The following is a 55,370-nucleotide window of genomic DNA, read 5'->3' on the forward strand; positions in this document are numbered from 1 at the left end:
GGCCGCGCGCACCGCCGCGCGCGACGTGCTCGACGCCGACCCGACCCTCGTCGCGCATCCGGCACTGCGCCTCGCCGTGCACGCGCGGCTCGACCCAGACGCGCGCGCCGCGCTCGTCACGGCGTAGGGGGACAGCCCTTCCCTCAGACCGACGCCGATGAGCAAGGCTCATAGGGTCGGCGGTTAGGCTGGGCGGCATGCCTCGCATCGCCGTCGTGCCCGGTTCGTTCGACCCTGTGACCCTGGGTCACCTCGACGTCATCCAGCGCGCCGCCCGGATCTTCGACGAGGTGCACGTCGTCGTCACCCACAACCCCGACAAGGCGGCCTTCCTGCCGGTCGTCGAGCGCGAGCAGCTCATCGAGCGGGCGATCGCCGAGGCCCGCATCGAGGGCGAGATCCGCATCGCCAACTGGTCGATGGGCCTGCTCGTCGACTACTGCCAGCAGGTGGGCGCCGAGGTGCTCGTGAAGGGCATCCGCTCGTCGACCGACCTCTCGTACGAGACGCCGATGTCGATCGTGAACCGCAACCTCGCGGGCGTCGAGACGATCTTCATGCTCCCGAACCCCGAGAACGCGCACGTCTCGTCGAGCCTCGTGCGGCAGGTGTCGGAGCTCGGCGGCGACATCAGCCCGTACGTGCCGCGGGCCGTCGCCACCTTCCTGCAGCAGCGATGACCGATCCCGGCCGCAGCGCGGACCACGACCCGGGCCAGGGCGACAGCCGCGGCCCCGACCTCGAGCTCCGCGCCGTGCGCGGCATGGGCGAGATCCGGCCGGGCAACGACCTGCCGGCGATCGTCGCCGACGCGCTCGCGCCGCTCGCGCCCCAGGACGGCGACATCGTCGTCGTCACGAGCAAGGTCGTCTCGAAGGCCGAGGGGCGCATCCGCCCGGCCGCCGAGCGCGAGCAGGCCATCACCGAGGAGTCGGTGCGCCTCGTCGCGTCGCGCGCGCACCCGGGCGGCATCACCCGCATCGTCGAGCACCGCACGGGCCTCGTGCTCGCGGCGGCGGGCGTCGACGCCTCGAACACCGACGACGGCACGATCCTGCTGCTGCCGGTCGACTCGGATGCGTCGGCGCGGGCGATCGCCGAGCGGCTGCGGTCGCGCTTCGGCGCGGCCATCGGCGTCGTCGTGAGCGACACGCTCGGGCGCGCCTGGCGCGTCGGGCAGACCGACGTCGCGATCGGCGCGGCCGGCGTGCGCGTGCTCGAGCCGGTCGGCACCGACGCCAACGGCCGGCCGCTGCTCGTCACCGCGCCCGCGATCGCCGACGAGATCGCCGGCGCCGCGGAGCTCGTCGCGGGCAAGGCCGACGGCGTGCCGGTGGTGCTCGTGCGCGGCCTCGGCCGGCACGTCACCGACCTCGACGAGCCCGGCGCGCGGCGCCTCGTGCGCCCGCCCGGCGACGACATGTTCCGCCTCGGCAGCGACGAGGCCTACCGGGCCGGCCGCGAGGCGGGCAGGATCGACGCACTGGCAGAGGCGGGGGCGCAGCATGCAGGCTGACGAGCAGGTCGAGGAGGCGGTGATCGAGCGCGCTCCCGGGCCGGCGTCCACGCCCGGTTCCCGCATCGAGGACGCCGTCGCATCCGTCATCTCGGGCAAGGCCGAGGAGATCCGCACCGTGCTCACGGTGCTGCTCGCCGAGGGCCACGTGCTGCTCGAGGATGTGCCGGGCGTCGGCAAGACGCAGCTCGCGCGCGCCTTCGCCGCGGCCGTCGGCGGCACGGTGCGGCGCATCCAGTGCACGCCCGACCTGCTGCCGAGCGACATCACGGGCATGTCGGTGCTCGACCAGGGCACGGGCGAGCTGCGGTTCCAGCCCGGCCCGGTCTTCGCGAACATCGTCATCGCCGACGAGATCAACCGCGCGAGCCCCAAGACGCAGGCGGCGCTGCTCGAGTGCATGGCCGAGGGGCAGGTGACGGTCGACGGCGTCACGCACCGGCTGCCGACGCCGTTCCTCGTCGTCGCGACGCAGAACCCGATCGACATGGAGGGCACGTACGCGCTGCCCGAGGCGCAGCGCGACCGCTTCATGGTGCGGCTCGAGGTGGGCTACCCCGACGAGGCCGCCGAGCTCGCGATGGTGCAGGCGCGCGAGACGGCGCAGCCGCTCGACGCCGTGCGGCCGGTGACGACGCTCGACGAGTTCCGCGCCGACATCGCCGCGGCGCACGCGGTGCGCGCGCACGAGCTCGTCGAGCGCTACGCCGTGCGGCTCGCCCGCGCCACGCGCGAGCACGCCGACGTGCGGCTGGGTGCGAGCCCGCGCGCCACGCTGCAGCTCGTGCGGGCGGCGAAGGCCCGCGCGCACCTGCTGGGCCGCGACTGGCTCTCGCCCGACGACGTGAAGGCGCTCGCCGCGCACGTGCTGCCGCACCACCTGGTGCTGCACGACCCGCACGCGCGGCACGAGGACGCGCGGGCGGTCGTCGCCCAGGCGCTCGCCGGCACGGTCGCGCCCGTCATGCGCTGATGGCCGAGCGCGCTGCCGCGAGGGACCGCACGCGGTCCAGGCCGACGGCGCGCGGCGTGGCGCTCACGCTCGTCGGGGCGGGCCTCGTGCTCGCCGCCTACTGGGAGCGGCAGGTCGTGCTGCTCGTGCCCGCCGCGCTGTGCCTCGCCGTCGTGCTGCTGGGCGCCTGGTGGTCGATCGGCGCGGTCGGCAGCCTGCGCCTCCTCGCGCCCGGCGTGCTGCCGGAGGGGCAGGATGCGGTGCTGCGCATCGCGGGCGACGTGCGGCACGCGGGCGCCGAGTGGGCGACGTGGGCGCCCGGCCCCGAGCGGTACCTGCACCTCGAGGGCGAGCTCGACGCGCAGGGGCGCGACGCGGTGCCGCTCGGCGCGCACCCGCGCGGCCGCTGGCGGCTCGCGCCGGTCGAGGTGAGCGCGCTCGACCCGTTCCGCGTCGTGCGCACGACGCGCACGATCGACCCGCGCGCGAGCCTCGTCGTGGGACCCGAGGTGCTCGAGGTGCCGTCGGCGTCGCTGCGCTCCAACCGCGAGCAGGGCCGCATCGCCCAGTCGCGCACCGCCGACGACGTGGACGCGATGGTGCGCCAGTGGCGGCCGGGCGACCCGCAGCGGCGGGTGCACTGGCGGCAGAGCGCGAAGCGCGGCGAGCTCATGGTGCGGCAGGAGGCGAATCCCGCGACCGACGACGACGTCGTCCTCGTCGACACCGCTGGCGCCGCGGGCCTCGGCCGCGACGCGGAGGACCGGCTCGCGCGCGCGGCGTGCTCGATCGCGCGGGCGCTCGCCGGCCGCGACCGGGTCGTGCAGGTGCGCGAGACGGGCGAGCCGAGCATCCTCGCGGCCGACTGGCGCGATCTGCAGTCGGCGCTCGCGGCCTTCGCGTCGCTGCGCGCGCGGGCGCCAGAGGCGCCGCCCGCCCGTGACGGCGCATCCGCCCACGTCGTCGCCCTCGAGGAGTCGGCGCCGGAGCAGTGGACGTTGACGCCGGGCTCGACCCTGTGGCTCGTGGCCGCGCGCGACGCGCCGCCGCGCCGCATCGCGCCCGGGTCGCGGGTGCGCAGCGTGCGCTGGATCGACCGTGTCGGCCCGGTGCGGGAGCTGCCGTGAGCACCGTCGCGCGCGAACGCCCCGCCGCCCGGCCCACCGGTGCGCCCGCGGGCGTCCCGCCCCGCGCCGAGCTGCCGGCCGAGCACGGCCGGCGACGGCTGCGCGCCGGGCCGGTCGAGACCGTCGCGCTCGCGGTGCTGCCCGTCGCGTGGCTGTGGTCGACGCAGGAGGTGCTGGGGCAGGACTGGCTGTGGCCCGTCGTCGGCGCCGTCGTCTCGATGGCGCTCGTCGCCGGGCTCGTGCGAGCCGTCTGGCCGGCCTTCGCGGGCACCGCCGCCGCGGCGCTCGTGGGCGCCGGCTGGGTGACCGCCGTCTCGGCGCCCGACGAGGCCCTGCTCGGCGTGATCCCGACGCCCGAGGCGCTGCGCGCGACGATGGCGGTGCTCGGCGAGGGGGTGCAGTCGATCGCGTGGGCGCTCTCGACGCCGATCGACGCCGAGGGCGCGGTGCTCGCGGCCGTGGTCGCAGCGGCCGTGGTGCTCACGGTCTTCGTCGACCTGCTCGGGCACGGGCTGCGCGCGCCGGCGATCGCCGTGCTCTGCTGCGCGGTGGCGCTCGTGCTGCCGATCGCGTTCCGCATCGACGTGCCCTGGTTCCACGCGCTCCCGGGCGTGGCGGCCGCGGCGCTCGCGCTCGCGGCGCCGACGATCGACGACCGGGTCGCGCTCGGCCGCGGATGGGTCGCTCCCGTCGCGCTCGTCGCGGTCGCGGCCGTGCTCGCGGCGGCCGTGCCGCTCGTGGCGCCGAGCCCGCGCGAGAGCACGCTCGACCTGCCGACGGTCGAGGACCTGCTGCGGCCGACGACGCCGGTGCTGCGCACCGACATCGAACTCGGCGACGAGCTGCGCAGGCCCGAGGCGCGGCCCGTCTTCACCTACTCGACGACCGACGGCGGCCCGATCGTGACGCGGCTCATGACGCTGCCGCTCGCCGGCCCCGACGGCTTCCTCGCGCTGCCGCCCGAGGCGGCGCAGCCGAGCCCGCTCGTCGAGGGCGCCGACCTCGGCCTCGCGATGCAGATGACGGTGCGGATGAGCGACGTGCGCGCCGAGGGGCTGCCGACGCCCGAGCGCGCCTCGGGCGTCGAGCCGCCGGAGGGCGCCCGCTGGGACGACGCGAACGACGCGCTGCGCATCGAGGGCTCGCTCGAGACCGCCGGCCTCGAGTACGTCGCCGCGGGCTCGCGCTCGACGCCGCTCGCCGAGCTGGCGGGGGCCGCCTCGACGGGCCACGACGAGCTGCTCGCGCTGCCCGACGCCGCCGCCGCGATCGGCCGGCAGGGCGCGGCGCTCGTGCAGCCCGGGATGACCGCCGCCGAGCGCGTGCGGGCCGTGCACGCCTTCATGACCGAGGGCGTCTGGGACTACTCCGAGCAGCTCGACCTGCCGGGCTTCGGCGGCGCGGGCGGCGACGGCTGGGCGGCGCTCGAGGGCTTCCTCGAGACGCGCAGCGGCTACTGCGTGCACTACGCGAGCGCCACGGCGGCGCTGCTGCGGGGCGCGGGCGTGCCGACCCGGGTCGTCGTCGGGTTCCTGCCCGGCAGCGAGATCAGCGGCGGCTTCGCCGTGTCGACGAACGACATGCACGCGTGGGCGGAGTCGTGGGTCGACGGGCACGGCTGGGTGCGCGTCGAGACGACGCCCGGCGCGGGCGCGGGCGACGCCTCGCCGAGCCCCGAGGACGACGAGCAGACGCAGGCGCCGACGCGCACCCCGGAGCCGACGCCGACCGACGCGGCGCCGACGAGCACGCCCACCCCCTCGGCGGCGCCGAGCCCGGGCGCGCCGGAGCCGGGCGCCTCGGATGCCCCCGGGGAGGGCGCCGGGCCTGGCGGCATCGACCCGGCGGTGCTGCGCGCCTGGCTGCTCGGCATCGGCGCGCTGCTGCTGCTCGCGCTGCCGTGGGCGGTGCGGCAGGCGCAGCGGGCCGTGCGGCTGCGACGCGGGGCTCCTGGCGCCTGGCAGGAGCTGCGGGCGGCGCTCGCGGATGCGGGCGTGCGGCTGCCGGCGTCGGCCACGCCGGGCGACGTGCAGGCGGCGATCGCGGCTCGTGTGCCGCCGGATGCGGCCGCCGCGGCCGATCGCGTGCGGCTCGCCGCGGAGCGCGCCGCGTTCGCGGGCGGCCCGCGCGAGCCGGGGGCGTGCGACGCGGATGTGCGGATCGCTGCGCGCGGGCTCGTCGCGTCGCTGCCGCCCTGGCGGAGAGCGCTGTCGACCGCGCTGCCGCCGAGCCTCGTGCGGGTCGTGCCGCCGCTCGACGTCGCCTGACCGTCCCGCGGGGCGGCCGCGTCCGTCCGCGGTCCGGGGCGGCGTCCGGGCCGACGTAGGCTGGGCGGCATGCAGCGCTGGTCGATCGTGATCCCCGTCAAGGGCTCGGTCGGCAAGTCGCGCCTCGACGCGGGCGACGCCCGCGCGGCGCTCGCGATCGCCTTCGCGCGCGACGCCATCGCCGCCGCGCGCGCCTGCGACGCCGTCGACCTCGTGGTCGTGGTCAGCTGCGACCCGCAGGTGACCGTCGGGCTCGATCGCATCCAGGTCGTCGACGACCCGTGCACGGGCCTGCACGCCGCGATCGCCGCTGGCCTCGCGACGCTCGACCCGGCCGCGCCTGCCGCGGTGCTGCTCGGCGACCTGCCCGCGCTCACTGCCGACGAGCTCGACGCCGCGCTCGCGCTCGCCGCGGGGGAGCACCGCTCGTTCGTGCCCGACGCGATCGCCACGGGCACCACGATGCTCGCGGCGACGCGGGCGGATGCGCTCCGGCCGCGCTTCGGGCCGGGCTCGGCCGAGCTGCACCGCGACGCGGGGCACGTCGAGCTGCCGGTCGCGCCGGGGTCGGGGCTGCGTCTCGACGTCGACGAGCTCGCCGACCTGCACGCGGCCATCGACGTCGGCGTCGGCGCGCACACGCGCGCGGTGCTGCAGCAGGCATCGCTCTCGGCGTAGCCGCGCCGCGCCGCCGCCTCGCCCGCTGGTCGAGCCGCGTGGCCGCCGGAGGCGGCTGCGCGAGTCGAGACCACCCTGCTGCTGGCGTGCGGCGTGGTCTCGACTCGGGCCGTGCCCTGCGGGCGCGGCCCGGCTCGACCAGCGAGGGGTTCAGCCGCCGCCCCGCCCCGCCCGCTGGTCGAGCCGCGCCGCCGCCGGAGGCGGCTGCGCGAGTCGAGACCACCCTGCTGCTGGCGTGCGCCGTGGTCTCGACTCGGGCCGTGCCTGCGGCGCGGCCCGGCTCGACCAGCAAGGGGTTCAGCCGCCGCCCCGCCCCGCCCCGCTGGTCGAGCCGCGCGGCCGCCGGAGGCGGCTGCGCGAGTCGAGACCACCCTGCCGCCGGCGTGCGCCGTGGTCTCGACTCGGGCCGTGCCTGCGGCGCGGCCCGGCTCGACCAGCGAGGGGTTCAGCGGCCGCCCCGCCCAGCCCGCTGGTCGAGCCGCGCGGCCGCCGGAGGCGGCTGCGCGAGTCGAGACCACACTGCTGCTGGCGTGCGCCGTGGTCTCGACTCGGGCCGTGCCCTGCGGGCGCGGCCCGGCTCGACCGGCGTGGGGGCGCACGCTGGCGTGCGCCGTGGTCTCGACTCGGGCCGTGCCTGCGGCGCGGCCCGGCTCGACCAGCGAAGGGGGCGCTCAGCCCGCGAGGCGCGCCGCGAGCGCGAGCGCGTCGGCCGCGACCTGCTGCGCGGGCGCGCCGGGGGTCAGCAGCAGCGGCCTCGCCTCGGCGACGATGCCGAGCTCCGCGAGCCGCGGGACGGCCGCCGCATCCTGCTCGGCCACGAGCCAGCCGTCGAGCAGCCCGTCATCGGACCGCGCCCCGTAGTGCGCGGCGACCGCCGCCGCATCCGTCTCGACGCCGATGGTCGCGAGGCACGCCGCCGCCATGCCGCGGAGCGCCTGCCCGCCGATGATGGGCGAGACGCCCACGACCGGCGCCCGCGCCGTCTCGATCGCGTCGCGCACGCCCGGGATGCCGACGATCGTGCCGATCGAGACGACCGGGTTCGACGGCGCGACGAGCAGCACGTCGGCCCCGGCGATCGCCGCCCGCGCGGCGTGCGAGATGCGCGACCGCTCGAGGCCGTGCTGCACGAAGCGACGCGCCGGCAGCTGCGCCCTCGTGCGCACCCACCACTCCTCGAAGTGCAGCACGCCCTCGTCGGTCACGACGTGCGTGGGCACCTCGTCGTTCGTGACCGGCAGCAGCGTCGCGCCGATCGGCCAGCGGGCCGCGAGCCGCGCGGTCGCCTCGGTGAGGTCGGCGCCGTCGCGCAGCAGCGCCGTGCGCGCGAGGTGGGTGCCGAGGTCGAGGTCGCCGAGCGTGAACCACGGCCAGCCCACCCCATAGGCGGCGAGCTCGCCGGCGACGCGCTCGCTCTCGCCCGCGCGGCCCCAGCCGCGCTCGGCATCGTTGACGCCCGCGAGCGCGTACAGGAGCGAGTCGAGGTCGGGGCAGACCTTCACGCCCGAGAGCCACATGTCGTCGCCGACGTTCGCGACGACCGTGATCTCGGCCGCATCGCCGTGCGCGGCGCGCGCGGCGTCGCGCAGCCCGAGCGCGAAGCGCGCCCCGCCGACGCCGCCGGCCAGCACCGTGATCCTCACGGCTCCATCCTGCGGTAGCGGATCGCCACCCCGCCAGGGGCGGCGTCGATCTCGGCCTCCACGCCGTAGACGGCACGGATGCGCTCGGGCGTCAGCACCGCATCCGGCACCCCCTCCGCCACCACCCGGCCGCGGTCGACGAGCACCACCCGGTCGGCGTGCGTCGCCGCGAGCGCGAGGTCGTGGACGGTCATCACGACCGGGCGGTCGGCGGCGAGCCGCCGCACGAGCTGCAGCAGCTCGAGCTGCCAGGCGACGTCGAGGTGGTTCGTCGGCTCGTCGAGCAGCAGCAGCCGCGGCTGCTGCGCGAGCGCGCGGGCCACGTGCACGCGCTGCAGCTCGCCGCCCGAGAGCTCGCCGAGCGGCCGGTCGGCGAGCCCGGCGGCGCCGGCGTCGGCGAGGGCCGCCTCGACGAGCCGCTCGTCGCCGAGCGAGAAGCCGAGCATGCGGTGATGCGGCGTGCGGCCGAGCCGCACCGCCTCGCGCGCCGTCAGCTGCGGCACCGCATCCGCCGTCTGCTCGACGAGCGCCACGCGGCGGGCGCGCTCGCGCGGCGGGAGCGCGCCGGGTCCTGCGAGCGCGGCGCCGTCGAGCAGCACGGCGCCCCCGCGCCGCGCACGCTCGGGGAGCACCCCCGCGATCGCGCGGAGCATCGTCGACTTGCCCGCCCCGTTCGGGCCGACGAGCGCGGTAATGGCGCCCGTCGGAGCGTGCCACGAGGCCGCGTCGACGAGCGCGCGGCCGCGCACGGCGACCGTCAGCCCGCGCACCGCGAGGCCCGTCGTCGCCCCCGTCGCGCCGCTCGCCGCCGCGGCGCTCACGTGCGCACCCGCCCGGTGAGCATGAGCGCGGCGAAGACGGGCGCGCCGAGCAGCGCCGTGACGATGCCCACCGGCAGCTCGCGCGGGTCGAACGCGGCGCGCGCGACGGTGTCGGCGACGAGCAGCACGATCGCGCCGGCGAGCCCCGACGCGGGCAGCAGCAGCGCGTGCGAGGCGCCCACGACGAGCCGCACCGCGTGCGGCACGACGAGCCCGACGAAGCCGATCGCGCCCGAGACCGACACGAGCACGCCGGTCACGAGCGCGCACGCGACGAGCAGCGCCCAGCGGGTGCGCCGCGCGTCGACGCCGAGCGCGCCCGCCGCGCTGTCGCCGAGCGCGAGCGCGTCGAGCAGCCGCCCGCTCACGAGCAGCGGCAGCGCGAGCGCCGCCCCCACGAGCGCGATCGCGGCGGTCTGCCACGTCGAGGCGGCGAGCGAGCCGAGCAGCCACGCGAGGATCTCGCGGAAGGCGTCGCCGTCGGCGCGCCAGAAGATCGCGAGGCTCACGAGGGCGCCGGCGGCGGATGCGACGACGACGCCCGCGAGCACGGTGCGGGTGGGCGTCGCCCCGCCCGCGGCCCCGGCGAGCCCGAGCGTCGCGAGCAGCGCGAGCAGCGCCCCGGCGAACGCCGCGACCGGCAGCACGGCCGCGAGCCCTGCGACGAGCACGAGCACGGCGCCGACCGAGGCTCCCGAGGAGACGCCCAGCAGGTAGGGGTCCGCGAGCGGGTTGCGCACGAGCGCCTGCATGACGGCGCCGACGATCGCGAGCCCGGCGCCGACGGCGCACGCGGCCACGATCCGGGGCAGGCGCAGGTCGACGACGATCGCGTCGCCGACCGCGTCGAGCGGGCTCGAGCCGATGCCGAGGCGCGCGCCCACCGCGGCGAGCGCGTCGGCCGGGGCGACGCCGGCGGCGCCGATCGACGCGGCACCGAGCGCGAGCGCGAGCAGCAGCGCGGCGAGCAGCGCCAGCGCCACGAGGCGCCGCCCGCGCCGCGGCGCGGTTCCGGCCGCCTGCCCGGCTACGGCCCGGCGCGGTGCCGTGCGGGTCATCCGAGCCCCATCTCCCGGGCCGCGTCGACCACCGCGTCGACCGCCGCGACGGAGCCGACGCCGGCCTCGGCCATCGGGAACGGCACGACGACGAAGTGCTCCTCGCGCACCGCCTCGAGCTGCGCCGTCGCCGGGTTGGCGCGCAGGCGCTCGACCTTCGACGCGGCCGTGTGCCACGCGGCGTCGACGAGCACGATGACGTCGGGGTCGCTCGCGGCGAGCGCCTCCCACGACATGGTCGTCCACGCCTCGTCGACGTCGGCGGCGACGTTCGTCAGGCCCGCCGACTCGAGCACGAGCTGCGGGGCGCCCGTGCCGCCGCCGACGTACGGGGCGTCCTCGCCGGAGGAGTACCAGAGCGCGCTCGCGCCGCCGTCGAGCGGCTCGATCGCCTCGAGCGCGGCGCGCTGCTCGGCCGCGAGCGCCTCGCCCGCCTCCGGCACGCCGAGCACCGCGCCCGCGTCGGCGAGCTCGCCGAGCAGCGCATCCCAGTCGAGCGGCGCGACGTCGACCGAGCGGCAGGCGGCGGGGGAGACCCACGTGGTCACGCCCAGCTCGGCGAGCGTGGCGCGGTCGCCGGCCGCCTCGGGGGCGAAGGCCGACTCCCAGCCCGCCACCACCGCATCCGGCTCGAGCGCGAGCAGCGCCTCGCGCGACGGCATCCCCTCGATCGTGGGGGCGTCGGCGCCCTCGAGCGGCCCGTCGAGGAACGCCGTCGACACGAGCGCGTCGCCGAGCCCGAGCGCGACGACGAGCTCGGCCGCCGTCGACTTGACCGCCACGATGCGCTCGGCCGGCTGCGCCATCGGCGCGACGGCGACGCCGCAGTCGTCGATCGTCGCGGCCGCGGCGGCGCTCGCGCTCCCGCTCGCGCTCGCCGACGGGGTCGCGGCCGGCTGCGCGGCGCAGCCCGCGAGCAGCGACAGCCCGACGAGGGCGGCGGCGGCGGAGGCGGCGCGGGCGGCCGTCGGGCGGCGCGTCGAGCGGCGGGGCAGAGCGGGCATCGGGTCTCCTGGGCATGCTGGCGCGAACGGTGTGCAGGGTCCGCGCGCGGAGATGATGCCCGGCGCAGCCTCGAGTGTACGCCCGGGATACGGTGGCGAGGCGGCCACGGCGGCCGGCGCACCGAGGAGGATCATGTCCGAGCACCAGCTCCACCCGGCCGACGGCGACCGCGCGCGCGAGCTCGACCGCCTCATCCTCCACTCCTGGTCGAAGCACGGCTCGACGAACCCCTTCACCGTCGCGCGCGGCGAGGGCGTGCGGCTCTGGGACCACGACGGGCGCGAGTACCTCGACTTCTCGAGCCAGCTCGTCAACACCAACATCGGCCACGCGCATCCGCGGGTCGTCGAGGCCATCCAGCGCCAGGCGGCCGAGCTCGCCACCGTCGCCCCCGCCACCACGAACCTGCGCCGCAGCGAGGCCGCCGAGCGCATCCTCTCGACGATCGATGGCCTCGCGGCGGTCTTCTTCACGAACGGCGGGGCGGATGCGGTCGAGAACGCCATCCGGATGGCGCGCGTGCACACCGGCCGCACGAAGGTGCTCTCGCACTACCGGTCGTACCACGGCAACACCGGCGCCGCGATCAACGCGACCGGCGACCACCGCCGCCTCGGCAACGAGTTCGCGCTCGGCCACGTGCACTGCTTCGGGCCGTTCCTCTACCGCTCGGAGTTCTGGGCGACGAGCGAGGAGCAGGAGGGCGAGCGGGCGCTGCAGCATGCGCGCCGCGTGATCGAGTCGGAGGGCCCGGAGACGTTCGCCGCCATCCTCGTCGAGCCCGTGCCCGGCACCGCCGGCATCCTCGTGCCGCCGCCCGGCTACCTGCAGGGGCTGCGCGAGCTCGCCGACCGCCACGGCATCGTGCTCATCCTCGACGAGGTGATGGCGGGCTTCGGCCGCACGGGGCACTGGTTCGCGCACCAGCACGACGGCGTGCGGCCCGACCTCGTCACCTTCGCGAAGGGCGTGAACTCGGGCTACGTGCCGGTCGGCGGCGTCATCATCGCCGAGCACATCCTCGGCACCTTCCGCGAGCGGCCCATCCCCGGCGGCCTCACCTACGCGGGCCACCCGCTCGCCGCCGCCTCGATCGTCGCCACCATCGACGCGATGACCGACGAGCGCATCGTCGAGCGCGCCGCCCACCTCGGCGCCGACATCCTCGGCCCGGGCCTGCGCGCGCTCGCCGAGCGGCACCCCATCATCGGCGAGGTGCGCGGCCGCGGCTGCTTCTGGGCGCTCGACCTCGTGGCCGACCGCGGCACGCGCGAGCCCGTCGACGCATCCGTCGTCGCGCGGCTGAAGGCCCTGCTGCTCGAGCGCGGCTACGTGCCGTTCACCGCCGACAACCGCATCCACGTGACGCCGCCGCTCGTGATGGGCGACGACGACGCGCGCGTGGGCCTCGCGATCCTCGACGAGGCGCTCGCGGCGCTCGGGTCGCCCTGACCCTCGTCCGTCGACCGGCTCCGTGCGCCGTCGACCGGATGGTCCGGTCGGGCGCGCACCTGGCCGGTCGACGCACGCGGCTCCGCAGCGAACGGCTGGCAGACTGGCCCGCATGAGCATCCACCTGCTGGGCGGCGGCTGGGCCGACGACGAGTCGCGCTGGACCGGCCGCTTCGTCGCCGAGGCCCGCGAACGCGCCGAGGGCGCCCCCGTCATCGTCTGCGTGCTGTGGGCGAAGACCGAGTCGGAGGGCGCCGGCTGGCACGACGACTACGTCGACGACCTGACGAAGCTCGGCGCCGGCGAGGTGCGCATCGTGCAGCTCAGCCCGGAGCGGCAGCTGCAGCCGACCGACCTCGGCAACGCGGAGGGCATCTTCGTCGGCGGCGGGCTCACGCCCGGCTACCACGCCGCGATCATGCCGGCGGCCGACACGATCCGCGGCCTCGTCGCATCCGGCGTGCCCTACGCGGGCTTCTCGGCCGGCGCGATGATCGCGGGCGACGTGGCGCTGCTCGGCGGCTGGCGCATCGGCGGCGTGCCGGTGTGCGCCGAGACGAGCGGCGAGGGCCTCGACGAGGTGACGCTCGACGCGGGCCTCGGCCTCGTCGACCTCGTCGTCGACGTGCACGCCGCGCAGTACGGAACGCTCTCGCGGGCCGTCGCGATCGTGCACGCGGGGCTCGCCGAGCGGGTGGTGGCGATCGACGAGAACACCTCGCTCATCGTCGGCTCCGGCGGGCTGCAGGTCGCGGGCGACGGCTCCGTCTGGACCGCCGACCGCGCCGGCGACACCGACCGGGTCGCCGTCGGCGTGCTGGCCGCATGACGCCGCGGCCGCTCGCCGAGCTCATCGACCCGGGGTGGGCGGATGCGCTCGCGGGCGTCGAGGAGGTCGTGCACGGCCTCGGCGACCGGCTGCGCGCGGAGGCCGCCGAGGGGCGGCCGTGGCTGCCCGCGGGCGACGCGGTGCTGCGCGCGTTCGCGCAGCCGATGGACGACGTGAAGGCGCTCATCGTCGGCCAGGACCCGTACCCGACGCCGGGGCACCCGATCGGGCTGTCGTTCGCGGTCGAGCGGCACGTGCGCCCGCTGCCGCGCTCGCTGCAGAACATCTACCGCGAGCTGCGCGACGACCTGGGCCACGAGCCGGCCGCCCACGGCGACCTGACCGCGTGGAGCGAGCAGGGCGTGCTGCTGCTGAACCGCGTGCTCACGGTCGGCGCGGGAGCGCCCGCCTCGCACCGCGGCTGGGGCTGGGAGCAGGTGACCGAGGCCGCGATCCGCGCGCTCGTCGCCCGTCGGCGCCCCGACGGCTCGCGTGCGCCGCTCGTCGCGATCCTGTGGGGTGCGCAGGCGCAGTCCCTCGCGCCGCTCCTCGACGACGTGCCGACGATCGCCTCCCCGCACCCGTCACCGCTGAGCGCGAGCCGCGGCTTCTTCGGCTCGCGGCCCTTCTCGCGCGCCGACGCCGCGCTCGCGGCGCAGGGAGCGGCGCCCGTCGACTGGCGCATCCCGGCCGAGGCCGAGGCGGCCGGCTGATGCTGCCCGAGGAGTACGAGCGCCGCCGCCGCCTGCCCCGCCACCTGCGCGACCCCGAGCACCGCGACCCCGACTTCGCCTTCCGCATCCGGCCCGCCGAGGCGGCCGACCTGCCCGCGATCCGCGACATCTACCGCCACTTCGTGCTCAACTCGACGGTCACCTTCGACGAGCGGCCGAAGACGCTCGGCCAGTGGCGGCGCACGCTGCGGGAGACGGGCGAGCTGCGGCTGCCGTTCCTCGTGGCCGAGAGCGCGACCGGCACGGTGCTCGGCTACGCGCTGACGCAGCCGTGGAAGCAGCGCAGCGCCTACCGCTACACGGTCGAGTCGTCGGTCTACCTCGCGCCGGCGGCCGCCGGCCGCGGCCTCGGCCGCGCCCTCATGGAGGCGCTCATCGAGGCGACCCGCGAGCGCGGCGTGCGCGAGATGATCGCGGTGATCGCCGATCAGGGGGCGGATGCGTCGATCGCGCTGCACGAGCGCCTCGGCTTCGAGGAGATCGGGCGGATGGGCCGGGTCGGCGTGAAGTTCGGGCGGGAGCTCGGGATCGTGCTGCTGCAGAAGTCGTTGCGCAAGCGGCGCTGAGGGTAGCCGCAGGGTTCCGTAACAGCGTTTGCGAATGCCGGCCGCGGCGGAGGATGCTGACGCTGAGCGGCGGTGCACCACCGCTGCAGGAAGGTCGTCGCCATGGCCGTCGCGCAGCATCGAGCCCCCACCGTCTTCGCCGTGCCGACCGGGTGGGCGGTCGCCGCCGCGCTCGGCGCGGGCGTGCTCATCGGAGTCCTGCTCGGGGTGCTGTTCTCGCCCGACGCGCAGGGCCTGCAGGTCGGCGTCACGTACGGCGCGATCCTCGGGCTGCCCGCGGCGGTCGCCGTCGTCTTCTCGCGCCGGTCGATGCAGCAGGGCACCCAGCTGTGGATGCTCGGCCTCGTCGCGGTGGCCTCGGTCGCGATCATGGCGGCGCTGCTGTTCGCGCTCTCGCAGCTCAGCCTCGCGATGGCGCCGGCAGGCCTCGTGCTCGGCGCCGCGACCGCGATCGTGGCGCTGCTGGTCGGGCTCTGGACGGCGCACCGGAGCGCGTAGGCAGGGCGGCGCGCGCGCTCGCGACATCGTCCGGCCGCGCCGCGCTCCGGGGCATGGCCGCGCCACAGCGGCCCGCGGGAGACTGAGCGCACCATGCACCGCACCCTCGTCTGGCTCGCCGCGCTCGTGCTGGCGCTGCCGCCGCTCGTCATCGCCGCGAGCTGGGCGGTGCTCGCGCCCGAGCTGCCGAGCCGCATCGCGACCCACTGGTCCGACGCGGGGGTCGCCGACGGCGTCTCGGAGACGACGCCGATGGGCATCGGGCTGCTCGCCGCGACCGGGGCGATGCTCGTCGCGGCGCTCGTGCTCGCGGCGCTGCGCATCGACGACGGCGCGCGCGCCGTGGTGCTGTCGATCATGGCCGGCGTCAGCGCCATGCTCGCGGCCGCCTGGGTGATCTCGGCGGTGACGACGATCGAGGCGGGCAGCGCCGAGCAGGCGGTGCTCGGGCCGTGGCTCGCGCTGCTCCTCGGCTCGGTGCTCCTGCTCGTGGTGCCGTGGCTCATCCACCCTCGCGGCGAGGTGCGGGTGCGCGACACCGATCCGCCGCTGCCGCTCGAGCCGACCGACGCCGAGGGCTGGAGCGCCGACGCGCAGTCGCCCGCATTCTTCCTGCTCGGCATCGCGCTGCTCCTCGGCGGCATCCTCGCGGCGCTGCTGCTCCCGCTCGGCGACGGGCCGGTGGCGCGGGTGCTGCTCGCGCTCGTGCTGCTGCTGGCGGCCGCCGTGGTGATCGGCATCGCCCGCATCCGCGTCGTCGTCGACGCGGACGGGCTGCGCGTGCGCAGCGCCCTGCTCGGCTTCCCGCTGCGGCGCATCCCGACCGCGCGCATCCGCGTCGCCGAGGCGAGGCTCGTCGAGCCGCTGCACTGGGGCGGATGGGGCTACCGGGGCCTGCCGGGGCACGTGGCGGTCGTGCTGCGGCGCGGCCCCGGCATCGTCGTCACCACGCGCGAGGGCGCGCGCTTCGCCGTCACCGTCGACGGAGCCCAGGCGGGCGCGGCGGTGCTGGCCGGCGTCGTCGCCCGGCACCGCGCGGGGGAGCGCGAGGCCGACGACGGGCCGTGGGCGCAGCCCGAGCCGTGAGCGTCGGCGCGCCGTGTCGGTGCGCGGTGCCACGATGGACGGCATGACGGAGTTCGAGGCCTGGCGGGCGTCGCGGGAGCAGGCAGACGTGAGCGCAGCGGCGGCGGCCGCGGCCGACGACGTGCGCGCGACGGTCACCGACCTGGGCCCCGGCTTCTGGATGGTGTCGGTCGCGGGCGCCACGCGCGGCTTCATCACGCAGATCGAGGTGAAGGGCGAGGTGCGCTTCGAGGCGCGCCTGCGCCACGTGAACCCCGGCCAGGGCACGCGCATCGGCGAGTACTGGGAGATCGAGAAGGCGGTGCTCGCGATCCTCGCCGAGCCGTCGCGGGTCGTCGGCCGCGACCCGTTCCGCGAGCTGACGAACTACGCGACCCGCGACGAGATGCGCGAGCGCACCGAGCGCAGGCGCCTGCAGCGGCGCGCGGGCCGGTACTTCGGGTGAGCGCGCTCCACGAGCTGGGCGCCCTCGACCTGTGGCGGCACCTGCACGCGCGCGACGTGAGCGCCGTCGAGGTCGCGCAGCACTTCCTCGAGCGCATCGAGCGCGTCGACGACGCGCACGCCTTCGTGCACGTCGACGCCGAGCTCGCGCTCGCCCGCGCCCGAGCCGTCGACGACGCAGACGACCGCACCGGGCTCATCCACGGCCTGCCCTTCGCCGACAAGGACCTCACGCAGCGCGCCGGGCAGCCGGCGACGTTCGCGAGCCGCTGGATGGCCGGCAACGTCGCCGACGCGACCGACCCGGTCGCGCAGGTGCTCGACGACGCGGGCGGCGTCACGCTCGGCCGCACCGCCGCGCCCGAGCTCGGCTTCGCCGGCTACACCCGCTCGGCGCTGCACGGTCCGACGACGCTGCCGGGCCACCCCGGGCTCCACGCCGGCGGCTCATCGGGCGGCGCCGCGGCGGCCGTCGCGCAGGGGCTGCTGCCGTTCGCGCCCGGCTCCGACGGCGGCGGCTCCATCCGCATCCCGGCCGCCACGTGCGGCCTCGTGGGGCTGAAGCCCACCCGCGGCCGCATCCCCGCGCAGGGCGGCGTCGGCACGATCGGCGGGCTCGTCACCGCCGGCGCGATCGCGCGCTCCGTCATCGACGTCGCGCTGCTGACCGACGCCCTCATCGGCCGCGTCAACGGCGTCGCGCCGCACGCGCTCACGCTCCGCTCGCCCGAGCGCGACGACGGCTCGCTGCTCGCCGCGGCGGTGCGCGGCGAGGGCCGCTACCGCATCGCGGTCATGACCGGCGGCACGCCCTGGGACGAGACCGACGACGTCCGCATCTCGCCCGAGGCCACGGCGGCCGTCGACGCGACCGTCGCGGCGCTGACCGCCTTCGGGCACGAGGTGGGCGAGGTGGCGCTGCCGGATGCGTCGGGGTACCCCGAGGCGTTCACGGCGCTCTGGCGAGGCGGTGCGGCGGCGGCGCCCATCGCGCGCGAGCGCCGGCACCTGCTCGAGCCGCTCGCGCGCTGGATCGTCGAGACGAGCGACGGCCTCACCGCCGGCGGGCTCGCGCGGGCCCAGCTGTGGGCGACCGCCTTCGAGCGGCGCGTGCTCGCGGCGTTCGCGCCGTGGGACGCCGTGCTCACGCCGGCGACGGCGCTCACGCCGCGCCCCCTCGACTGGTACCCGGAGGACGGCGAGGCCGACTTCCGGCACCAGGTGCTCCACACCCCGCACACGTCGTTCGTCAACGTGACGGGGCTGCCGGCGATCGCGCTGCCGGTGCACCGCACCACCGAGGGGCTGCCGATGGGCGTGCAGCTGATCGGCAGGCCGGGGGAGGAGGCGACGCTGCTCGCCATCGGCCGCCAGCTCGAGCGGCGCATCCCCTGGCCGCAGCGCGTCGTCGACGCGATGCGGCCCTAGGCCGGGGGCTCGCCCGGGCGGCCGCCGGCGCGCTCAGCTGCGCGCCCGCCGGGGCGTCGCGCGGGCTTCGGCAGGTAGCCGCCCTTCACGAGGTCCGCCTCGATCTCGAAGCGGTTGCGCAGCCCGTCCTGGCCGGCGGCGAGGTACATGGGGATGAACCACAGCCCGTAGCGCTCCCACTGGCGCCGGTGCACGTCCTCGTGCTCGAGGATCTCGGGCGAGAGGGCGCTGCGCGTGAGGAACGTCGCGCCGATGGTGGTGCCGCCTCGGCCGAAGGCCCACGTGGGCAGCCCCGAGATGACGGTCAGTTCGCCCACCTGCTGCTCCTCACCGCCGAGCAGCCGCCCCCAGAGGCGTGCCGCCCGCGTCGCGAAGCGGTGCCCGGCGCGCGCCACCGGCGGCGCCGTGAGCGCCCGGAGCGCGGGCCCCGAGGCCGAGCGGCCGAGGGCGCCGATCGCGGCCCCGACCGCGTGGAGCGGGCCCGGTCGCGAATCTGCCATGCGGCCGACGATAGCGCCCGGATACGCTGGGTGCATGCGCCAGGAGCCGTACGGCCACACCCCTGGGACGCCCCTCAGGATCGCGATCGTGTCGATGCACACGTCGCCCGCCGACCGCCCGGGCAAGGGCGACGCAGGCGGGCTGAACGTGCTCGTGCTCGAGAGCGCGATGGCGCTCGCCGGCCGCGGCAACCACGTCGACGTCTTCACCCGCTCGGTCGGCGCCCCGCACGCGCACTCGCTCGCGCCGGGCGTCACGCTCTACGCGCTCGAGACGGGCGGCGGCATCGTGCGCAAGCACGAGCTGCCCAACCTCGCCGACGCCTTCGGCGACCAGCTGCAGCGCGCGGCGCTCGCCGCGACCGACCCGTACGACGTGATCCACGCGCACTACTGGCTCTCCGGGCTCGCGGTGCTGCCCGTCTCGCTCTCGCTCGGCATCCCGATCGTGCAGACGTTCCACACGCTCGCCGAGGAGAAGAACCGCCGCCTCGCCGACGGCGACCGGCCCGAGCCCGAGCGCCGCCTCCTCACCGAGCGGTACCTCGCGAGCGAGGTCGACGCGATCGCGGCCGTCTCGCGCGCCGAGATCGACGTGCTGTGCGACGGCGTCGGCGCGCCGGCCGAGCGCGTCTGGCTCGTGCCGCCCGCGGTCGACACGACCGTCTTCCACCCCGCGCCCGTCTCCTCGCGCGAGGCGGTGCGCGCACGGCTCGGGGTGCGCGCCGACGACGGGCTCGTCGTGTGCGTCGGCCGCGTGCAGGCGGCGAAGGGCCAGGACCTCGCGGTGCGGATGCTGCCGCACCTGCCCGGCGCGGTGCTCGTGCTCGCGGGCGACGCGACGCCCGGCTCGGAGCGCTACCTCGAGTCGCTGCACGACCTCGCGCGCGAGCTCGGCGTCGCCTACCGCGTCCGTCACATCGGCAGCCTCGAGCGGCCGGCGCTCGCGCAGCTGCTCGACGCGGCCGACGTCGTCGTGGTGCCCAGCCGCACGGAGTCGTTCGGCCTGGTGCCGCTCGAGGCCGCCGCGAGCGGCACCCCGGTCGTCGCCGCGCGCGTGGGGGGCCTCATGGAGTCGGTCATCGACGGCGAGACGGGCGTGCTCGTCGACGGGCGCGACCCGGCAGAGTGGGCGGAGGCGGTGGGCGCGATCCTCGACGATGTCGACCTGCAGCTCGAGCTCGGCCTCGCCGGCCGCCGCGCCGCGAGCCGCCGCGACTGGCAGGACGTCGCGCACGAGCTCGAGGACGTCTACCGCGCGACCGCGGCGGCGCGGGCGCTGTAGCAGGTCGGCGCGCTGCAGCGCCGCCGTCCGGCGTCAGCTCCCCTCGAACGCGACGGGCGTCACCGTCAGGTACGACTCCGCGGCGCGCCGCGCATCGCCGGTCGCGGCGAGCCGCTGCGCGGCGGGCAGCAGCCCGGCCACCGCATCCGTCGTCGCCGGCTGTGCCGCCCGGGCGGCGGCGAGCGTCGCCTGCACCGCGAGCGGCGCCTGCGCCGCGACGCGCTCGGCGAGCGCGAGCGCGCGCTCGAGCTCGGTGCCGTGCGGCACGACCTCCTGCACGAGCCCGATCCGCAGCGCCTCGGCGGCGTCGAAGCGGTCGCCGGTGAGCATCCAGCGCATGGCGTCGCCCCAGCCGAGCCGCGGGAAGCGCACCGTCGCGCCGCCGAAGGGCATGATGCCTCGCGCCACCTCGAGCTGCGCGAAGACCGTCGAGTCGGCGGCCACCACCACGTCGCTCGCGAGCGCGAGCTCGATGCCGAGCGTGAAGCACGTGCCCTGCACCGCGAGCACGACGGGCTTCGACACCGGCCGCGTCTGCAGGCCCCACGGGTCGAGCCCGCCCTCGGGCACGAGCTCCGGCCTGCCCGTCGCGATCCGAGGCGCGATGTCGGCGAGGTCGAGGCCGGCGGTGAAGTGGTCGCCCGCGGCCGAGACGACGCCGACCCGCAGCGCCGGGTCGCGGTCGAGCTCGCCGTAGGCGAGCGCGAGCTCGTGCAGCATGCGCTGGTCGGCGGCGTTGCGCTTGCCGACCCGGTCGAGCCGGATGTGGAGGATGGGTCCGCGCCGCTCGAGGGCGACGCGCGGTGTCGTGTCGGTCACGCCGTCAACCTAGCCCGGGCAGGCGAGGAGGGGGCGGACGGTCGTCCGCCCCCTCCAAGGCCGTGCGCGCGAGCGCGCGATCAGCGGTCGACGACCTCCGCCTCGACGTGGTCGCCCGCGCCCTGCGAGCCGCCCTGCGAGCCGCCGAGGGCCGCGTTGGCGCCGGAGCCCAGCTGCCCCTGCGCGCCGCCCTGCTTGAGCGCGGCGAGGCGCGCCTCGATCTCGGTCTCGCGGCCGACGTCCTCGAGCGCCTCGAACTGCGCGTCGAGCGTCGAGGCGGCGAGCTCCTGCTGGCCCATGACCTTGGCCTCCTCGCGACGGATCTTCTCCTCGAAGCGGCCGATCTCGCTCGTGGGGTCGAGGATGTCGATCGACTTCACCGCGTCGTGCACCTGCGACTGCGCGTCGGCGACCTTCGCGCGCGCGATCAGCTCGGAGCGCTTCGACTTCAGCTGATCGAGCTTGCCCTTCATCGTCTCGAGGCCGGTCTTCAGCTTGTCGACGACCTCGTTCTGCGACTGGATCGACGGCTCGGCCGCGCGGGCCTCCGACTCCGACTGCATCTGCTTGCCGATGGCGACCTTGGCGAGGTTGTCGAACTTCGCGGCGTCTGCCGGGTGCTCGGCGCGCATCTCGTCGGCGCGCTGCGAGGCGGCGAGCGCCTTGCGGCCCCAGTCCTCGGCGGCGCGCACGTCCTCCTGGTAGTCCTGCTCCTGCAGGCGCAGGTTGCCGATGGTCTGGGCGATGGCGGCCTCGGCCTCGGCGATCGAGTTCGTGTAGTCGCGAACCATCTGGTCGAGCATCTTCTCGGGGTCCTCGGCCTGGTCGAGGAGCGCGTTGATGTTGGCCTTCGCGAGCTGCGCGATGCGGCCGAGGATGGACTGCTTGGACATGGTGTTCCTTCCTGCGGGTGCCGCCTGAGCGGCCGGTCGTCGTGTGTTGGACAGTGGTGTGGGATGCGCTGCGAGGCCCGGGCGGGCCGGCGTCAGTCGCCGAAGGAGCCGCCTCCGCCGCCGAAGCCGCCGCCTCCGCCGCCGAAGCCGCCCCCGAAGAAGCCGCCGCCTCCGCCGCCGAACGAGCCGCCGCCGCCGGAGAACAGGTCGCCGAGGCCGCCGCCCCCGCCGCCGGAGCCGCCCGCGAAGGGGTCGCTGTACTGGCCGGGCGCAGCGCCGCCGCCGTGGCCGCCGCCGGAGAGCATGTCGCCGAGGATGTAGCCGAGCAGGCCGCCCGTGAGCATGTCCTGGCCGCGCCCACCCTGGCGGTAGTAGGGGTTGCGGGGCTGGCCGCCCCAGCCGCCCACGTCGCCCGAGGCGTCCTGCATCGCCTGCTCGGCGTGCTCGGACGCCGCCTGCGCGTACTGCGCGGCCGTGTGCGGGTCGGCCTCGCGGAGCCGCAGTGCCTGCGCGAGCTCCTGCTGCGCGGTCGAGAGCAGCTGGCGGGCGTGCATGCCGACGCCGATGCGGCGGGTGTGGATGAAGTCCTCGGCGCGGTCGATGTTGGCGCGCGCCGACTCGATCCAGCGATCGAGGGTCATCTGCTGCCGCTGCACCTGCGCGCCGCCCTCGCGCAGCTGCCCGGCCGCCTCGTCGAGGCGCTGGTTCGCGCGCTGCAGGTTGCTGAGCACGGTGAGCGTGTCGGTGGGGCGCCGCTGGGCGATGGCCACCTGCTCCTCGACGTGCTGGATGAGCGGGGCCAGGTCGATCGTCGACGTGCTGCGGAGCGTCTTGGCCGCCGCGATGTCGCCGATGGAGTCCTGCACGAGCTCGCCGAGCTGCTGCCTCGAGTGCTCGAGGTCGCGCTCGGCGCGCTCGACCGCGGCGAGCAGCCCGGAGGCCTGCGCGAGCGCCGCCTCGGCGGCGTGCACGGCGAGCGCAGCGTTGGCGCCGTTGCCGGCCTGCACGGCGTCGCGGCCGGCCGCGAGCGACTGGTCGATGTTGGGCAGCTGCCGCTCGGCGCCGGCGATGTTCTCGCGCACCGGGTCGATCGAGGCTCCCGAGTGCAGGTCGTCGAGCCGCTCGAGGATCTGCCGCGCGCTCGCGATGCGGCCGTCGAGCGCCCGCCTCGACTGCGCGACCGTCTCGAGCACCTGGGGCGCGTTCTGCTCGAGGTTGCGCAGCTGCTCGAAGGAGGCGGCGTGGCTCGCGAGCTCGCGGCCCGCGCCCTCGGTGATCTGCAGGATGCGGCTCGACCAGTCGTGGCGCTCCTGGTCGCTGTCGGGGAACGCGTCGTCGAGCTGCTGCTGCAGCCCGAACGCCTCGGCGAGCCCGCCCTTCGCCTTCTCGAGCGCCTGCCGGTAGGGCGCGACGGCATCCTCGCCGAACTGCGCGTTCGCGAACGCGAGCTCCTGCTCGCTCTGCTGCACGGTGTCGTCGAGCTGCACGAGCGCGATGTCGGCGCGCTGCTTGAGCTCCTCGAGGCTCAGCTGCTGCTGCTGCACGGCGGCCTGCTCGCCCCGGCGCTTGCGGTTCGCGCGCACGCCGCGCGAGATCGCCCACGCGCCGCCGCCGACGACGGCCGCGCCGCCGACGAGCGCCACGACCGGCCAGACGGCCGAGCCGTCGACGTTGACGTCGGTGCCCCCGTCGCCGCCGCCCTCGTTCGCCGCGATCTGGTCGCTGAACTGCGTGATGCCGCCGGCGAAGTCGCCCGAGTTGAGGGCCGGCAGCAGCACGCCCTGCAGCGCGTCGTTCACCTGGGAGGTGTCGCGCGGGAAGCCGTTCGCGACCGAGTAGGCGTACTGGCCGTCGTCGACCGCGATCGCGAGCAGCATCGACGACTGGTCGAGCCCGCTCTGCTCGGCGCTCGTGTTGGCCCACTCGTCGCGCGCCATGCCGTCGAAGGAGTCGACGAAGACCGCGTACACGTCGGCGTCGCTCTCGGCGTTGTTGCGCTCGAGGTGCTCGGCGATCTCGGCGGCGTCGGCCGAGAGCTGCCCGGTCGTGTCGACGAAGACGTCGCCGCCCAGGTCGACGGGCGCCTCGGTGGCGAGCGAGCCGGCAGAGAGCCCCAGGAGCCCGGCGGCACCGAGTGCCACCACCGCGAACGGGCGGACGATCCGGACCTGCATCTGCGCTCCCTTCATCTGCGCTCCCTTGCGGCCGGCCTGTCGGGCTGCCGACTCGGCGCGAGTCTAGCCAGCGGATCTGGCCGCGAGCCTGGGAGATCGCGCCGACGGTGGCGCTCTCAGCGAACGTCCTCCCAGGGCTCGCCCACGACCGCGACCGGCGCCGACCCGTCGAGCGCGACGAGCGCGACGGGGGAGGGGCCGGATGGCGTCCCGGGCCCGCACGCGTCGGCCGCGAGCACGCCGGTGGTCACCCCGAGCACCCCCGAGGCGCCGCCCGCCAGGCGCGCGTCCTGCTCGGTGGTGCCGGCCGTCGCTCGCGCGACGCCGCCGTCGACGACGAGCGCGTCCACGTCGACGAACGTCGCGATGGCGGCCGTGAGCCCCGCGCCTCGCGCCTCGACCCGACCCGGGGGCACCACCGACGCATCCGCCGGGTCCTCGAGGAGCCGCAGCACCAGGCCGATGTCGCCGGCGCGCGTGAGGCCGCACAGCCCGATCGGCGTCGACTCCTCGGCGCCGGCACCGCCGTCGCCGCCCTCGACCGGCGCGCCCTCGGTCTCGGCGCTCGGCTGCGCCGCCTCGGGCGCCGCGCCGCCGTCGTCGCCCTCGCTGAGCACCGACGAGTCGCTCGAGGGCGACAGGGGCTTGAGCCCGGGCGCCACGAACGGCGCGACGATCAGCACGCCCGCGCCGGTCGCAGCGGCCGTGAGCGCCGCGACCTTCGGGCGGCGCCGCCGCTTCGCGCCGTCGATCGCGGCGGCCGCGTCGAGCCTCGCGCGCGGCGCGGGGATCTCCTGCAGCCGCCGCCGCAGCTCGTCGTCGCTCACGGCCGGCCCCTCTCGTCGCGCTGCCCGCGCTCCTGCTCCCGCTCGAGCATCCCGCGCAGCTTGCCGAGCGCATCCGACAGGTAGCGCTTCACCGCGCCCGCCGAGATGCCGAGCTCGGCGGCCACCTGCTCGACGGTGCGGTCCTCGTCGTAGCGCAGCACGACGCACGCGCGCTCGCGCGGCGTGAGCCGCTGCAGCCGGTGCGCCATGTCGAGCCGCTCTCCGGTGAGCGTCGAGCCCGAGTCGACCCGCTCGCGATCGACGACGAGCGGCGCGATCCGCCGCCACCGCTGGCCGCGCCGGGCGCGGTCGAGGAACCGGTTCGCGATCGCGCGCCGCACGTAGGCCTCGGCCTGCTCGACCTCGAAGCCGTTGCGCAGCCGGCCGAAGGTCGCCGTCAGGGCGTCCTGCACCATGTCGCGGGCCTCCTCCTCGTCACCGGTCAGGAGCATCGCGTAGCGCACGAGCGCCTCGCCGCGCTGGGCGACGAGCTCGGCGACGACCAGCTCCCAGCCGGCTGCCACGCGAGTCTCCCTCTGCTCTCTAGGACGAACGACGGCCGTCGACGGTTGGGGTCAGGCCTCGCGCGCCGGCGCGGCGTCGCGGTCGGCCTCGCGCATGCGCTCGGCGAGGGCGGGGTGGGATGCGTCGAGGTGCGCGAGCACGGAGGCCCGGGTGTCGGCCGACTTGTTCTGGCTCATCTTCGACTTCGCGTCGAAGGAGCGCACGCGCAGCCGCAGCCCGACCGTCCCCATCGCCATGCCGCGATTGCCGTCGTCGTCGATGTCGAGCGCGACGCCGCCCTCGGGCGCGTACCGCGACTCGAAGTGCGCGACGAGCTTCCGGAGCGTGCGCATGTTCGCGTCCGCGTCGAGCACCTCCACGTCGCACGTCATGCTCGCCATCTCGAAGTTCCACGTCGGGATCTGCCCCGCGTCGGTCCCGACGTACCACGACGGCGAGATGTACCCGTGCTCGCCTTGCGCGACCACGAGCATCCGGTGCTCGCCGGGCTCGAGCAGCCCGTGCAGGCGCGCGTCGGCGCGGCCGAGGTGCGTCACGAGCACGAGCCCGTCGCCCTCGTGCTCGTCGTCGAGCAGCACGGGGGAGGGGGATGCGACGGGTCCGGACGCGGGATGCGACACCAGCAGCATCCACGGCGCGCGCGCGACGAGGTCGCGCACCTCGGCCTCGCCGATGCGGTAGAGCGGATTCGGCTGCATGCGCCCCATCCTCCACCACCCGCCGCGGCGCGGGGGCGCGCGCGCCGCGCGCGCCCCCTCTACGCCGCTCCGCCGCTCATCCGCAGATATAGGGCCAACGGCTCGAATGCCGCCCCGATGAGCGCCACTGTCCCTATATCTGCGCACGGTCTGCGCCGACACAGGCATGCCCATCCGCCCGCGCCGCCGCGCGCGGCCGTCCACAGCTGCCGCCGCCCTCCGCTCGCGCTGCGCGGAGTCGCGGCATCCTGCGCGGATGCGCCCCTCGACCCCGCTCCCCGAGCCGTTCGATCTCGGCGCGTTCCGCGTCGGCGAGGCGCTCGACGAGGGCGTCGGGCGCGGCCGACTGCGCGGCTCCGACCTCGAGGCGCCCTTCCGCGGCGTGCGATCGCGCCCGATCACCGACGTCCAGGCGCTCGCGCTCGCCTACGCGGCGGCGATGCCTTCGCACCAGCTGTTCGGCGGCATCACCGCCGCCCGGCTCTGGGGCCTCCCCATCGCCGAGCGGTGGTCGCGCGGCGAGCCGCTCGTCGTCGCCCGGCCGCACCGCACCGCGCCCAGCGTCGTGCCCGGCACGCGACACATCGCCTTCGACCCGTCGCGGCTGCGGTCCACCGAGCTCGAGGGGCTCCGGCTCCTCGGCCCGCTCGCGACTGCGCTGACGCTCGCGCGCGAGCTGTCGCACGAGGCGCTCGTGCAGGTCGCCGATGCGCTGCTCACGCCGTCGCGCTCCTACCCGGGCCTGCGACTGGAGCGGAAGCCCGAGCGCGGCTATGCCACCCCACAGGAGCTCGACGCCTTCATCGCTCGGTGCGGGGGGCTGGCCGGGGTCGCGGCGCTGCGCGCTGCCGCGGCGGATGCGCGGGTCGGCGTCGACTCGAGGTTCGAGACGATCACGCGGCTGCTGATGGTCGAGGCGGGGCTGCCCGAGCCGGTCGTGCACCCGCCTGTCGTCGTCGACGGAGAGGAGTGGCACCCGGACCTCGGCTACCCGGAGCTGCGGATCGCGATCGAGTTCGAGGGCGACGGCCACCGCGACGAGCGGCAGTGGCACGTCGACATCGATCGCTACGCGCGCTTCGAGGCAGCCGGATGGACGACCGTGCGGGTCACGCGCAAGCACATGGCACGGCGTGGCGCGCACTTCGTGGAGCGCGTGCGCGCAGCGCGCGCCCGACGCGAGTGACGCATCCGCCCCCTCCGTGCTTCTCGGCCATCACAGATGTAGGGCCAGTGGCTCCTACCCTCGCGGGATGGGAGCCACTGGCCCTACATCTGCAGCGGGCGGCGCGGGCCACGCGGCTCAGACCGCGACGGGCTGCTGCTGCGCGTGCTGCGCCTGCTGCACGTGCTCGAGGCGCCACCGCACGTGGTTCAGCTGGCGCACGAGGCCCGTGGGCAGCGCGCGGCCGAACTGGCCGAAGAAGGCCTCCACGTCGACGAGCTCCGACAGCCACGCCTTCGGGTCGATCTCGAAGAGCTCGTCCATCACGGCCTCGTCGATGTCGAGCCCGTCGAGGTTCAGCGCGCCCTCGGCGGGCAGCACGCCCACGGCGGTGTCGACGCCCGGCGCGGTGCCGGCCACGCGGCCCGCGATCCACTCGAGCACCCGCGCGTTCTCGCCGAAGCCCGGCCACAGGAATCCGCCGTCCTCGTCGCGACGGAACCAGTTGACCGAGAAGATCTTGGGCGCGTGGCGGCCGAGGCGGTGCCCCATGTCGATCCAGTGCGTGAAGTAGTCGCCCATGTTGTAGCCGCAGAAGGGCAGCATCGCGAACGGGTCACGGCGGATCTCGCCCACCGGGCCCTCGGCGGCGGCCGTCTGCTGGCTCGACACCGTCGCGCCGACGTAGACGCCGTGCTCCCAGTCGCGCGCCTGCAGCACGAGCGGCACCTGCGTCGGGCGGCGGCCGCCGAAGATGATCGCGTCGAGCGGCACGCCCTCGGGCGCGTCCCAGTCGGGCGCGATCGACGGCGCCTGCTCGGCGCGCACGGTGAAGCGGGCGTTGGGGTGGGCAGCCGGGCCGTTGGCCGGGTCGTAGGGGCGGCCCTGCCAGTCGATGAGGCCCTCGGGGACATCCTTCGTCATCCCCTCCCACCACACGTCGCCGTCGGGCGTCATCGCCACGTTCGTGAAGATCGTGTCGTGGTCCATCATCGCCATCGCGGTCGCGTTGGTGGCCTCGCTCGTGCCGGGCGCGACGCCGAAGAAGCCGTTCTCGGGGTTGATGGCCCACAGCCGCCCATCGGGTCCGGGACGCATCCAGACGATGTCGTCGCCGAGCGTCTCGACCGTCCAGCCGGGGATCGTCGGCTGCAGCATCGCCAGGTTGGTCTTGCCGCACGCCGACGGGAAGGCGCCGGCGAGGTGGATCTGGCGGCCGTCGTCGTGCTTCATGCGCAGCAGCAGCATGTGCTCGGCGAGCCAGCCCTCGTCGCGCGCCTGCACCGAGGCGATGCGCAGCGCGAAGCACTTCTTCGCCAGCAGGGCGTTGCCGCCGTAGGCGGAGCCGAACGACCAGATCTCGCGCGTCTCCGGGAAGTGCGAGATGTAGCGGGTGGGGTTGCACGGCCACGGCACGTCCTGCTGGCCGTCGGCGAGCGGCGCGCCGATCGAGTGCACCGCCGGCACCCAGTCGCGCGTGCCGTGCATCGCCTCGAGCGCGGCGGTGCCGACGCGCGTCATGTAGTGCATGGATGCGACGACGTACGGGGAGTCGGTGATCTCGATGCCGAGCTTCGAGATGGGGCCGCCGACCGGGCCCATCGAGAAGGGGATGACGTACATGGTGCGGCCGCGCATGGCACCGTCGAAGAGGCCGCCGAGCACCTGCCGCATCGAGGCCGGGTCGCGCCAGTTGTTCGTGGGGCCGGCGTCCTCGGCGTCGTCGGCGCAGATGAAGGTGCGGTCCTCCATGCGGGCGACGTCGTCGGGGTTCGAGCGGGCGAGGTAGCTGCCGGGCCGCTTCGGCACGGGCACGATCGTGCCCGCCTCGAGCATGATGTCGATGAGGCGCTGCAGCTCCTCCTGCGAGCCGTCGCACCAGACGATGTCGCGCGGCTCGGTGAGCTCGGCGACGCTCGCGACCCACGAGACGACGCCCGGGTCGGCGCCCTCGGGCGCGCCGACGCGCTTGGGCTTCACGGGCTTGGCGGATGCGCGAGTCGGGGCGGCGGGGAGAATCGTCATGGTTCGAGTCTCACCCGCGCGCGGCCGCCGAGGGCGAGCAAGCGCCAGAAGGAACGGCGCATTCTTCCCTTCGACGAAACTTGCGCCCCGAAGCGTCCCTCTCGGAGGCGGTCGCGGCCGCAAGCTGCGCACATGGCGAAGATTCGCCAGATGTTTCGTACACTGGTCGCATGGTCGACGCAGCAGTCCTCGGGCACCGCATCCGGCACTTCCGCACCGCCGCCGAGCTCACGCTCGACGCGCTGGGGGAGCGCATCGGGCTCGCGGGCAGCCAGCTCTCCCTCATCGAGAACGGGCACCGGGAGCCGAAGCTCAGCCACCTGCAGGCGATCGCCGAGGTGCTGCAGGTGCCCACCGCGCAGCTGCTCGACCCCGAGCCGCCGAGCGAGCGCTCGCGGCTCGAGCTCGACCTGCAGCGGCTGCAGGAGGGCGCGAGCTACAAGCGGCTCGGCCTGCCGACCGTGCGCCCGACGCGCTCGATGGGCGACGACCAGCTGCGCGCGCTCGTCGGCCTGCACCGCGAGCTCGACCGCCGCGCCCGCGAGGCGATCGCCACCCCCGAGCAGGCACGGCGCGACGCGACCGCGCTGCGGCTGCGCATGCGCGAGCAGGCCAACTCGCTGCCGCACATCGACGAGCTCGCCGACGAGCAGCTGCGGGCCGTCGGCTACGAGGGCGGCAGCCTCACGCACCGCACGGTGAGCGAGATGGCGGCGCGCCTCGGCTTCGAGCTCGTCTACGTCACCGACCTGCCGCACTCGACGCGCTCGGTCACCGATCTCGAGAACGGCCGCATCTACCTGCCGCCGGCCTCGATCCCGGGTGGCCACGGACTCCGCTCGATGGCGCTGCAGGCGCTCGCGCACCGGCTGCTCGGGCACCACGAGCCGCGCGACTACAGCGAGTTCCTGCAGCAGCGGCTCGAGATCAACTACTTCGCGGCCGCGACCCTCATGCCGCGCTCGCGCGCGATCGAGTACTTGCGCAAGGCGAAGAAGGAGCGGAACCTCGCGGTCGAGGACTTCCGCGACGCGTTCGGCGTCACGCACGAGACGGCGGCGATGCGCTTCACCAACCTCGCCACCACGCACCTCGACCTGCGCGTGCACTTCCTGCGGGTCGCCGAGGACGGCGCGCTCTCACGCGTCTACGAGAACGACGGGATGCCCATCCCGGTCGACGCATCCGGCCACGCCGAGGGCCAGGTCGTGTGCCGCAAGTTCGCCGCCCGCAGCGCCTTCGAGCGCACGTCGCGGACGACGGAGTTCTACCAGTACACCGACACGCCCGCGGGCACCTTCTGGTGCTCGACGCAGATCGGCGCCGGCACCGACGGCGAGTTCTCGATCTCGTTCGGCGTGCGGTTCGACGACGCGAAGTACTTCCGCGGCGCCCAGACGGCGTTCCGCCAGACCTCGACCTGCCCCGACGAGCGGTGCTGCGCCCGCCCCGACGACGCGCTGCAGCGGCGCTGGCGCAACAACGCGTGGGCGTCGGCGCGCATGCACCAGCACACACTCGCGCCCTTGCCGTCGGGCACCTACCCGGGCGTCGACGACGCAGAGCTCTACGAGTTCCTGGAGCGGCACGCGCCGGTGCTCTGACGCGCGCTCGAGGCTCTTGGCACGGCATCCTGCCCGGCCGTAGCCTGGAGGCGCCACGTCGACCGGAGGAGCCGACATGACCCGCGAGCAGCACGGACTCGATTCGCCCGACGAGACGCTGCGCCGCGGCGCGGCCCATCTCGCGAAGCTCCATCCCGAGCTCGAGCCGACGCTCATCGAGCGCATCGTCTTCGAGTCGCATGCCACCCTCGCGCGCGGGGCGCGCATCCGCACCCACCTCCCGGCGCTCGCGCTGAAGTTCGCCGCGGACCGCCTCAAGGCGCTGGAGGCGGGCGAGGGGCGCCGCGAGGATGGCGCGCCGCTGCGCGTGCTCGTCGAGTCGATCCGCAACGACGGCATCTCGCAGATGGCCGCCGCCTACCTCAACGCGCTGAGCGACGGGCGCGTCGAGGCGCTCTCGGCCGCCCTGAACCCCGCCGACGAGGTGCTGCGCACCGTCGTCGGGGTGATGGAGGAGGACGGCGTGCCGCTGACCGAGAGCTACCCGAAGCCCGTCACCGACGACGTCGCGCGGGCCGCCGACGTCATCATCACGATGCTCATCGACCACCCGTTCGAGCTGCAGCCCGAGCAGGAGGTGCTCTCGTGGGACTTCGACGACCCGGCCGGGCTCTCGACGGACGAGGTGCGTCGCATCCGCGACCGCGTGCGGCGGCAGGTGCAGCAGTACCTCGACGCGCTGGACTGAGCGCGCCGCCCAGGGCGGGCGACGCGCTCGTGCGGCTACAGCGCCGCGACGATCGCCGCAGCGTACGCCCGCTGGCCCGGCCAGTTGAGGTGGAGGCTGCGATCGGACGTGCGCTGGCCGTTGACGAGGCCGCTCACCCAGGGGCCGCTGGTGTCGCAGAGACCGTGCCCGTCGAATGCTGCGCCGATGTCGACGTAGGTGCCGCCGGCGGCCATCGCCCCTGCGCGGATCGCGAGGTTGATCTGCTCCACCCCGAGGTTGGCGAGCGCGGCCTGGGCCGGGCTCACGTCGATCGGCGTGCCCTGGAAGGAGCCGATCGAGCACGACGTCGCGAGGTCGCCGAAGAGCAACGGGTAGCCGCCGACCGCGATGCTCCCGTCGAAGCCTGGCACGGCCCGCACCGTCGCGACGATCGTGCCGATGCTCGTCGGCAGCGACTGCCCGAGGAGCATCGCGCGATCGAACGCCGTCTGGCATGCCGGCACGGTGCCCGAGCTGCTGCAGGCCAGCAGCACCGACTGCCATCCGACGTCGTTCATGCCGACGGTGATGGTCACGAGCTCCGTCGCGGCGCCGAGCCTGCCGGCGGCGATCGCCGTGCGCGCCTGCGTGAGCGCGTCGGCGCTGGTGGCGCCGGCACAGGCGTGCGACGCCACGCCGCCGTAGGTCGGCGCGAGCACGATCGGGTAGGCCTTGATCGAGCGGAGGCAGTCCATCTGCACCGCCGGGAGCAGGCCTGTGCCTGCAGCCTCGGAGTCGCCGAGCGCCACGTATGCGTAGCCGCCGGGCGGAGGCGGCTCGGCCGCTGAGGCTGGCGCGGCTCCGAGCAGTGCGGTTGCGCCGAGCGCGACCGCGGTGGCGACTGCGAGCATGCGACGTTGCATGATGTCCGCTTTCGATCCGGCGATGGGAGATCGATTCCGTAACATCGTCGCGGAACGGTCTGCGGCTGATGCTAGACCCGCCGCCACGTCGCGGATAGCCCCCCCATACGACGCGAGAGCGCCGGCCCCGCAGGGCCGGCGCTCCCGGAGCGGATCGGGCTCAGACCAGCGAGTAGCCGGCCTCCGAGACCGCGGCGCGCACGTCCTCGACGCGCAGCGGGCTGTCGGATGCGACGGTGACGGTCGAGCGGCCGCCGGGCACGAGCGCCACGTCGACGCCCTCGACGCCGGCGAGGCCCGAGATCTCCTCGGTCACCGACGAGACGCAGTGGCCGCAGGTCATGCCCTCGACCTCGAAGGTCTGCGACGTCGCGGCCGACTGGGCCGACGCATCCGTCGTGGAGCAGGCGCCGCCGCCGCAGCAGCCGCCGGCCTGGGGCTCGGGGGTGGAGGTGATCTCGATGTCCTGCAGCATGGTGTCCTTCCGGTGGTGGATGCTTCGGGGTATCAGGAGCGCACGAGGCGCGCGATGGCGGCGCTCGCCTCGGCGAGCTTCGCCTCGGCGACCGGGCCGCCCGTGGAGGAGGCCTCGGCGACGCAGTGCGCGAGATGATCCTCGAGCAGCTGCAGCGCCACGGTCTCGAGCGCCTTGGTGGCGGCAGAGACCTGCGTGAGGATGTCGATGCAGTACTTGTCCTCGTCGACCATGCGGGCGACGCCGCGCACCTGGCCCTCGGCGCGACGGAGCCGCTTGAGGAGGGCATCCTTGTCGGCCGTGTAGCCGTGGGTGGTGTGCGTGCTCATGATGGCACGATGATACCCCGGAGGGGTATCTCCCGGCAAGAGGCGCCGACGTCGCTTCAGTCCAGCGTATGCGCCGCATCTGCGGGCGCAGCGCTGGATGCCTGCGCGGCTGGCGGCCTCGACCTGAAGAGGTTGCCGAGCGGCGGTCTGGAGAGGAAGAGCCAGTAGGTGCTCATGGATGCCGCTGCGAAGCCCGTAAGCACCAACGTCTGCTCCGCCAGCCCGATCACGATCCCCGCATGGAGGCCGACGCCGGCGACGACCGCGAACGCTCGAAGACGTGGGATCCACAGCGCGACGGCCAGGAAGAGCTCGGTCACGACGGTTGCGAAGGCGAGCGACTGGAACATCCACAACGGCCAGTCGATCCACATCCACTCTTGGAGCGGGTGGCCGGAGAGGAAGCGGGGGTTGATCTTCGACAGTGCGGCGAAGAGGTAGAGCGCCGTGACCTGCGTCATCATCAGCGCCTGGGGCCACCATCGGACGGTGGCGCCCGGCGGGCTTCGCAAGGCGCCGACACCCCATCTGCGACCCGCCTCAGCGAAGGCGAGATAGGCGAGCAGGAGCGTGGCCAGGAGGTGGTGGCTCGAGTATGTCTGCTGATCCCAGAGCAGGGCGGCTGCGAGCGCGACGCTGCCGGTTGCGGCCGCGGCCCCCGTGAGCAGGCCAACCAGCAGGCACACGGCGGCGATCAGTCCTACGACGAGGTATACCTGCACGCCGAACGGGGTCGGTCCCGGCAGCGCCGGGAAGACCGGATACTGCAGCTTGCCTGCAGCGATGCTTCCGAGGACCGCGGATGCCTCGAGCACGGTGACGCCAAGGGCGAAGGAGAGGAGGATGCGCGCAAAGGCGACCGGTCGGGGATCGACCCGCAGGTCGAGCGCGTCGCTCAATCGCACGGCAGCGTCGACCTTCCCGTCAAGTCCTGCTCGATCACGATGGTGGCGGCATGGGGAAGTTGCGCGCACAGGTGTTCAGGCACGTAGCGCGTCCAGTCGAGCTCCGGCCTCAGGGATCGGGGAAAGACATCGCTGAGTTCGAAGTCGATCTCAGCGTCAGTGTCGTCCAGCACGGTGATCGTGCCTACCCCGTAGCCCGAGTACATCTGGAACCCGAAGCGTGCCGGCTTCTCCTGCGTGAGCGCGATGGCGGGAACAGCGAACTGAGCCAGGACCACCGCGATCAGTGTCCAGATCAGCGCGCGTCTCTTCGAGATTGCCGCCCCTTCCGTCAGGGGGCAGGCTAGAGCCGCACAGACGGCGCGAGCAACACTTCCTTGCGCTTAGTAGCGTCAGGCGACGGCGCTGACGTGCTCGGGCGTGGCCCAGCTGCGCCAGATGGCCGCGAGCTGCGCGTCGAAGAGCGCGTCGGCCTGGTCAGCCGGGTAGAGGCCGAGCAGCTCGAGCGTGATGAAGCCGTGCACGCCGGCGAAGATGGTGCCGGTCGCGACGACCGGGTCGCCGTGCAGCACACCCGCCTCGGTGGCCTCCGTGACCGCGCGCAGCAGCGGCTCGGTCGTGCTGTCGCGCGCCTCGCCGACCGCGGGCGAGTCGGCGCTGCGGCCGAAGACGACCTGGAACATCGCGGCGTGCTCCTTGGCCCAGGCGCGGATCGCGTGGGCGAGGCCGGAGATGTGCTGGGCGGGGTCGTCGACCCGGGCGGCCTCCTGTGCGTCGACGAACGAGCGCGCGGCGCGGAGCGTGATCGCCTCGAGCAGCTCGCCGCGCGAGCCGAACAGCGAGTAGACGGCCGACGTCGAGGTGCCGACGGAGGCCACCAGCGGGCGCAGCGAGAAGTCGGGCCCGTCCACCGCCATCAGGTCGGTGGCGGCCTCGAGCAGGCGCTGGCGCAGGTGCTCGTCGTGGAGTCGAGGTCGTCCCATGACGGTAAGCGTACGCTGTTTCCGAGCGCCGTTTCGCGATCGACACGAGATTGCGATGCTCGCACACGTGCGATCCGGGAAGTTTGGTGCCCCCAGCAGGATTCGAACCTGCGGCCTTCTGCTCCGGAGGCAGACGCTCTATCCCCTGAGCTATGGGGGCCGGGCTGCCGAGGCAGCGTCGTCCAATCTACCACCGCGAGGGCTACGCCCCGACCGCCGCCCAGCCCAGGCCTGCCGCCGCCCCGAGGATCATCCAGGGGCCGAAGGCCAGGTCGGCGCGCAGCGACGTGCGGCGCAGCGCCAGCATCGCCAGCGCCACGAGCGCGAACACCAGGAACCCGCCGAGGATGCCCAGCAGCACCGCCTGCCAGCCGAACCACCCGAGCGTCAGCCCCAGCACGACTGACAGCTTCACGTCCCCGAGGCCGAGGCTCGACGGGGCGAACCACGCGAGCGCGAAGTAGCCGACCCCGACGACGAGCATCGCCAGCAGCGCGGTGCCGAGCCGCCCCCAGTCGCCCGTGATCGCCGCGGCGACCACGAGCATCCCGAGCACGGCTCCCGTGATCGGCCAGACGATCGCATCCGGGAGGCGGAAGACGGCGAGGTCGACCGCGATGAGGAGGCCGCAGCCCACGGCGAGGGCGCCGAGCGCGGCCGCGACCGCCCAGTGGTCTGCGACGGCGGCGCCCGCGGCCCCGAGCAGCGCGGCGAGCGAGGCGGGCACGGCGGGCCGCAGCCAGCGCGACTCGCTCTCGGCGATCCGGCGTGCGCGCGGCGTCAGCAGCCAGGCCGCGACAGCGCACAGCGCTGCCGCGATCGCGATCGCAAGGGGTGGCATCGAAGCGGTTGCTCTGGGTGACGCAAGGTTCTCCGGCGCCCTCAGGCGTCGGGGCTCAAGCCGGCCTCAAGGTCGTGGAACGCCTGCTCGACGAGGTCGGCGATCTTCGACGCCCCTCCGTCGGTGTTCACCCAGACGCGGATCGCGGTCTTGATGGCCGCGGCCGCGACGCCCGCGATGAGGCGGGGGAAGGCGGATGTCTCGGGGTCGACGCCGCTGCGCGCGGCGACCGCCAGGCGCACCGCGTCCTCGAACTCGTCGTACTGCGCCATGCGGTGGGGGAGCAGGGCCGGGAAGCGCTCGACGAGATCCTCCTTGGCCTTCAGCATCTTCAGCTGCTCCTTCGACCAGCCGCTGATCGAGGCGGTGAGCACCTCGCTCAGCGAGTGCAGCGGCGCCTCGTCGGCGGGCCGCTCCTCGAGGCCGGCGAGCATGTCGATCGGCGAGATGTCGCCGGCCGCCACGAGCGCCGCTTCCTTGGAGGGGAAGTAGTTCGAGACGGTGCGAGGGGAGACGAAGGCGCGCTCTGCGATCTGGTCGATCGTGACGTCGTCGAGCCCCTTCTCCGACACAAGGGCGAACGCTGCGTCGGCGATGGTGCGACGGGTGAAGAGCTTCTTGCGCTCGCGCAGGCCGGGCTCAGGAGTGGGGGCGGATTGAGGCATGGGCGGCAACCGTAACAGTGTCGGCAATGAAGCGCGTCGGTGCGCCCGATGGGCTGGCTTCGCGCTTGATCGGGGCGGGGAGCTGCATGGCTCCTCCTGTCGTGCGTGGGGACCTCGTCCCGCTGTGCGAGCCGGCTCGTGCGGGCTCTGTGGTGCAAGTCTGAGGCGTAACGACGTTACCGTCAAATCAACATGCCGTTTCGGGATTAATGCTGAGGTTGCAACTTCCAGGCTGAGGGAATCTTGAGACTCTGCAATGTTGCCCGATCCGCAACCCCTGTGTCACGATCTTCCTCGTTGGTTCACCTGGACTGACATCCCGAACAGCACCGGAACCCCAGCCCCGGGCCTGTCAAGTAAGGAACCCTCCATGTACGCATTCCTGAGCGCTGTCAGCGCTTTCGTCTCCGACCGCTTCGACAAGAAGGACCGCGGCGCGACCGCCGTCGAGTACGGCCTCATCGTCGCCGGCATCGCAGTCGCGATCGTCGCCATCGTCTTCACGCTGGGTGACGAGATCGCAGCCATGTTTGGCGACGTCGAGACTGCCATCGTTAACCGCTAGGACCTTCGAGAAGGCGCGGCGTCCAACGTGTTGGGCGCCGCGCAATCGTTTAGCAGCAGCTCTCGTAGGGAGGCGCCATGCCTGGAATAAGAGATAGAGGAGCGGCGGCAGTTGAGTTCGCACTTGTCCTGCCACTGCTCGCTCTGTTGACGTTCGGCATCATCGGCTTCGGCTACACCTTCCACGTCCAGACAACGATCGACAACGCGGCACGAGACGGCGTCAGGATCTTCGCCTTGACCGACGGCTCTACCGCGCCGGCCGACGCGCGCGCAGCTACACGAGCTGCAGCGGCACCGACGCTTGCACTGACAGACGCTCAGATCGCGGTCGGCCCGGCCGGCTGTCCCGCTGGCGAGACTGCCCGCGTCACCGTCACTCTGGCGGACTTCGAGCCGCTCGGCGGCTTCTTCGGAACTTTGACTCTGACCGGAACCGGGAGCATGCGATGCAACGGTTGACATTCCTTCGCGAGGACCGCGGCGCCGTCGCCGTGTGGGTTGCGATCATGCTGATTCCCTTCATGGGATTCGCTGCGCTCGCCATCGACATCGGCGCGGCACACGCGGATCGGCAGCGACTCCAGATCGGCGCCGATGCAGCCGCTCTGGCGGTGGCCCAAGACTGCGCAGTGGGCGCCTGCGGCGACCCTGACGCCACTGCACAAGCGCTCGCTACGGCCAACGACCCGTTCGGCGGCCCCGCCACTGGCGAGGTGACCGATCAGTCGGATCTTGCCGGCGGCTATGTACACGTCGAGACGACCTCGCACCGCGACTACTGGTTCGCGCCAGCGATCGCGCCCGCGCTGGCCGACGTCGAGCCGTGGGCCGAGTCGGCTGCCACCTGGGGGCCGCCGAGCGGCGGCCGCTCCTCGATCCCATTCGCGTTCGCGGCATGCGAGATGGCAGGCTTCGGCGTCCTGCAGCTCGGCGCCAATGGAGACCCCGTGGGGTTGAATGACGCGGCCGTGGGACAGCGATTCCGACTCGAGCAATCGAAGGTGACGAATCCGACGACGTGCCCGCAGAAGCCGCAGAGCGGGAACTGGGCGCCGGGAGGGTTCGGATGGCTAGCACCTGACCTCGCTGCCAGCGAGGAGCCGTGCAGCGTGCAGACGGAGATCGGTCAACCGGTCGACTCCGCCAACGGCAACTCCCAGGGCAGTCACGACAGCGATTGCTACGTAGCTCTGCGCCGCGCCATCGACCTCGCTGATGCCGACCCGACCGCGGCCGCGCTGCTCCCGGTATTCCGATCGAACACGGCCGAATCGATCAACGATCCGAAGACGTACCTCGTCGTCGGTTACGTCGCTGTCACGCTCGAGGGGTACCACTTCCAGGGAAACCGGTGCTACGGCGAGACGGAGACCGGCGGAAGCGCCTGCGCTGCGTCTGCTCGTGGCAACGGCGGCTGGATCGTGATCGAGCCCCAGCGGTACATCGCGAGCGAAGCCGACTTCGAGACCAGTCCGAGCGCGCCCGACCTGGGCTCGGCCGTCGTCACCCTCACTCTCCCAAGAGAGGACTGAACGATGATCCGCAGACTGATCGTCGCGCTCGTCGCACTGCTGATAGCCGCCGTCGGGGGAGTGCTCACATACCTCTACGCTGCCGGAGCCGACTCCCGAGCGATGGCTCGGATGACCCCGACTCAGGTGCTTGTCGTGGCCGAACCCATCGAAGCCGGCACCGCGGCGGACGCGATCGCTCGATCGGTCGTGGTCTCCGAGATCCCGCAGGGAGTCGTGGTGCCTGGAGCGGTCACCGATCTGGCCGATGTCGCGGGCTTGATCGCCAGCACCGACCTTCTGCCAGGGGAGCAGCTACTCGCTTCCCGATTCGTGGAACCCGAGACCTTGGACGGCGAGTTCGAAGTTCCTCTTGACATGCATCAGCTCTCCATCCAGCTGGACCGGCAACGGGTCATCGGGGGTGAGCTGCGGCCGGGCCAAACTGTCGCCGTGTTCGTCTCGGGCACGGTGACAGGAAGTGGTCCAGACGGTTCGGACGCGGAGGCGGACATGACGCGCCTGCTGCTGCACAAGGTACTTGTCACTGCTGTGCACGGTGGGTCATCCATCACCACCGACGAGAGTGGTGAAGAGGTCGAGGAAGCGGCGGCGGACACCCTGATCGTGACACTCGCGTTGTCTGCTGCAGACTCCGAGCTCGTGGTGTTCAGCCAAGAGTTCGGTTCGGTATGGCTGTCCCTCGAGGGCGCGGAGGTGCCCGAGGGCGGCACGCGCGTCGTCACGCCTGAGGAGGTCTTCGGATGAGCAATGTGCTCCTGTCATCGGACTCTAACGAGTTGCATGAGCGGGTTCTCGAAGCGTCTGACGGGGCCTGCGTGGCGCTAGCTGTCGGCGACGTGCTGGAGTCGGCGCCTGCGGATCTGATCGCACGTGCGGGACAATCGTCGCTGCCTGACGTCGTCGTGCTCGACGCCACCGACAACCCGGAGCACGCGCTGGGCCTTGCTGCCAGATTCGATCTGGAGCTGCCGGGCACCGGTGTCGTGCTCATCGGCGACCCCGACGCGCTCGCAATCGCGGCGCTGCGTGTGGGTGCTCGAGACGTGCTGCCGCCTGACGTTGATGCCGACCTGCTTCGGTCGACGCTGGAGCGCGTCCACGCGGCTGTGCGGGTGCGTCGCGGTGCCGCAGGGGACAATGCGCCGCACACGATCGCGGCCGTTCCCGCCAAGGTGATCACTGTGCTGTCTCCCAAGGGGGGCGCAGGGAAGACTACGATCGCGACGAACCTCGCCGTCGGACTCGCGAGGACGGCGCCCGGCTCCACGGTGCTCGTCGATCTCGACGTGCAGTTCGGTGACGTCGCGACTGCGCTCGGTCTCGAGCCGGAGTTCACGCTCGAAGACGTCGTCCACGGTGCAGCGCTACGGGATCCGATCGCGCTCAAGACGCATCTCTCGCTCCACGACTCGGGGCTCTCGGTGGTCTGCGCTCCGGAAAGCCCAGTCGCTGCGGACTCCGTGACGCCGGACCAGGTGGGCGCCCTGCTCAGCATGCTGGCGATGCAGTTCCGCTATGTCGTGGTGGACACCGCAGCTGGACTGGAGCCGCGCACACTCGCGGCCCTCGATCAGACCACCGATCCGGTGCTGCTCACGACGTTCGACGTGACCGGTGCTCGTGGCCTGCGCAAGGAAGTCGATACCCTGCGTGAGCTGGGCATGCTGAACAACGCACGGCAGGTGCTGTTGAACTTCGCAGACTCCAAGTCCGGCCTGTCCGTCTCGGATGTCGAAGCGACGATTCGCACTCGAGTGGACATCACGGTGCCCTTCTCGAGAGCCGTCACCTCATCGCTCAACACCGGAACCCCCTTGGTCCTGCAGCGGCCGCGGGATCCCGTGGCCCGGCAACTGGGCCAGCTGATAGTGCACTTCTCAGGGATTCGCGCCTCCGGGAGCCGACGGTGAGCTCGCTCAGCGAGCGGCTGGCCGCCCAGAAGCCACAGCCCGCGACGCAGGTTGCGTCAGCCGGAACACGGCGGGCGGCCCGGGTCGCGTCGCCGCTGCCTGCAGAACCCGCTACGGAAGCGCCGGCGGACGCTGAGCCGACGGAGCCTCTTGTTCAGGCCGACGGTGAGAGCGATGGTCTCGCCCGAGTGAAGCAGCGCGCGGCGGTCGCTCTGTACGCGCGGATCGGCACGCGCCTCAACGACCCCAATCTCTCCGAGGAGCAGCTGCATCAGCTTGTTCGGGACGAGCTGCATCGCGTGGTCGAGGCTGAACAGGCGCCTCTGACCGGCGAAGAGCGCCAGCGCCTGATCACCGAGGTTCGAGCCGACGTGCTCGGACTCGGACCTCTCCAGAAGCTGCTCGACGACGTCGCGGTCACCGAGATCATGGTGAACGGCCCGGATTACGTGTACGTCGAGCGCGACGGCAAGATCACGCGTGCCCCTGTCCGGTTCACCTCCGAGCAGCACCTGCGCCAGATCATCGAGCGCATCGTGACGCGGATCGGTCGCCGGATCGACGAGTCGTCGCCAATGGTCGACGCCCGGCTCGAGGACGGATCGCGCGTCAACGCGATCATTCCGCCACTGGCTTTCACCGGTTCGACCCTCACGATCCGCAAGTTCGCCAAGGACCCCTTCAAGGTCGCGGATCTCATCCGGTTCGGGACGTTGACCTCTCCCATGGCGCGGCTGCTCGAAGCGTGCGTGCACGGAAAGCTCAACATCATCGTCTCGGGCGGTACCGGAACAGGAAAGACGACGCTGCTCAACGTGCTCTCGTCGTTCATCCCCGACCGCGAACGCATCATCACCATCGAGGATGCGGTGGAGCTACAGCTGCAGCAGGATCACATCGTTCGTCTCGAGTCCCGCCCGCAGAACAGCGAAGGGAAGGGCGAGATCACGATCCGTGATCTCGTGCGCAACTCGCTCCGCATGAGACCCGATCGGATCGTCGTCGGCGAGGTTCGCGGCGGCGAGACGCTCGACATGCTGCAGGCCATGAACACGGGTCATGACGGCTCGCTGTCCACCGTCCACGCGAACAGCCCCCGCGACGCCATCTCGCGACTGGAGACACTGGTCCTCATGGCAGGGATGGATCTGCCACTCCGAGCGATCCGCGAGCAGATCGCTTCTGCTGTCGACCTGATCGTGCAGCTCGATCGACTCCGTGACGGCACTCGCCGAGTCGTCGCGGTCACGGAGGTGGTTGGCATGGAGGGGCAGGTGGTGACGCTCCAAGACGTCTTTGCCTTCGACTTCGCCGCGGGCACCGACGAGTCCGGCCGATTCCTGGGCGTACCGCGCCCAACGGGCGTACGCCCGAAGTTCTCTGAGCGTCTCCAGGACCTCGGGATCCGGCTTCCCGCTGACGCCTTCGAAGATCGCGCCCTGCGATGAGTCCGGCAGTCGTCGCGTTCGTCGTCGCCCTCGGTATGGCTGTCGCGGCATTCGTCGTCGCCGATCCGGGCCGCGTGCGGCTGCCCCGCAGCCGGCGCCGACCGTTCGAGCGTCACGATGACGGTGTGCTCGCGGAAGCGGCTGAGGCAGCGACGACGCTCATGGGCCGTCTGATCGGTCGACGCGGACACACGCTCGCGATGGTGCTCGACCTCGCGGGAGTGAAGAGTCGACCGCAGGACTTCGCCTTCTTGACGGCTGTCTGCGGCGTTGTCGCCGGGGCTCTCGTGCTCCTGCTCGGGGGCGGTTGGCTCGCGCTCGTGGTCGTCGCGTCGGCGCCATTGGTGGCCGCGCTGGTGCTGCGCTTTCGCACCGAGCGTCGACGGAAGCAGTTCGGCCAGCAGCTCGACGGAACGCTGCAGCTCATGGCATCGAACCTCCGGGCTGGCTACAGCACGATGCAGGCGCTCGCCTCGGTCACGCGCGACTCCGAGGAGCCCACGGCGACGGAGTTCGCGCGCGCGGTGAATGAGGCGCGCGTGGGCCGTCCCGTGGTGACCTCGCTTGAGGTCGTCGCAGACCGCATGAAGAGCGAAGATTTCGGGTGGGCCGTGCAGGCCATCGCAATCAACCGCGAGGTCGGTGGCAGCCTTGCCGAGGTGCTCGATGGCGTCGCAGCGACCATCCGTGAGCGCGGGCAGATCCGCCGCCACGTCGAGGGGCTGAGCGCTGAGGGGAAGCTCTCCGCGATGATCCTCATGTTCTTGCCGTTCGGAGTCGGGGCCCTGATGCTCCTGACGAATCCGGGATACCTTGCGCCCTTGCTGACCTCGCCGATCGGTATCGGCATGATGGTGGTGGGCGTCGTGCTGCTCATCATCGGTGGCCTCTGGATGAAGAAGACGGTCGAGGTGAAGTTCTGATGTCAGCCGAAGCGCTGCTACCAGCGCTGCTCGTCGCGACTGCGCTGGCCGCGCTTGCCTGGACGCTCGCGGTCTCTGTCAGCCCCACCCGCGCTCGTAGCCTTGCGAACCTGCGGCGAGGTGACAGCTCGGGCGCTGAGATGGCCTCAGCGCGCTCGGAGACCCTCTTGCAGCTCGCCCGGCGCCTCACGCCCCGTGCGCTCGTTGATCTGCTCGACCGCCAGCACGCGCGAGCGGGCCGACCGTCGGATTGGACCGTCGACCGCCTGCTGCTCGTGAAGCTCGGGCTAGTGCCTGCCGTGACAATCGTCGTCGTGTTGCTGATCGCGTCGCGCGCCGACAGACCGCTCGTGCTGCTCGCCGCTGGAGTGGGACTGGTCGGCTACTTCCTTCCCGATCTCTTGCTGTACAACCGGGGGCTGACGCGTGATCAGCAGATGGAGTTGGAGCTGGCCGACACCCTCGATCAGATGACCATCGCCGTCGAGGCCGGCCTGGCCTTCGACGCTGCGATGTCGCGTGCGGCAAGCAACGGAAAGGGCGTGCTCGCTCAGGAGCTGACTCGCACACTGCAGGACATGAGGATGGGCAAGCCTCGAAGAGACGCTTTCGCGGACCTTGCGAATCGGACCCGCGTGAGCGATCTGCGTCAGTTCGTGCGAGCGATCATGCAGGCGGACGCAAACGGCATCTCGGTGGGCGATGTGCTCCGAACGCAGGCGGCCGAGATGCGTCTCAAGCGACGACAGCGCGCGGAGATGAAGGCGCAGCAGGTGCCGGTGAAGGTGCTGATGCCGCTGATCCTCTGCATCATGCCGGTGCTGTTCATTGTTATCATCGGCCCCGCAGCCCTCAGTATCATCGACACCTTCAGCAGCGTGTAGCGGAGGCGCGGCCTGTGGGAGGATCGCACTCAAATGCGCACCGCCCACGCCACCTTCTCCATGTCCCTCGTGGGCGAGACCGACGTCAACCTGCTCGTCCTGCCTGCCGAGGCCTACGCATCCGATGACCAGATCTCGGTGAGCGTCGACGGCGCTCCTCTCGAGTGGCAGATCGCGCCCGCTGCGCACGACACGCGGCAGCTGCTGTTCACGGCGCCCGCGGGCCGGCTCGACGTCGACGTGCGCACGAGCCTCGAGGGGCTCACCCGGCCGCTCGACGACGGCGACCCGGCGCGCTACCTCGAGGACTCCCGCTACGTCGAGGCCAGCGCGCTCCGCGGCTTCGTCGACGAGCGGTTCGGCCGCGTCGCGGGCTTCGACGCGATCGCGGCGATGCGCCAGTGGATCGCGCGCGGCTTCACCTACTCGCCGGCGCTGTCGGGCATCGACGACACCGCGGTCACGTCGCTCGAGAAGAGCGGCGGCATGTGCCGTGACTACGCGCACGTCATGATCGGGCTCGCGCGCGCCGCGGGCATCCCCGCCCGCTACGTCGGCGTCTACGCGCCCGGGCTGCAGCCGCCCGACTTCCACGCGGTCGCCGAGGTGCACCTCGACGGCGAGTGGTGGGTGGTCGACGCGACCGGCCTCGCCCCTCGGCAGAGCCTCATCCGCATCGCGACCGGGGCGGATGCGCTCGAGACGGCCTGGGCGACGACGATGCGGAGCCCCGTGGTGCTGCAGTCGGTGATGGTGCGGGCGAGCGACGATGCGCTCGAGGAGGGCGCGGTCGACGACGTGGGCGCGCGGGTGCGGATCGCGTAGACGGGCGGGTGGTCTCGGCTCGACCGGCGGGAAGCTGGTGGTCTCGACTCGACGGCCTGCGGCCGTCGGCTCGACCAGCGGGGCCCAGCGGTCGCGGAGTTACTGCAGGTTCGCCGCGACGTCGTCGATGACCGGCTGCGCATCCTGCGCGGCGCCGAAGTACTGCGAGGCGGCAGCGATCGCGAGGTCGCCCTCGATCGAGGTGGCGACGCCCAGGTCGCCCACGCTCTGGAACTCGACCGCCGTGAAGCCGTCGGCCTGCTGCAGCACGCCGATCACGAGACGGTCGGGGCCCGTGACGTGCTGGAAGGCGCAGACGGTGCCGCCCGCGTCGGCGATGTCGCCGATCGCGCCCGGCAGCGTGCCTTCCTCGGCGGTGGCGGCGAAGTTGGGGTTGAACTCGTAGAGCTGCTCGGCGCTCAGCACGTCGGTGCAGGGCAGCTCGCCCGCGATGGGCGGCGTCGTCGGCAGATCGCTGCCCGTGGGCGCCGGCGTCGGCGTGGGCGAGGGCACGACCTCCGAGGCGGTCGGCGTGGGCGTCGGCTCGGCCGACTCGGTCGCCGTCGCCGAGGCCCCGGGGGTCTCGCTCGGCGCGAAGACGCCCGGCTCGCAGCCCGTGAGCGCCAGCGCCGTCGCGGCCGCCACGACGACGGCAGGGAGGAGACGGCGGATGCGCGGGGCGGCCGGGGCCGACGGGCTCAGGGCAGACATGGCCCCAGGCTAGGGGTCGCCCGCGACCGGGCGCGGGCGGCGCGCGGACTACGATCGAGGCCATGCAGCCTTCTGAGATCTCCGCCATCGTGCACGCCGCCGTCCGCTCCGCGGTCGCGCGACGAGTGGCCGAGGTGGAGGTCGGCGCGGGCGACATCGTGCTCGAGCGGCCCCGCAACCGCGACCACGGCGACTGGGCGACGAACGCCGCGATGCGCTTCGCGAAGAAGGCCGGCGTCGCGCCGCGCGAGCTCGCCGAGGAGGTCGCCGCCGAGCTGGCCGCGGTCGATGGCATCGAGCGCGCCGACGTCGCCGGTCCCGGCTTCATCAACCTGACGCTCGCGGCCGGCGCGGCGGGCGAGCTGGCCCGCACAATCGTGGAGGCGGGCGACGCGTACGGCTCCGGCGAGACCCTCGCGGGCGTGCGCATCAACCTCGAGTTCGTCTCGGCCAACCCGACCGGGCCCATCCACATGGGCGGCACCCGCTGGGCCGCCGTCGGCGACAGCCTGGGCCGGGTGCTCGAGAAGCAGGGCGCGCTCGTCACCCGCGAGTACTACTTCAACGACCACGGCGCGCAGATCGACCGCTTCGCGAAGAGCCTCATCGCGGCCTTCCGCGGCGAGCCGACCCCCGAGGACGGCTACGGCGGCGCCTACATCGCTGAGATCGCCAAGCGCGTCGACGACTCGTACGACGGCGACCTGCTCGACCTCGACGACCAGACGCTGCAGGAGACGTTCCGCGAGCGCGGCGTCGCGCTCATGTTCGCCGAGATCAAGCGCGACCTGCACGAGTTCGGCGTCGACTTCGACGTCTACTTCCACGAGCACCAGGTGCAGTCCGACGGCTCGGTGCAGCGCGCGATCGACGTGCTGCGCGAGCGCGGCCACGTCTTCGAGGAGGACGGCGCGCTCTGGCTGCGCACCACCGACTTCGGCGACGACAAGGATCGCGTGATCGTGCGCTCCAACGGCGCCCCCGCCTACTTCTCCGGCGATCTCGGCTACTACCAGAACAAGCGCGAGCGCGGCTTCGAGCAGAACATCATCATGCTCGGCGCCGACCACCACGGCTACGTCGGCCGCATGATGGCGATGTGCGCCGCCTTCGGCGACACCCCGCACCAGCACCTCGAGATCCTCATCGGCCAGATGGTCAACCTCATGCGCGAGGGTGTGCCGGTGCGCATGTCGAAGCGCGCGGGCACGATCGTGACGATGGAGGACCTCGTCGACGCGGTGGGCGTCGACGCGGCCCGCTACGCGCTCGTGCGCTCGAGCGCCGACACGCCCCTCGACATCGACCTCGAGCTGCTCACGCAGCGCACGAACGACAACCCCGTCTACTACGTGCAGTACGCGCACGCCCGCATGTCGGCCGTCGCGCGGAACGCGGTCGCGGCCGGCGTCGACCGCAGCGAGTTCGACCCGTCGCTGCTGACGCACGAGTCGGAGTCGGCGCTGCTCGGCGCCCTCGCCGACTTCCCGCGCGTGCTCGCGCAGGCCGCCGAGCTGCGCGAGCCGCACCGCGTCGCGCGCTTCGCCGAGGAGCTCGCGGGGCTGTACCACCGCTGGTACGACGCGTGCCGCGTCGCGCCGCAGGGCGACGAGGAGGTCACGGCGCTGCACCGCACGCGCCTGTGGCTGAACGACGCGACCGGTCAGGTGCTGCGCACGGCGCTGTCGACGGTCGGCGTGGGCGCGCCGGAGCGGATGTAGCAGAGCCGGCCCCCGCCGGTCGAGCCGAGCGGCGGCCGGAGGCCGCTGCGCGAGTCGAGACCAGGTGTCGCAGCGTGCGCCGGAGTGGTCTCGACTCGGTCCGCGCGCTGCGCGCACGGACCGGCTCGACCGGTGACGTCCCCTGGGGTGGTGTAGTTCTCGGTGCTGAGTGTCACGTCGTTGACGTGGTGAGCCATCGTGCGATGGTCAGTGAGAACCGACTAAAGCTACTCACAGAAGGACACAACGCACGATGGCTCTTGACCAGTCTGCCCTCCTCGAGCTCCTCGGGGAGCTGAAACTCACCGATGTCACCGATCGGATCCGGTCCGCGACCGAGACGCTCTACCAGGAGCTGATCGATGCGGAGGCGGCCGCGTTCATCGGCGCGGCCCCGTTCGAGCGCAGCCCGGACCGGGTGGCGCAGCGCAACGGCGCCCGCCCGCGCACGCTCACGACGACGGCGGGCGAGCTCGACCTGCGGATCCCGAAGCTGCGGCAGGGATCGTTCTTCCCGTCGCTGCTGGAGCGGCGCCGCCGCGTCGACCAGGCGCTGTTCGCGGTGGTGATGGAGGCGTACGTGCACGGCGTCTCCACCCGCAAGGTCGACGATCTCGTCAAGGCGCTCGGCGCCGACACCGGCATCTCCAAGTCCGAGGTGTCTCGCATCTGCGCCAACCTCGACGAGGACGTCGCCGCGTTCCGCGACCGGCCGCTGGCCGGGCAGGCGTACCCGTACGTGTTCCTCGACGCCACCTACTGCAAGGCGCGGGTGGGCCGCCGGGTGGTGTCGCAGGCGATCGTGGTCGCCGTCGGCGTGGCCGCGGACGGGCGCCGCGAGATCCTCGGCTTCGAGGTCGGCGAGACCGAGTCGCAGCCGTTCTGGACCACGTTCCTGCGGTCGTTGAAGGCGCGCGGGCTCGGCGGCGTGCAGCTGGTCATCTCCGACGCCCACACCGGCCTGATCGCGGCGATCGAGGCCGTGTTCGCCGGCGCCTCCTGGCAGCGCTGCCGCGTTCACTTCATGCGCAACGTGCTCTCGAACGTGCCGAAGACGGCCGGGCCGATGGTCGCCTCGATCATCCGCACGATCTTCGCCCAGCCGGACGCCGAGCACGTGCTGGGCCAGTTCGGAGAGGTCGCCGCGATGCTCACCCGCTCCCACCCGAAGATCGCCGCGATGCTCGACGACGCCCGCGACGACCTGCTCGCGTTCAGGCAGTTCCCGGTCGCGCACTGGCGACAGATCTGGTCCACGAACCCGCTCGAGCGCGTCAACAAGGAGATCAAGCGCCGCACCGACGTGGTCGGCACCTTCCCCAACCCCGCCGCGCTGCTGCGCCTGGCAGGCCACGTCCTCATCGAGCAGCACGACGAATGGGACGGCGCCGACCGCCGCTACTTCAGCGAACGCTCCATGGCACTGCTGACCGCCGAACACGAGGAGGTAGCCATCCCCGAACTCGCCGCCGCATAATGAACCAACTGACCCGCACGGTGTCGACAAACTCCACCACTCAGCGGGACGTCACCGGCTCGACCAGCGGAGTGGCGGCGACGGAGTGGTCTCGACTCGGTCCGCGCGCTGCGCGCACGGACCGGCTCGACCAGCGGAGTGGCGGGCGCCGGAGTGGTCTCGACTCGGTCCGCGCGCTGCGCGCACGGACCGGCTCGACCAGCGGAGTGGCGGCGACGGGGTGGTCTCGACTCGGGCCGCGCGCTGCGCGCACGGACCGGCTCGACCAGCGGAGTGGCGGCGCCGGAGTGGTCTCGACTCGGGCCGCGCGCTTCGCGCACGGACCGGCTCGACCAGCGGGGCGGCGGCGTCAGGCGCGACGCGTGCGCGGCGCTGCCGCGCGGTAGGCCGAGACGCTCGGCTCGCCCGGGATCCAGAAGCGCCACGGGAAGGCGGATGCGTCGCCGCCGGGACCGCTGACGCCCACGCGCGGGCCCGTGCGGAAGGCGGGCGGGGCGTCGGCGGGGGTGAACGACCAGGCGGCGGTCATCCCAGCACGGGCCTCCGGCCCTGCTGGTTGCGCGGGGGAGTCGTCGGCGAACGCCGCGCCGTCGTCGGCGAGCGTCGCACCGAGTGCCTGGGCCACGTTGCCCGGTCCGCGCGCGAGCTCGCCCGCGATGCGCGTCGCGCGGCGCACGTGCCGCCGTTCGGCCGCGAGCTCGGCGCCCTCGACGACCTCGCCGGCGCGCACGAGCACGCCCCAGCCGGAGCCCGCGGGGCCCGCGACGATGTTCACCGCGTGGTGCATGCCGTAGGTGAAGTAGCAGTACACGTGTCCGCCGGGGCCGAACATCGTGGCGTTCCTGGCCGTCTTCCCCCGGAACGTGTGGGCGCCCGGGTCGTCGCTGCCGCGGTAGGCCTCCACCTCGGTGAGGCGCAGCGCGACGGCGCCCGACGCATCCGCCCGCCGCAGCACGCCGCCGAGCAGCAGCGGCGCGAGCTCGACGGGGTCGCGCTCGAACCAGGCTGCATCGGGGGAGGGCACGCCAGCACGCTACCCGCCGGTCACCGGTCGAGGATGCGTCGCGGAACGAGGACGGCGCGTCCTCGGCTCGTGGGCGCAACCACGATCCGTCCTCGAACCGTGCCACCCGGCGCGCGCCGCACGAGCGCGCCCGCGTCACGCGGCGTCACGACCGCGCCGGAGCGCGCACGCGCGTTCCGTAGGATGGAGGGCAGCGCCACAAGCGCAGACGCCGCCTGCTCGTCAGGCCCACAGCAACCACCCGGACGGAGTCCCCGTGCCGCATCCGCTCGCCCCGCAGCTGCCCGACGCAGCCGACGCCGACGCCCTCGTCGAGGGGGTGTGGCCCGCCTCCGCCGAGCGCGTCGACGGCGCCCTGCACGTCGGCGGCGCCGACGTGCGCGCGATCGCGGCCGAGCACGGCACCCCGTTCCTGCTGGTCGACGAGGCCGTCGTGCGCGACCGGGCCCGGCGCATCCGCCTCGCGTTCGAAGCCGCGTTCGGCGACGCGCGCGTCGACGTCTACTACGCCGGCAAGGCGCTGCTCACCGCCGACGTGGCGCGGTGGATGCGCGAGGAGGGCCTCGTGCTCGACGTGGCCACCGGCGGCGAGCTCGCCGTCGCGCTGCGCGCGGGCGTCGAGCCGGCGGCCATCGGGTTCCACGGCAACAACAAGAGCGAGGCCGAGATCGCGGCGGGCGTCGAGGCGGGCGTGGGCACCTTCGTGCTCGACTCGCCCATCGAGGCCGAGCGCGTCGCCGCGGCCGCCGAGCGCGCGGGCCGCGTGCAGCGGGTGCGGCTGCGCATCTCGGTGGGCGTGCACGCGTCGACGCACGAGTTCCTCGCCACGAGCCATGAGGACCAGAAGTTCGGCGTGCCGCTCGACGAGGCGCCGGCGCTCGTCGCGCGCATCCGCGAGCTGCCGGGCCTCGAGCTCGTCGGCCTCCACACGCACATCGGCTCGCAGATCTTCGACGCCGACGGCTTCGCCGAGTCGGCCCGCCGCATGCTCGCCCTGCACGCGAGCCTCGGCGCCGACGGCCAGCTGCCCGAGCTCAACCTCGGCGGCGGGTTCGGCATCGCCTACACCGCCGCCGACAGCCCCGAGCCGATCGAGGCGATCGCCGCCGGGCTCGCCGACGCGGTGCGCACCGCCGCCGACGAGCTCGGCATCCCGGTGCCCCGCATCGCGATCGAGCCCGGCCGCTGGATCGTCGGCCCGGCGGGCATCTCCGTCTACACCGTCGGCACCGTGAAGCCCGTGCGCCTCGGCGAGGGCACGCGCACGTACGTCTCGGTCGACGGAGGCATGGGCGACAACCCGCGCCCCGCGCTCTACGGCGCGCAGTACTCGGCCCGGATCGCCTCCCGCTCGAGCGACGCCGAGCCGGCGCTCGTGCGGGTCGCCGGACGCCACTGCGAGTCGGGCGACATCGTCGTCGACGCCGAGTGGCTGCCCGGCGACGTCGCCCCCGGCGACCTGCTCGCCGTCGCCGCGACCGGCGCCTACTGCCACTCGCTCGCCTCCAACTACAACCTCGCGCCGCGCCCGCCCGTGCTCGCCGTGCGCGACGGGGAGGTGCGCGCGCTCGTGCGGCGCGAGTCGATCGACGACCTGCTCGCCCGCGACGCGGGCCTCGAGCGCCCCGCCGGACGCCACGCATCCGCCACCACCGACGACGGAGCCGCATGAACTCGTACCGCAGCCTCCGCATCGCGCTGCTCGGCGCCGGCAGCGTCGGCGCGCAGGTCGCGCGCATCCTGCTCGAGCACGGCGACGAGCTCGCCGCCCGCGTCGGCGCGCCGCTCGAGCTCGTCGGCATCGGCGTGCGCGACGTCGACGCGAAGCGCGACGTCGAGCTGCCGCGCGAGCTGCTCACGACCGACCTCGCGACGCTCGTCGCGGGCGCCGACGTCGTCGTCGAGCTGCTCGGCGGCATCGAGCCGGCGCGCACCCTGCTGCTCGACGCGCTCGCGGCCGGCGCCGACGTCGTCACCGCCAACAAGGCCCTCGTCGCCGCGCACGGCCCGGAGCTCTTCCAGGCGGCCGAGACCGTCGGGGCGCAGGTCGCCTACGAGGCGGCCGTCGGCGGCGCCATCCCCATCATCCGGCCGCTCGAGCAGTCGCTCGCCGGCGACCGCGTGCTGCGCGTGATGGGCATCGTCAACGGCACCACCAACTTCATCCTCGACCGCATGCACACCGAGGGCTCCACGCTCGAGGACGCGCTCGCGACCGCGACGGCGCTCGGCTACGCCGAGGCCGACCCGACCGCCGACATCGAGGGCTACGACGCCGCCTCGAAGGCGACGATCCTCGCCTCCCTCGCCTTCCACACCGAGGTGCCCGCCGCGTGCGTGCACCGCGAGGGCATCACCGGGGTGACGGATGCGATGGTGCAGCAGGCGGAGCGCACGGGCCGGGTGCTCAAGCTCGTCGCCATCTGCGAGCGCCTCGAGGGCGACGCGGGCGACCGCGTCTCGGCCCGCGTGCATCCCGTCTCGCTGCCGTCGACGCATCCGCTCGCCGCCGTGCACGAGGCGAAGAACGCGATCTTCGTCACCGCCGAGGCCGCGGGCGACCTCATGTTCTACGGCGCGGGCGCCGGCGGCCCCGAGACGGCGTCGGCGGTGCTCGGCGACCTCGTCTCGATCGCGCGCCGGCACGTGCTCGGCGGCCCGGGCGGCCCGGCGTCGACGCACGCCGATCTGGCGATCGCGCCCTTCGACGAGGTGCTCGCGCGGCACGAGCTCGGGCTCACCGTCGCCGACCGGCCGGGCGTGCTCGCCGCGGTCGCGGGCCTCTTCGCCGAGCACGACGTCTCGGTCGAGTCGGTGCGGCAGGATCCGGGCGACGGCTCGGCGTCGCTCGTGCTCGGCACCCACACCGCGACCGAGGGCCGCATCGCGGCCGTGCTCGAGGCGCTCGCGGCGCACACCGACGTGGAGCGGATCGACAGCGTGATCCGGCTCATCGACTAGGAGGCATCAAGATGGCGAAGCAGGGTTCACGCAACCAGTGGCGAGGCGTGCTGCACGAGTGGGCCGACGTGCTCGGCGTGACGGATGCGTCGACGGTCGTCACGCTCGGCGAGGGCGGCACGCCGCTCATCGAGTCGAAGGCGCTGTCGGCCATGACCGACGCGCGCGTGCTCGTGAAGTTCGAGGGGCTGAACCCGACCGGCTCGTTCAAGGACCGCGGCATGACCGTCGCCGTCTCGCGCGCCGTCGAGCGCGGCGCGAAGGCGATCGCGTGCGCGTCGACCGGCAACACCTCGGCCGCCGCGGCGGCCTACGCGGCGGCGGCCGGCATCCAGGCGATCGTGCTGGTGCCCGAGGGCAGGATCTCGATGGGCAAGCTCGCGCAGTCGGTCGTGCACGGCGCGCGCATCGTGCAGATCCGCGGCAACTTCGACGACTGCCTCGAGATCTCGAAGGAGCTCGCCGACCGCTATCCGGTGCACCTGGTGAACTCGGTGAACGACGACCGCATCGAGGGCCAGAAGACCGCGGCGCTCGAGATCGTCGACGTGCTGGGCGACGCCCCCGACATCCACTGCATCCCGGTCGGCAACGCCGGCAACATCACGAGCTACTGGCGCGGCTACTCGCTCGCCGAGACGACGGGCATGGCCACGAAGCGGCCCCGGATGCTCGGGTTCCAGGCGGCGGGCGCGGCCCCCATCGTGCGCGGCGAGGTCGTGCGCGAGCCCGACACGGTCGCCACGGCCATCCGGATCGGCAACCCCGCCTCGTGGCAGCAGGCGATCGACGCGCGCGACGAGTCGGGCGGCTTCATCGGCGCCATCGACGACGCGGCGATCCTGCGCGCGCAGCGGCTCCTCGCCTCGTCGACCGGCGTCTTCGTCGAGCCGGCCTCGGCCATCTCGGTCGCGGGCCTGCTCGAGCGGCACTCGGCCGGCGAGATCCCGGCCGGCTCGACCATCGCGCTCACCGTCACCGGCCACGGCCTGAAGGACGCCGCCTACGGGCTGCGGCTCGACGACGGCTCCGAGGCCCGGCCGGAGTCGGCCGATGCCGACACCGCGCAGGTCGCCCAGATGCTGGGTCTGGCATGACGGCGGCCGAGCCCGGGGCCCGGGTGCCGGTCGGCCGCAGCGTGCGCGTGCGCGTGGCGGCGACGAGCGCCAACCTCGGCCCGGGCTTCGACACGCTCGGGCTCGCGCTCAACGTGCACGACGAGCTCGAGGTGACCGCGACCGAGGCCGGCGTGCGCGTCGACGTCACGGGCGTCGGCGCCGACGGCGAGCACGGCGTGCCCACCGACGAGACGAACCTCGTCGCCCGCTCGCTGCTGCACGTGCTCGACCGCGTCGGCGTCGAGGCGCCGGGGCTGCGCATCACCGCGACCAACGCCATTCCGCACGGCCGCGGCATGGGCTCCTCCGGCGCCGCGATCGTCTCCGGCGTGCTCGCCGCGAAGGGCCTCCTCGAGGGCGTCGTCGACGTCACCGACGAGGATGTGCTGCGCTGGGCCACCGAGCTCGAGGGCCACCCCGACAACGTCGCGCCCGCCATCTTCGGCGGCCTCACCATCGCGTGGGTCGACGAGACCGGCCCCCGGCACAAGCAGCTCGCCGTGCACCGCGGCGTCTCGCTGCTCGTCGCCGTGCCCGAGGCGACGATGTCGACGTCGCTCGCCCGCAGCCTGCAGCCCGACGCGGTGCCGCACGCCGACGCCGTCTTCAACCTCTCGCGCTCGGCGCTGCTCGTCGCCGCGCTCACGCAGAGCCCCGAGCTGCTCTTCGACGCCACCGAGGACCGCCTCCACCAGGCCTACCGGGCGAGCGCGATGCCCGAGACGAGCGCGCTCGTGCGCGAGCTGCGCGCCGCGGGCCACGCGGCCGTCGTGTCGGGCGCGGGGCCCTCGGTGCTCGTGCTCGCGAGCGACCCGGCGGCCCGCCTCGAGGCGGCCAGGATCGTCGAGGAGCGGCCCGGCGGCGCGGCCGGCGGGTGGCACGCGCGCCTGCTCGCCGTCGACATCCGCGGTGGTACAGTGGAGCCCATCCCCAGCAGCGCCGTGGCCTAGCCCGGCGGGGGAGCATCTGACTCCTCTCTCCGCAATCTGATGCGCCCGACGACCGCTCCACGGCCGTGAGCGCAGCGGGAGACATGGTCCCACGCCCGCGAGCATCGCGCGCGGGCCGACATTGAAGGAGCGCTCGCGCAATGACCAGCGAGACCATCGACAGCATCCCCGCGACCGACGACGGCGCGACCGCCCCCGCCGCAGAGGCCCCCAAGCGCCGCTCGCGCCGCGCGACCTCCACGTCGGTCGCCGCCAAGGCCGAGGCCGCCGCCGAGGCGCCGGCCGAGCAGCCCGCGCCGCAGGCGACCGCCGAGGCCCCCGCCGAGCAGGCGACGGCCGACGCGCCCGCCGAGCAGGCGACCGCCGCCGCGCCGAAGCGCCGCGCCTCGACCCGCCGCACGAAGGCGCAGCAGGCCGAGGACGCCGCCGCCGAGCAGCCGCAGGCCGAGGCCGCCGAGGCCCAGCCGGTCCAGGCGGCGCAGCCCGCCGCCGACGAGGCGCCCGCCGCCGCGGAGGGCGACGACGCCCCCGCCAAGGCCGAGCGCCCCGCGCGCACCCGCGCGAGCCGCTCGCGCTCGAAGGCGAAGGACGCCGGCGCCGACGAGACGACGGCTGCGCCCGAGGGCGCCGCCGACCAGCCCGCCGCCGAGTCCGCCGAGCGCGGCTCGGCCGACGACGCCGGCCGTGCCGGCGAGTCCGGTGCCGGCGAGCCCCGTGCCGACGAGTCCCGTGCAGACGACGCGCGCCAGGACGACCGCCAGCGGGCCGACGTGCGCCAGGCCGACGACGCATCCGGCACCGACGCCGAGGGCGACGACCAGCAGCAGCGCGAGGGCACCTCGCGCCGCCGTCGCAGCCGCGGCAAGGGCGGCCAGAACGGCCAGCAGGCCGACGAGCAGCAGCAGG

Annotated in this window: 57 protein-coding genes and 1 tRNA gene (2 of these 58 running past the window's edge); 35 read left to right on the forward strand and 23 right to left on the reverse strand. The window is 73.9% G+C overall.

Annotation, left to right across the window (positions count from 1 at the left end; translation table 11 throughout):
- The 7 genes from FQ330_RS09840 to cofC all read left to right on the forward strand — a co-directional run.
- Nucleotides 1-127: the 3' end of an ATP-dependent DNA helicase RecG gene (locus FQ330_RS09840; RefSeq protein WP_225792800.1), read on the forward strand. 2,114 nt of this gene lie to the left of the window's left edge; the window shows 127 of its 2,241 coding nt (coding positions 2,115-2,241); the start codon falls outside the window, past its left edge; its stop codon occupies nt 125-127.
- A gap of 70 nt (nt 128-197) precedes the next feature.
- A complete protein-coding gene (coaD, locus tag FQ330_RS09845) occupies nt 198-680 on the forward strand; it encodes a pantetheine-phosphate adenylyltransferase (protein ID WP_128190645.1) in 483 nt (160 codons plus the stop codon).
- A complete protein-coding gene (cofE, locus tag FQ330_RS09850) occupies nt 677-1,516 on the forward strand; it encodes a coenzyme F420-0:L-glutamate ligase (protein WP_146357165.1) in 840 nt (279 codons plus the stop codon). The genes coaD and cofE overlap by 4 nt, the downstream gene beginning before the upstream one ends.
- Complete coding sequence (locus FQ330_RS09855; RefSeq protein WP_146357167.1) at nt 1,506-2,489, forward strand: AAA family ATPase; 984 nt, start codon at nt 1,506-1,508, stop codon at nt 2,487-2,489. The genes cofE and FQ330_RS09855 overlap by 11 nt, the downstream gene beginning before the upstream one ends.
- Before the next feature lie 56 nt (nt 2,490-2,545).
- The gene (locus FQ330_RS09860; protein WP_192575910.1) at nt 2,546-3,595 is read left to right on the forward strand and encodes a DUF58 domain-containing protein; all 1,050 of its coding nucleotides are present in this window, start codon (nt 2,546-2,548) and stop codon (nt 3,593-3,595) included.
- A complete protein-coding gene (locus FQ330_RS09865; protein ID WP_146357171.1) occupies nt 3,592-5,862 on the forward strand; it encodes a transglutaminase-like domain-containing protein in 2,271 nt (756 codons plus the stop codon). Before FQ330_RS09860 ends, FQ330_RS09865 begins: the two co-directional genes overlap by 4 nt.
- Nucleotides 5,863-5,931: 69 nt before the next feature.
- On the forward strand, nt 5,932-6,540 hold the full coding sequence (cofC, locus tag FQ330_RS09870; RefSeq protein WP_146357173.1) for a 2-phospho-L-lactate guanylyltransferase: 609 nt from the start codon (nt 5,932-5,934) through the stop codon (nt 6,538-6,540).
- A gap of 671 nt (nt 6,541-7,211) precedes the next feature.
- Here the strand turns inward: cofC and cofD are convergent.
- From cofD to FQ330_RS09890, 4 genes are read right to left on the reverse strand one after another with little or no spacing between them, the layout of a single operon-like run.
- Nucleotides 7,212-8,183, reverse strand: a complete 972-nt coding sequence (gene cofD / locus FQ330_RS09875) for a 2-phospho-L-lactate transferase (protein ID WP_146357175.1) — start codon at nt 8,181-8,183, stop codon at nt 7,212-7,214.
- Nucleotides 8,180-9,004, reverse strand: coding sequence for an ABC transporter ATP-binding protein (locus FQ330_RS09880; protein ID WP_225792801.1), 825 nt, complete (start codon nt 9,002-9,004; stop codon nt 8,180-8,182). Before FQ330_RS09880 ends, cofD begins: the two co-directional genes overlap by 4 nt.
- Nucleotides 9,001-10,062 (reverse strand): iron chelate uptake ABC transporter family permease subunit, encoded by a 1,062-nt coding sequence (locus FQ330_RS09885; protein ID WP_146357177.1) that lies wholly within the window; start codon nt 10,060-10,062, stop codon nt 9,001-9,003. Before FQ330_RS09885 ends, FQ330_RS09880 begins: the two co-directional genes overlap by 4 nt.
- Entirely contained in the window at nt 10,059-11,066 is a 1,008-nt protein-coding gene (locus tag FQ330_RS09890; RefSeq protein WP_146357179.1) for an ABC transporter substrate-binding protein, read from the reverse strand. The genes FQ330_RS09885 and FQ330_RS09890 overlap by 4 nt, the downstream gene beginning before the upstream one ends.
- A gap of 133 nt (nt 11,067-11,199) precedes the next feature.
- Between FQ330_RS09890 and FQ330_RS09895 the strand changes: the two genes are divergently transcribed.
- The 8 genes from FQ330_RS09895 to FQ330_RS09930 all read left to right on the forward strand — a co-directional run bounded on the left by FQ330_RS09895 (nt 11,200) and on the right by FQ330_RS09930 (nt 18,104).
- Nucleotides 11,200-12,519 carry an aspartate aminotransferase family protein gene (locus tag FQ330_RS09895; RefSeq protein WP_146357181.1) on the forward strand — a complete coding sequence of 440 codons (1,320 nt, stop codon included), beginning with the start codon at nt 11,200-11,202 and terminating at the stop codon, nt 12,517-12,519.
- Between the two features lie 112 nt (nt 12,520-12,631).
- A complete protein-coding gene (locus tag FQ330_RS09900) occupies nt 12,632-13,348 on the forward strand; it encodes a Type 1 glutamine amidotransferase-like domain-containing protein (RefSeq protein ID WP_146357183.1) in 717 nt (238 codons plus the stop codon).
- On the forward strand, nt 13,345-14,061 hold the full coding sequence (locus FQ330_RS09905; RefSeq protein ID WP_146357185.1) for a uracil-DNA glycosylase: 717 nt from the start codon (nt 13,345-13,347) through the stop codon (nt 14,059-14,061). Before FQ330_RS09900 ends, FQ330_RS09905 begins: the two co-directional genes overlap by 4 nt.
- Nucleotides 14,061-14,648: a GNAT family N-acetyltransferase gene (locus FQ330_RS09910; protein WP_146357187.1), complete on the forward strand. Its 588-nt coding sequence runs from the start codon at nt 14,061-14,063 to the stop codon at nt 14,646-14,648. The genes FQ330_RS09905 and FQ330_RS09910 overlap by 1 nt, the downstream gene beginning before the upstream one ends.
- A 102-nt stretch (nt 14,649-14,750) precedes the next feature.
- Nucleotides 14,751-15,146, forward strand: coding sequence for a hypothetical protein (locus FQ330_RS09915; protein WP_128190568.1), 396 nt, complete (start codon nt 14,751-14,753; stop codon nt 15,144-15,146).
- Between the two features lie 93 nt (nt 15,147-15,239).
- Nucleotides 15,240-16,232 carry a hypothetical protein gene (locus tag FQ330_RS13340; protein ID WP_192575911.1) on the forward strand — a complete coding sequence of 331 codons (993 nt, stop codon included), beginning with the start codon at nt 15,240-15,242 and terminating at the stop codon, nt 16,230-16,232.
- Between the two features lie 43 nt (nt 16,233-16,275).
- Nucleotides 16,276-16,677 (forward strand): hypothetical protein, encoded by a 402-nt coding sequence (locus FQ330_RS09925; protein ID WP_128189015.1) that lies wholly within the window; start codon nt 16,276-16,278, stop codon nt 16,675-16,677.
- Nucleotides 16,674-18,104: an amidase gene (locus FQ330_RS09930; RefSeq protein ID WP_146357189.1), complete on the forward strand. Its 1,431-nt coding sequence runs from the start codon at nt 16,674-16,676 to the stop codon at nt 18,102-18,104. Before FQ330_RS09925 ends, FQ330_RS09930 begins: the two co-directional genes overlap by 4 nt.
- Here the strand turns inward: FQ330_RS09930 and FQ330_RS09935 are convergent.
- Nucleotides 18,101-18,604, reverse strand: coding sequence for a hypothetical protein (locus FQ330_RS09935; protein ID WP_146357191.1), 504 nt, complete (start codon nt 18,602-18,604; stop codon nt 18,101-18,103). The two genes, FQ330_RS09930 and FQ330_RS09935, sit on opposite strands and share 4 nt — an antisense overlap.
- A 34-nt stretch (nt 18,605-18,638) precedes the next feature.
- Between FQ330_RS09935 and FQ330_RS09940 the strand changes: the two genes are divergently transcribed.
- Nucleotides 18,639-19,889: a glycosyltransferase gene (locus tag FQ330_RS09940; RefSeq protein WP_192575912.1), complete on the forward strand. Its 1,251-nt coding sequence runs from the start codon at nt 18,639-18,641 to the stop codon at nt 19,887-19,889.
- A gap of 33 nt (nt 19,890-19,922) precedes the next feature.
- Here the strand turns inward: FQ330_RS09940 and FQ330_RS09945 are convergent, their stop codons facing one another.
- The 6 genes from FQ330_RS09945 to FQ330_RS09970 all read right to left on the reverse strand — a co-directional run bounded on the left by FQ330_RS09945 (nt 19,923) and on the right by FQ330_RS09970 (nt 25,825).
- Entirely contained in the window at nt 19,923-20,708 is a 786-nt protein-coding gene (locus FQ330_RS09945; protein WP_146357195.1) for a crotonase/enoyl-CoA hydratase family protein, read from the reverse strand.
- Nucleotides 20,709-20,788: 80 nt separating this feature from the next.
- The gene (locus FQ330_RS09950) at nt 20,789-21,601 is read right to left on the reverse strand and encodes a PspA/IM30 family protein (RefSeq protein ID WP_146357197.1); all 813 of its coding nucleotides are present in this window, start codon (nt 21,599-21,601) and stop codon (nt 20,789-20,791) included.
- Nucleotides 21,602-21,693: 92 nt separating this feature from the next.
- The gene (locus FQ330_RS09955) at nt 21,694-23,775 is read right to left on the reverse strand and encodes a TPM domain-containing protein (RefSeq protein ID WP_192575913.1); all 2,082 of its coding nucleotides are present in this window, start codon (nt 23,773-23,775) and stop codon (nt 21,694-21,696) included.
- Between the two features lie 116 nt (nt 23,776-23,891).
- Nucleotides 23,892-24,602 (reverse strand): hypothetical protein, encoded by a 711-nt coding sequence (locus tag FQ330_RS09960; RefSeq protein ID WP_146357201.1) that lies wholly within the window; start codon nt 24,600-24,602, stop codon nt 23,892-23,894.
- Complete coding sequence (locus FQ330_RS09965; protein WP_225792802.1) at nt 24,599-25,126, reverse strand: sigma-70 family RNA polymerase sigma factor; 528 nt, start codon at nt 25,124-25,126, stop codon at nt 24,599-24,601. The genes FQ330_RS09960 and FQ330_RS09965 overlap by 4 nt, the downstream gene beginning before the upstream one ends.
- A 51-nt stretch (nt 25,127-25,177) precedes the next feature.
- Nucleotides 25,178-25,825, reverse strand: coding sequence for an FMN-binding negative transcriptional regulator (locus tag FQ330_RS09970; RefSeq protein ID WP_192575914.1), 648 nt, complete (start codon nt 25,823-25,825; stop codon nt 25,178-25,180).
- 256 nt (nt 25,826-26,081) lie between these two features.
- Here FQ330_RS09970 and FQ330_RS09975 point away from each other — a divergent pair, with 256 nt between their 5' ends.
- Nucleotides 26,082-27,011 (forward strand): hypothetical protein, encoded by a 930-nt coding sequence (locus tag FQ330_RS09975; protein ID WP_146357205.1) that lies wholly within the window; start codon nt 26,082-26,084, stop codon nt 27,009-27,011.
- 117 nt (nt 27,012-27,128) lie between these two features.
- Here FQ330_RS09975 and FQ330_RS09980 read toward each other — a convergent pair whose 3' ends face one another.
- Nucleotides 27,129-29,015 carry a phosphoenolpyruvate carboxykinase (GTP) gene (locus FQ330_RS09980; protein ID WP_146357207.1) on the reverse strand — a complete coding sequence of 629 codons (1,887 nt, stop codon included), beginning with the start codon at nt 29,013-29,015 and terminating at the stop codon, nt 27,129-27,131.
- Nucleotides 29,016-29,185: 170 nt separating this feature from the next.
- Between FQ330_RS09980 and FQ330_RS09985 the strand changes: the two genes are divergently transcribed.
- Both FQ330_RS09985 and FQ330_RS09990 read left to right on the forward strand, forming a co-directional pair.
- Nucleotides 29,186-30,619: a helix-turn-helix domain-containing protein gene (locus FQ330_RS09985; RefSeq protein WP_146357209.1), complete on the forward strand. Its 1,434-nt coding sequence runs from the start codon at nt 29,186-29,188 to the stop codon at nt 30,617-30,619.
- Nucleotides 30,620-30,695: 76 nt separating this feature from the next.
- Complete coding sequence (locus FQ330_RS09990; protein WP_146357211.1) at nt 30,696-31,328, forward strand: arsenate-mycothiol transferase ArsC; 633 nt, start codon at nt 30,696-30,698, stop codon at nt 31,326-31,328.
- Nucleotides 31,329-31,363: 35 nt separating this feature from the next.
- On the opposite strand, the gene FQ330_RS09995 is transcribed toward FQ330_RS09990, so the two are convergent.
- The 9 genes from FQ330_RS09995 to FQ330_RS10035 form a co-directional block, all read right to left on the reverse strand.
- On the reverse strand, nt 31,364-32,200 hold the full coding sequence (locus tag FQ330_RS09995; protein ID WP_192575915.1) for an SGNH/GDSL hydrolase family protein: 837 nt from the start codon (nt 32,198-32,200) through the stop codon (nt 31,364-31,366).
- 172 nt (nt 32,201-32,372) lie between these two features.
- Complete coding sequence (locus tag FQ330_RS10000) at nt 32,373-32,687, reverse strand: heavy-metal-associated domain-containing protein (protein ID WP_146357215.1); 315 nt, start codon at nt 32,685-32,687, stop codon at nt 32,373-32,375.
- Between the two features lie 32 nt (nt 32,688-32,719).
- Nucleotides 32,720-33,016 (reverse strand): metal-sensitive transcriptional regulator, encoded by a 297-nt coding sequence (locus FQ330_RS10005; RefSeq protein ID WP_128188999.1) that lies wholly within the window; start codon nt 33,014-33,016, stop codon nt 32,720-32,722.
- 56 nt (nt 33,017-33,072) lie between these two features.
- Nucleotides 33,073-33,915 (reverse strand): HTTM domain-containing protein, encoded by an 843-nt coding sequence (locus FQ330_RS10010; RefSeq protein ID WP_192575916.1) that lies wholly within the window; start codon nt 33,913-33,915, stop codon nt 33,073-33,075.
- The gene (locus FQ330_RS10015) at nt 33,912-34,199 is read right to left on the reverse strand and encodes a hypothetical protein (protein WP_146357219.1); all 288 of its coding nucleotides are present in this window, start codon (nt 34,197-34,199) and stop codon (nt 33,912-33,914) included. Before FQ330_RS10015 ends, FQ330_RS10010 begins: the two co-directional genes overlap by 4 nt.
- 114 nt (nt 34,200-34,313) lie before the next feature.
- Complete coding sequence (locus tag FQ330_RS10020) at nt 34,314-34,904, reverse strand: TetR/AcrR family transcriptional regulator (protein ID WP_128188996.1); 591 nt, start codon at nt 34,902-34,904, stop codon at nt 34,314-34,316.
- Nucleotides 34,905-34,988: 84 nt separating this feature from the next.
- Nucleotides 34,989-35,064: transfer RNA gene (locus tag FQ330_RS10025), tRNA-Arg, on the reverse strand.
- 42 nt (nt 35,065-35,106) lie between these two features.
- A complete protein-coding gene (locus FQ330_RS10030) occupies nt 35,107-35,745 on the reverse strand; it encodes an A24 family peptidase (RefSeq protein ID WP_146357221.1) in 639 nt (212 codons plus the stop codon).
- A gap of 41 nt (nt 35,746-35,786) precedes the next feature.
- Nucleotides 35,787-36,410, reverse strand: coding sequence for a TetR/AcrR family transcriptional regulator (locus FQ330_RS10035; protein ID WP_146357223.1), 624 nt, complete (start codon nt 36,408-36,410; stop codon nt 35,787-35,789).
- Nucleotides 36,411-36,780: 370 nt separating this feature from the next.
- Between FQ330_RS10035 and FQ330_RS10040 the strand changes: the two genes are divergently transcribed.
- The 9 genes from FQ330_RS10040 to FQ330_RS10080 all read left to right on the forward strand — a co-directional run bounded on the left by FQ330_RS10040 (nt 36,781) and on the right by FQ330_RS10080 (nt 44,502).
- A complete protein-coding gene (locus FQ330_RS10040; protein WP_146357225.1) occupies nt 36,781-36,975 on the forward strand; it encodes a Flp family type IVb pilin in 195 nt (64 codons plus the stop codon).
- Between the two features lie 77 nt (nt 36,976-37,052).
- Entirely contained in the window at nt 37,053-37,436 is a 384-nt protein-coding gene (locus FQ330_RS10045) for a TadE family protein (protein ID WP_146357227.1), read from the forward strand.
- Complete coding sequence (locus tag FQ330_RS10050; protein ID WP_146357229.1) at nt 37,424-38,509, forward strand: pilus assembly protein TadG-related protein; 1,086 nt, start codon at nt 37,424-37,426, stop codon at nt 38,507-38,509. The genes FQ330_RS10045 and FQ330_RS10050 overlap by 13 nt, the downstream gene beginning before the upstream one ends.
- A gap of 3 nt (nt 38,510-38,512) precedes the next feature.
- Nucleotides 38,513-39,256 carry a Flp pilus assembly protein CpaB gene (cpaB, locus tag FQ330_RS10055; protein WP_146357231.1) on the forward strand — a complete coding sequence of 248 codons (744 nt, stop codon included), beginning with the start codon at nt 38,513-38,515 and terminating at the stop codon, nt 39,254-39,256.
- Nucleotides 39,253-40,422, forward strand: coding sequence for an AAA family ATPase (locus tag FQ330_RS10060; protein WP_146357233.1), 1,170 nt, complete (start codon nt 39,253-39,255; stop codon nt 40,420-40,422). Before cpaB ends, FQ330_RS10060 begins: the two co-directional genes overlap by 4 nt.
- Nucleotides 40,419-41,870 (forward strand): CpaF family protein, encoded by a 1,452-nt coding sequence (locus FQ330_RS10065; RefSeq protein ID WP_146357235.1) that lies wholly within the window; start codon nt 40,419-40,421, stop codon nt 41,868-41,870. The genes FQ330_RS10060 and FQ330_RS10065 overlap by 4 nt, the downstream gene beginning before the upstream one ends.
- The gene (locus FQ330_RS10070) at nt 41,867-42,793 is read left to right on the forward strand and encodes a type II secretion system F family protein (RefSeq protein WP_146357237.1); all 927 of its coding nucleotides are present in this window, start codon (nt 41,867-41,869) and stop codon (nt 42,791-42,793) included. The genes FQ330_RS10065 and FQ330_RS10070 overlap by 4 nt, the downstream gene beginning before the upstream one ends.
- A complete protein-coding gene (locus tag FQ330_RS10075) occupies nt 42,793-43,677 on the forward strand; it encodes a type II secretion system F family protein (protein WP_146357239.1) in 885 nt (294 codons plus the stop codon). Before FQ330_RS10070 ends, FQ330_RS10075 begins: the two co-directional genes overlap by 1 nt.
- A 33-nt stretch (nt 43,678-43,710) precedes the next feature.
- Nucleotides 43,711-44,502 carry a transglutaminase-like domain-containing protein gene (locus tag FQ330_RS10080; RefSeq protein WP_146357241.1) on the forward strand — a complete coding sequence of 264 codons (792 nt, stop codon included), beginning with the start codon at nt 43,711-43,713 and terminating at the stop codon, nt 44,500-44,502.
- 99 nt (nt 44,503-44,601) lie between these two features.
- Here FQ330_RS10080 and FQ330_RS13345 read toward each other — a convergent pair whose 3' ends face one another.
- Complete coding sequence (locus FQ330_RS13345) at nt 44,602-45,213, reverse strand: hypothetical protein (protein ID WP_192575918.1); 612 nt, start codon at nt 45,211-45,213, stop codon at nt 44,602-44,604.
- Between the two features lie 62 nt (nt 45,214-45,275).
- Here FQ330_RS13345 and argS point away from each other — a divergent pair, with 62 nt between their 5' ends.
- Together argS and FQ330_RS10095 are read left to right on the forward strand one after the other, a co-directional pair.
- A complete protein-coding gene (gene argS, locus FQ330_RS10090; protein ID WP_146357243.1) occupies nt 45,276-46,934 on the forward strand; it encodes an arginine--tRNA ligase in 1,659 nt (552 codons plus the stop codon).
- Between the two features lie 253 nt (nt 46,935-47,187).
- Nucleotides 47,188-48,411 (forward strand): IS256 family transposase, encoded by a 1,224-nt coding sequence (locus FQ330_RS10095; protein ID WP_146357245.1) that lies wholly within the window; start codon nt 47,188-47,190, stop codon nt 48,409-48,411.
- 349 nt (nt 48,412-48,760) lie between these two features.
- On the opposite strand, the gene FQ330_RS10100 is transcribed toward FQ330_RS10095, so the two are convergent.
- Entirely contained in the window at nt 48,761-49,435 is a 675-nt protein-coding gene (locus tag FQ330_RS10100) for a DNA-3-methyladenine glycosylase (RefSeq protein ID WP_146357247.1), read from the reverse strand.
- A 256-nt stretch (nt 49,436-49,691) separates the two neighbouring features.
- Here FQ330_RS10100 and lysA point away from each other — a divergent pair, with 256 nt between their 5' ends.
- From lysA to rho, 5 genes are all read left to right on the forward strand, one after another.
- Nucleotides 49,692-51,107 carry a diaminopimelate decarboxylase gene (lysA, locus tag FQ330_RS10105; RefSeq protein ID WP_146357249.1) on the forward strand — a complete coding sequence of 472 codons (1,416 nt, stop codon included), beginning with the start codon at nt 49,692-49,694 and terminating at the stop codon, nt 51,105-51,107.
- Complete coding sequence (locus FQ330_RS10110) at nt 51,104-52,396, forward strand: homoserine dehydrogenase (protein ID WP_128188982.1); 1,293 nt, start codon at nt 51,104-51,106, stop codon at nt 52,394-52,396. Before lysA ends, FQ330_RS10110 begins: the two co-directional genes overlap by 4 nt.
- Nucleotides 52,397-52,407: 11 nt before the next feature.
- Nucleotides 52,408-53,493: a threonine synthase gene (thrC, locus tag FQ330_RS10115; protein WP_128188981.1), complete on the forward strand. Its 1,086-nt coding sequence runs from the start codon at nt 52,408-52,410 to the stop codon at nt 53,491-53,493.
- The gene (thrB, locus tag FQ330_RS10120) at nt 53,490-54,464 is read left to right on the forward strand and encodes a homoserine kinase (RefSeq protein WP_146357251.1); all 975 of its coding nucleotides are present in this window, start codon (nt 53,490-53,492) and stop codon (nt 54,462-54,464) included. The genes thrC and thrB overlap by 4 nt, the downstream gene beginning before the upstream one ends.
- Nucleotides 54,465-54,604: 140 nt before the next feature.
- Nucleotides 54,605-55,370, forward strand: partial view of a transcription termination factor Rho gene (gene rho / locus FQ330_RS10125; protein ID WP_146357253.1) — the 5' end (the start) only. The gene runs 1,367 nt beyond the window's last position; only the first 766 of its 2,133 coding nucleotides appear in the window; it begins with the start codon at nt 54,605-54,607; its stop codon lies off the right edge, out of view.

It is taken from the genome of Agrococcus sediminis (assembly GCF_007923295.1).
GTDB classification, from domain to species: domain Bacteria; phylum Actinomycetota; class Actinomycetes; order Actinomycetales; family Microbacteriaceae; genus Agrococcus; species Agrococcus sediminis.

Coding starts and splice junctions, on each gene's coding strand:
- FQ330_RS09995 (WP_192575915.1), bottom strand. CDS start 32,200: ATGCTCGCAGTCGCCACCGCGGTCGCGCTCGGCGCAACCGCACTGCTC.
- FQ330_RS10095 (WP_146357245.1), top strand. CDS start 47,188: ATGGCTCTTGACCAGTCTGCCCTCCTCGAGCTCCTCGGGGAGCTGAAA.
- FQ330_RS10050 (WP_146357229.1), top strand. CDS start 37,424: ATGCAACGGTTGACATTCCTTCGCGAGGACCGCGGCGCCGTCGCCGTG.
- FQ330_RS09915 (WP_128190568.1), top strand. CDS start 14,751: ATGGCCGTCGCGCAGCATCGAGCCCCCACCGTCTTCGCCGTGCCGACC.
- FQ330_RS09925 (WP_128189015.1), top strand. CDS start 16,276: ATGACGGAGTTCGAGGCCTGGCGGGCGTCGCGGGAGCAGGCAGACGTG.
- FQ330_RS10060 (WP_146357233.1), top strand. CDS start 39,253: ATGAGCAATGTGCTCCTGTCATCGGACTCTAACGAGTTGCATGAGCGG.
- FQ330_RS09975 (WP_146357205.1), top strand. CDS start 26,082: ATGCGCCCCTCGACCCCGCTCCCCGAGCCGTTCGATCTCGGCGCGTTC.
- FQ330_RS09900 (WP_146357183.1), top strand. CDS start 12,632: ATGAGCATCCACCTGCTGGGCGGCGGCTGGGCCGACGACGAGTCGCGC.
- FQ330_RS10075 (WP_146357239.1), top strand. CDS start 42,793: ATGTCAGCCGAAGCGCTGCTACCAGCGCTGCTCGTCGCGACTGCGCTG.
- FQ330_RS10035 (WP_146357223.1), bottom strand. CDS start 36,410: ATGCCTCAATCCGCCCCCACTCCTGAGCCCGGCCTGCGCGAGCGCAAG.
- coaD (WP_128190645.1), top strand. CDS start 198: ATGCCTCGCATCGCCGTCGTGCCCGGTTCGTTCGACCCTGTGACCCTG.
- FQ330_RS10040 (WP_146357225.1), top strand. CDS start 36,781: ATGTACGCATTCCTGAGCGCTGTCAGCGCTTTCGTCTCCGACCGCTTC.
- argS (WP_146357243.1), top strand. CDS start 45,276: ATGCAGCCTTCTGAGATCTCCGCCATCGTGCACGCCGCCGTCCGCTCC.
- cofE (WP_146357165.1), top strand. CDS start 677: ATGACCGATCCCGGCCGCAGCGCGGACCACGACCCGGGCCAGGGCGAC.
- FQ330_RS09985 (WP_146357209.1), top strand. CDS start 29,186: ATGGTCGACGCAGCAGTCCTCGGGCACCGCATCCGGCACTTCCGCACC.
- FQ330_RS09905 (WP_146357185.1), top strand. CDS start 13,345: ATGACGCCGCGGCCGCTCGCCGAGCTCATCGACCCGGGGTGGGCGGAT.
- FQ330_RS10080 (WP_146357241.1), top strand. CDS start 43,711: ATGCGCACCGCCCACGCCACCTTCTCCATGTCCCTCGTGGGCGAGACC.
- FQ330_RS10000 (WP_146357215.1), bottom strand. CDS start 32,687: ATGCTGCAGGACATCGAGATCACCTCCACCCCCGAGCCCCAGGCCGGC.
- FQ330_RS09890 (WP_146357179.1), bottom strand. CDS start 11,066: ATGCCCGCTCTGCCCCGCCGCTCGACGCGCCGCCCGACGGCCGCCCGC.
- FQ330_RS10110 (WP_128188982.1), top strand. CDS start 51,104: ATGAACTCGTACCGCAGCCTCCGCATCGCGCTGCTCGGCGCCGGCAGC.
- FQ330_RS09855 (WP_146357167.1), top strand. CDS start 1,506: ATGCAGGCTGACGAGCAGGTCGAGGAGGCGGTGATCGAGCGCGCTCCC.
- FQ330_RS13340 (WP_192575911.1), top strand. CDS start 15,240: ATGCACCGCACCCTCGTCTGGCTCGCCGCGCTCGTGCTGGCGCTGCCG.
- FQ330_RS10045 (WP_146357227.1), top strand. CDS start 37,053: ATGCCTGGAATAAGAGATAGAGGAGCGGCGGCAGTTGAGTTCGCACTT.
- FQ330_RS09955 (WP_192575913.1), bottom strand. CDS start 23,775: ATGCAGGTCCGGATCGTCCGCCCGTTCGCGGTGGTGGCACTCGGTGCC.
- FQ330_RS10070 (WP_146357237.1), top strand. CDS start 41,867: ATGAGTCCGGCAGTCGTCGCGTTCGTCGTCGCCCTCGGTATGGCTGTC.
- thrC (WP_128188981.1), top strand. CDS start 52,408: ATGGCGAAGCAGGGTTCACGCAACCAGTGGCGAGGCGTGCTGCACGAG.
- FQ330_RS13345 (WP_192575918.1), bottom strand. CDS start 45,213: ATGTCTGCCCTGAGCCCGTCGGCCCCGGCCGCCCCGCGCATCCGCCGT.
- FQ330_RS09990 (WP_146357211.1), top strand. CDS start 30,696: ATGACCCGCGAGCAGCACGGACTCGATTCGCCCGACGAGACGCTGCGC.
- FQ330_RS09940 (WP_192575912.1), top strand. CDS start 18,639: ATGCGCCAGGAGCCGTACGGCCACACCCCTGGGACGCCCCTCAGGATC.
- FQ330_RS09910 (WP_146357187.1), top strand. CDS start 14,061: ATGCTGCCCGAGGAGTACGAGCGCCGCCGCCGCCTGCCCCGCCACCTG.
- FQ330_RS09935 (WP_146357191.1), bottom strand. CDS start 18,604: ATGGCAGATTCGCGACCGGGCCCGCTCCACGCGGTCGGGGCCGCGATC.
- FQ330_RS09950 (WP_146357197.1), bottom strand. CDS start 21,601: ATGTCCAAGCAGTCCATCCTCGGCCGCATCGCGCAGCTCGCGAAGGCC.
- FQ330_RS09885 (WP_146357177.1), bottom strand. CDS start 10,062: ATGACCCGCACGGCACCGCGCCGGGCCGTAGCCGGGCAGGCGGCCGGA.
- FQ330_RS10005 (WP_128188999.1), bottom strand. CDS start 33,016: ATGAGCACGCACACCACCCACGGCTACACGGCCGACAAGGATGCCCTC.
- FQ330_RS09970 (WP_192575914.1), bottom strand. CDS start 25,825: ATGCAGCCGAATCCGCTCTACCGCATCGGCGAGGCCGAGGTGCGCGAC.
- cofC (WP_146357173.1), top strand. CDS start 5,932: ATGCAGCGCTGGTCGATCGTGATCCCCGTCAAGGGCTCGGTCGGCAAG.
- FQ330_RS09895 (WP_146357181.1), top strand. CDS start 11,200: ATGTCCGAGCACCAGCTCCACCCGGCCGACGGCGACCGCGCGCGCGAG.
- cpaB (WP_146357231.1), top strand. CDS start 38,513: ATGATCCGCAGACTGATCGTCGCGCTCGTCGCACTGCTGATAGCCGCC.
- thrB (WP_146357251.1), top strand. CDS start 53,490: ATGACGGCGGCCGAGCCCGGGGCCCGGGTGCCGGTCGGCCGCAGCGTG.
- FQ330_RS10030 (WP_146357221.1), bottom strand. CDS start 35,745: ATGCCACCCCTTGCGATCGCGATCGCGGCAGCGCTGTGCGCTGTCGCG.
- FQ330_RS09980 (WP_146357207.1), bottom strand. CDS start 29,015: ATGACGATTCTCCCCGCCGCCCCGACTCGCGCATCCGCCAAGCCCGTG.
- FQ330_RS10020 (WP_128188996.1), bottom strand. CDS start 34,904: ATGGGACGACCTCGACTCCACGACGAGCACCTGCGCCAGCGCCTGCTC.